The sequence below is a fragment of the Paenibacillus sp. An7 genome (assembly GCF_009870785.1).
Lineage (GTDB): Bacteria > Bacillota > Bacilli > Paenibacillales > Paenibacillaceae > Paenibacillus.
In genome coordinates, this window is record NZ_WTWX01000001.1 from 1 (window position 1) to 57,671 (window position 57,671).

General features: G+C 40.2%; 54 protein-coding genes (1 of these 54 running past the window's edge). 8 read left to right on the top strand and 46 right to left on the bottom strand.

What is annotated here, in order from left to right; translation table 11 throughout:
- Positions 1–492: 492 nt before the first annotated feature.
- Positions 493–786, top strand: coding sequence for a stalk domain-containing protein (locus tag GQY27_RS21870; protein WP_268893000.1), 294 nt, complete (start codon positions 493–495; stop codon positions 784–786).
- 600 nt (positions 787–1,386) lie between these two features.
- Here the strand turns inward: GQY27_RS21870 and GQY27_RS00010 are convergent.
- The 9 genes from GQY27_RS00010 to GQY27_RS00050 all read right to left on the bottom strand — a co-directional run bounded on the left by GQY27_RS00010 (position 1,387) and on the right by GQY27_RS00050 (position 10,492).
- Positions 1,387–2,655, bottom strand: a complete 1,269-nt coding sequence (locus GQY27_RS00010) for a cytosine deaminase (RefSeq protein ID WP_160031478.1) — start codon at positions 2,653–2,655, stop codon at positions 1,387–1,389.
- Positions 2,624–3,901 carry a cytosine permease gene (codB, locus tag GQY27_RS00015; protein ID WP_160031479.1) on the bottom strand — a complete coding sequence of 426 codons (1,278 nt, stop codon included), beginning with the start codon at positions 3,899–3,901 and terminating at the stop codon, positions 2,624–2,626. The genes GQY27_RS00010 and codB overlap by 32 nt, the downstream gene beginning before the upstream one ends.
- Before the next feature lie 535 nt (positions 3,902–4,436).
- Entirely contained in the window at positions 4,437–5,408 is a 972-nt protein-coding gene (locus GQY27_RS00020; RefSeq protein WP_160031480.1) for a 3-oxoacyl-[acyl-carrier-protein] synthase III C-terminal domain-containing protein, read from the bottom strand.
- A 14-nt stretch (positions 5,409–5,422) separates the two neighbouring features.
- Positions 5,423–5,782, bottom strand: a complete 360-nt coding sequence (locus GQY27_RS00025; RefSeq protein WP_160031481.1) for a hypothetical protein — start codon at positions 5,780–5,782, stop codon at positions 5,423–5,425.
- 262 nt (positions 5,783–6,044) lie between these two features.
- Positions 6,045–7,268: an RNA polymerase sigma factor gene (locus tag GQY27_RS00030; protein ID WP_160031482.1), complete on the bottom strand. Its 1,224-nt coding sequence runs from the start codon at positions 7,266–7,268 to the stop codon at positions 6,045–6,047.
- A 229-nt stretch (positions 7,269–7,497) separates the two neighbouring features.
- A complete protein-coding gene (locus GQY27_RS00035) occupies positions 7,498–8,145 on the bottom strand; it encodes an MBL fold metallo-hydrolase (RefSeq protein WP_160031483.1) in 648 nt (215 codons plus the stop codon).
- A complete protein-coding gene (locus GQY27_RS00040; protein ID WP_160031484.1) occupies positions 8,132–8,815 on the bottom strand; it encodes a DsbA family oxidoreductase in 684 nt (227 codons plus the stop codon). Before GQY27_RS00040 ends, GQY27_RS00035 begins: the two co-directional genes overlap by 14 nt.
- A 47-nt stretch (positions 8,816–8,862) precedes the next feature.
- A complete protein-coding gene (locus GQY27_RS00045) occupies positions 8,863–9,186 on the bottom strand; it encodes an ArsR/SmtB family transcription factor (protein ID WP_160031485.1) in 324 nt (107 codons plus the stop codon).
- Positions 9,187–9,646: 460 nt separating this feature from the next.
- Positions 9,647–10,492: an aldo/keto reductase gene (locus GQY27_RS00050; RefSeq protein ID WP_160031486.1), complete on the bottom strand. Its 846-nt coding sequence runs from the start codon at positions 10,490–10,492 to the stop codon at positions 9,647–9,649.
- 145 nt (positions 10,493–10,637) lie between these two features.
- Here GQY27_RS00050 and GQY27_RS00055 point away from each other — a divergent pair, with 145 nt between their 5' ends.
- Positions 10,638–10,901 carry a hypothetical protein gene (locus tag GQY27_RS00055; protein WP_160031487.1) on the top strand — a complete coding sequence of 88 codons (264 nt, stop codon included), beginning with the start codon at positions 10,638–10,640 and terminating at the stop codon, positions 10,899–10,901.
- A gap of 218 nt (positions 10,902–11,119) precedes the next feature.
- Here the strand turns inward: GQY27_RS00055 and GQY27_RS00060 are convergent, their stop codons facing one another.
- From GQY27_RS00060 to GQY27_RS00095, 8 genes are all read right to left on the bottom strand, one after another.
- Complete coding sequence (locus GQY27_RS00060; protein ID WP_160031488.1) at positions 11,120–11,476, bottom strand: DUF3221 domain-containing protein; 357 nt, start codon at positions 11,474–11,476, stop codon at positions 11,120–11,122.
- Between the two features lie 192 nt (positions 11,477–11,668).
- Positions 11,669–12,244: an NUDIX hydrolase gene (locus GQY27_RS00065; RefSeq protein ID WP_328802917.1), complete on the bottom strand. Its 576-nt coding sequence runs from the start codon at positions 12,242–12,244 to the stop codon at positions 11,669–11,671.
- A 17-nt stretch (positions 12,245–12,261) separates the two neighbouring features.
- A complete protein-coding gene (locus GQY27_RS00070; RefSeq protein ID WP_160031489.1) occupies positions 12,262–12,492 on the bottom strand; it encodes a hypothetical protein in 231 nt (76 codons plus the stop codon).
- A 12-nt stretch (positions 12,493–12,504) separates the two neighbouring features.
- Complete coding sequence (locus tag GQY27_RS00075; RefSeq protein WP_160031490.1) at positions 12,505–13,464, bottom strand: ABC transporter substrate-binding protein; 960 nt, start codon at positions 13,462–13,464, stop codon at positions 12,505–12,507.
- A gap of 199 nt (positions 13,465–13,663) precedes the next feature.
- On the bottom strand, positions 13,664–14,632 hold the full coding sequence (gene yjfF / locus GQY27_RS00080) for a galactofuranose ABC transporter, permease protein YjfF (protein ID WP_160031491.1): 969 nt from the start codon (positions 14,630–14,632) through the stop codon (positions 13,664–13,666).
- Positions 14,622–15,662 carry an ABC transporter permease gene (locus GQY27_RS00085; protein ID WP_160031492.1) on the bottom strand — a complete coding sequence of 347 codons (1,041 nt, stop codon included), beginning with the start codon at positions 15,660–15,662 and terminating at the stop codon, positions 14,622–14,624. Before GQY27_RS00085 ends, yjfF begins: the two co-directional genes overlap by 11 nt.
- A 6-nt stretch (positions 15,663–15,668) precedes the next feature.
- Entirely contained in the window at positions 15,669–17,180 is a 1,512-nt protein-coding gene (locus GQY27_RS00090; RefSeq protein ID WP_160031493.1) for a sugar ABC transporter ATP-binding protein, read from the bottom strand.
- A gap of 104 nt (positions 17,181–17,284) precedes the next feature.
- On the bottom strand, positions 17,285–18,298 hold the full coding sequence (locus tag GQY27_RS00095; protein ID WP_160031494.1) for an ABC transporter substrate-binding protein: 1,014 nt from the start codon (positions 18,296–18,298) through the stop codon (positions 17,285–17,287).
- 260 nt (positions 18,299–18,558) lie between these two features.
- Between GQY27_RS00095 and GQY27_RS00100 the strand changes: the two genes are divergently transcribed.
- The 4 genes from GQY27_RS00100 to GQY27_RS00115 are packed head-to-tail and all read left to right on the top strand — an operon-like array spanning position 18,559 to position 22,917.
- The gene (locus tag GQY27_RS00100) at positions 18,559–20,364 is read left to right on the top strand and encodes a sensor histidine kinase (RefSeq protein ID WP_160031495.1); all 1,806 of its coding nucleotides are present in this window, start codon (positions 18,559–18,561) and stop codon (positions 20,362–20,364) included.
- A gap of 11 nt (positions 20,365–20,375) precedes the next feature.
- Complete coding sequence (locus GQY27_RS00105) at positions 20,376–21,962, top strand: response regulator (RefSeq protein WP_268893005.1); 1,587 nt, start codon at positions 20,376–20,378, stop codon at positions 21,960–21,962.
- Positions 21,959–22,234 carry a hypothetical protein gene (locus GQY27_RS00110; RefSeq protein ID WP_160031497.1) on the top strand — a complete coding sequence of 92 codons (276 nt, stop codon included), beginning with the start codon at positions 21,959–21,961 and terminating at the stop codon, positions 22,232–22,234. The genes GQY27_RS00105 and GQY27_RS00110 overlap by 4 nt, the downstream gene beginning before the upstream one ends.
- 17 nt (positions 22,235–22,251) lie before the next feature.
- A complete protein-coding gene (locus GQY27_RS00115) occupies positions 22,252–22,917 on the top strand; it encodes a sugar ABC transporter substrate-binding protein (protein WP_160031498.1) in 666 nt (221 codons plus the stop codon).
- A gap of 89 nt (positions 22,918–23,006) precedes the next feature.
- Here GQY27_RS00115 and GQY27_RS00120 read toward each other — a convergent pair whose 3' ends face one another.
- The 4 genes from GQY27_RS00120 to GQY27_RS00135 form a co-directional block, all read right to left on the bottom strand.
- Positions 23,007–23,216, bottom strand: a complete 210-nt coding sequence (locus GQY27_RS00120) for an S-layer homology domain-containing protein (protein ID WP_236570409.1) — start codon at positions 23,214–23,216, stop codon at positions 23,007–23,009.
- Positions 23,217–23,302: 86 nt separating this feature from the next.
- The gene (locus tag GQY27_RS00125; protein ID WP_236570410.1) at positions 23,303–25,009 is read right to left on the bottom strand and encodes a cellulase family glycosylhydrolase; all 1,707 of its coding nucleotides are present in this window, start codon (positions 25,007–25,009) and stop codon (positions 23,303–23,305) included.
- Positions 25,010–25,410: 401 nt separating this feature from the next.
- A complete protein-coding gene (locus GQY27_RS00130) occupies positions 25,411–26,967 on the bottom strand; it encodes an ABC-F family ATP-binding cassette domain-containing protein (RefSeq protein WP_160031501.1) in 1,557 nt (518 codons plus the stop codon).
- Positions 26,968–27,151: 184 nt separating this feature from the next.
- Positions 27,152–27,574, bottom strand: a complete 423-nt coding sequence (locus tag GQY27_RS00135; protein WP_160031502.1) for a hypothetical protein — start codon at positions 27,572–27,574, stop codon at positions 27,152–27,154.
- 460 nt (positions 27,575–28,034) lie between these two features.
- On the opposite strand from GQY27_RS00135, the gene GQY27_RS00140 reads away from it, so the two are divergent.
- Positions 28,035–28,373 (top strand): hypothetical protein, encoded by a 339-nt coding sequence (locus GQY27_RS00140; protein ID WP_236570411.1) that lies wholly within the window; start codon positions 28,035–28,037, stop codon positions 28,371–28,373.
- Positions 28,374–28,575: 202 nt separating this feature from the next.
- Here the strand turns inward: GQY27_RS00140 and GQY27_RS00145 are convergent, their stop codons facing one another.
- The 12 genes from GQY27_RS00145 to GQY27_RS00200 all read right to left on the bottom strand — a co-directional run bounded on the left by GQY27_RS00145 (position 28,576) and on the right by GQY27_RS00200 (position 43,918).
- The gene (locus tag GQY27_RS00145; protein ID WP_160031503.1) at positions 28,576–29,634 is read right to left on the bottom strand and encodes a leucine-rich repeat domain-containing protein; all 1,059 of its coding nucleotides are present in this window, start codon (positions 29,632–29,634) and stop codon (positions 28,576–28,578) included.
- Between the two features lie 35 nt (positions 29,635–29,669).
- Entirely contained in the window at positions 29,670–32,720 is a 3,051-nt protein-coding gene (locus tag GQY27_RS00150; RefSeq protein WP_160031504.1) for a DEAD/DEAH box helicase, read from the bottom strand.
- Positions 32,721–32,940: 220 nt separating this feature from the next.
- Positions 32,941–34,026: a 5-methyltetrahydropteroyltriglutamate--homocysteine S-methyltransferase gene (locus GQY27_RS00155; protein WP_160031505.1), complete on the bottom strand. Its 1,086-nt coding sequence runs from the start codon at positions 34,024–34,026 to the stop codon at positions 32,941–32,943.
- Between the two features lie 154 nt (positions 34,027–34,180).
- The gene (locus GQY27_RS21420; RefSeq protein WP_201450655.1) at positions 34,181–34,345 is read right to left on the bottom strand and encodes a hypothetical protein; all 165 of its coding nucleotides are present in this window, start codon (positions 34,343–34,345) and stop codon (positions 34,181–34,183) included.
- Positions 34,346–34,751: 406 nt separating this feature from the next.
- Positions 34,752–35,624 (bottom strand): YitT family protein, encoded by an 873-nt coding sequence (locus GQY27_RS00165; RefSeq protein WP_160031506.1) that lies wholly within the window; start codon positions 35,622–35,624, stop codon positions 34,752–34,754.
- Between the two features lie 267 nt (positions 35,625–35,891).
- Positions 35,892–36,755: a P-loop NTPase family protein gene (locus tag GQY27_RS00170; RefSeq protein WP_160031507.1), complete on the bottom strand. Its 864-nt coding sequence runs from the start codon at positions 36,753–36,755 to the stop codon at positions 35,892–35,894.
- A gap of 241 nt (positions 36,756–36,996) precedes the next feature.
- Complete coding sequence (locus GQY27_RS00175) at positions 36,997–37,332, bottom strand: DUF3221 domain-containing protein (protein WP_160031508.1); 336 nt, start codon at positions 37,330–37,332, stop codon at positions 36,997–36,999.
- A gap of 115 nt (positions 37,333–37,447) precedes the next feature.
- Positions 37,448–38,611 (bottom strand): aminotransferase class I/II-fold pyridoxal phosphate-dependent enzyme, encoded by a 1,164-nt coding sequence (locus tag GQY27_RS00180; protein ID WP_160031509.1) that lies wholly within the window; start codon positions 38,609–38,611, stop codon positions 37,448–37,450.
- Positions 38,601–39,542 carry a D-alanine--D-alanine ligase gene (locus GQY27_RS00185; RefSeq protein ID WP_160031999.1) on the bottom strand — a complete coding sequence of 314 codons (942 nt, stop codon included), beginning with the start codon at positions 39,540–39,542 and terminating at the stop codon, positions 38,601–38,603. Before GQY27_RS00185 ends, GQY27_RS00180 begins: the two co-directional genes overlap by 11 nt.
- 16 nt (positions 39,543–39,558) lie before the next feature.
- Positions 39,559–41,010, bottom strand: coding sequence for an aminotransferase-like domain-containing protein (locus GQY27_RS00190; RefSeq protein WP_160031510.1), 1,452 nt, complete (start codon positions 41,008–41,010; stop codon positions 39,559–39,561).
- A gap of 99 nt (positions 41,011–41,109) precedes the next feature.
- The gene (locus tag GQY27_RS00195) at positions 41,110–42,699 is read right to left on the bottom strand and encodes an alkaline phosphatase family protein (RefSeq protein ID WP_328802918.1); all 1,590 of its coding nucleotides are present in this window, start codon (positions 42,697–42,699) and stop codon (positions 41,110–41,112) included.
- A 226-nt stretch (positions 42,700–42,925) separates the two neighbouring features.
- Positions 42,926–43,918: an NAD-dependent epimerase/dehydratase family protein gene (locus tag GQY27_RS00200; protein WP_160031511.1), complete on the bottom strand. Its 993-nt coding sequence runs from the start codon at positions 43,916–43,918 to the stop codon at positions 42,926–42,928.
- 164 nt (positions 43,919–44,082) lie between these two features.
- On the opposite strand from GQY27_RS00200, the gene GQY27_RS00205 reads away from it, so the two are divergent.
- On the top strand, positions 44,083–45,765 hold the full coding sequence (locus tag GQY27_RS00205) for a DUF2339 domain-containing protein (protein ID WP_160031512.1): 1,683 nt from the start codon (positions 44,083–44,085) through the stop codon (positions 45,763–45,765).
- A 192-nt stretch (positions 45,766–45,957) separates the two neighbouring features.
- Here GQY27_RS00205 and GQY27_RS00210 read toward each other — a convergent pair whose 3' ends face one another.
- The 13 genes from GQY27_RS00210 to GQY27_RS00265 all read right to left on the bottom strand — a co-directional run.
- Entirely contained in the window at positions 45,958–46,869 is a 912-nt protein-coding gene (locus tag GQY27_RS00210; RefSeq protein WP_160031513.1) for a type II CAAX endopeptidase family protein, read from the bottom strand.
- 20 nt (positions 46,870–46,889) lie between these two features.
- A complete protein-coding gene (locus GQY27_RS00215) occupies positions 46,890–47,177 on the bottom strand; it encodes a hypothetical protein (protein WP_160031514.1) in 288 nt (95 codons plus the stop codon).
- A gap of 130 nt (positions 47,178–47,307) precedes the next feature.
- Complete coding sequence (locus GQY27_RS00220) at positions 47,308–47,964, bottom strand: GAP family protein (protein WP_160031515.1); 657 nt, start codon at positions 47,962–47,964, stop codon at positions 47,308–47,310.
- Positions 47,961–48,740 carry a MerR family transcriptional regulator gene (locus GQY27_RS00225; protein WP_160031516.1) on the bottom strand — a complete coding sequence of 260 codons (780 nt, stop codon included), beginning with the start codon at positions 48,738–48,740 and terminating at the stop codon, positions 47,961–47,963. The genes GQY27_RS00220 and GQY27_RS00225 overlap by 4 nt, the downstream gene beginning before the upstream one ends.
- Before the next feature lie 24 nt (positions 48,741–48,764).
- Complete coding sequence (locus tag GQY27_RS21425; protein WP_201450656.1) at positions 48,765–48,905, bottom strand: hypothetical protein; 141 nt, start codon at positions 48,903–48,905, stop codon at positions 48,765–48,767.
- Positions 48,906–49,164: 259 nt separating this feature from the next.
- Positions 49,165–51,006: an FUSC family protein gene (locus GQY27_RS00230; RefSeq protein ID WP_160031517.1), complete on the bottom strand. Its 1,842-nt coding sequence runs from the start codon at positions 51,004–51,006 to the stop codon at positions 49,165–49,167.
- A gap of 154 nt (positions 51,007–51,160) precedes the next feature.
- Positions 51,161–51,601, bottom strand: a complete 441-nt coding sequence (locus GQY27_RS00235) for a MarR family winged helix-turn-helix transcriptional regulator (RefSeq protein ID WP_160031518.1) — start codon at positions 51,599–51,601, stop codon at positions 51,161–51,163.
- Between the two features lie 225 nt (positions 51,602–51,826).
- Positions 51,827–53,053 carry a staphylopine family metallophore export MFS transporter CntE gene (gene cntE / locus GQY27_RS00240; protein ID WP_236570412.1) on the bottom strand — a complete coding sequence of 409 codons (1,227 nt, stop codon included), beginning with the start codon at positions 53,051–53,053 and terminating at the stop codon, positions 51,827–51,829.
- Between the two features lie 500 nt (positions 53,054–53,553).
- Positions 53,554–54,180: a polysaccharide deacetylase family protein gene (locus tag GQY27_RS00245; protein ID WP_160031519.1), complete on the bottom strand. Its 627-nt coding sequence runs from the start codon at positions 54,178–54,180 to the stop codon at positions 53,554–53,556.
- Between the two features lie 73 nt (positions 54,181–54,253).
- The gene (locus GQY27_RS00250) at positions 54,254–55,111 is read right to left on the bottom strand and encodes a carbohydrate ABC transporter permease (RefSeq protein WP_160031520.1); all 858 of its coding nucleotides are present in this window, start codon (positions 55,109–55,111) and stop codon (positions 54,254–54,256) included.
- A gap of 11 nt (positions 55,112–55,122) precedes the next feature.
- On the bottom strand, positions 55,123–55,992 hold the full coding sequence (locus tag GQY27_RS00255; RefSeq protein WP_160031521.1) for a carbohydrate ABC transporter permease: 870 nt from the start codon (positions 55,990–55,992) through the stop codon (positions 55,123–55,125).
- Positions 55,993–56,065: 73 nt separating this feature from the next.
- Entirely contained in the window at positions 56,066–57,385 is a 1,320-nt protein-coding gene (locus GQY27_RS00260; protein ID WP_160031522.1) for an extracellular solute-binding protein, read from the bottom strand.
- 116 nt (positions 57,386–57,501) lie between these two features.
- Positions 57,502–57,671, bottom strand: the end of a protein-coding gene (locus tag GQY27_RS00265) for a response regulator (RefSeq protein WP_160031523.1). 1,411 nt of this gene lie beyond the right edge of the window; the window shows 170 of its 1,581 coding nt (coding positions 1,412–1,581); its start codon lies off the right edge, out of view; its stop codon occupies positions 57,502–57,504.

Below are 57,671 nucleotides of genomic sequence, written 5' to 3' on the forward strand. Positions count from 1 at the left end.
AACGGTCGTGTTCGGGATGGGTACGTGTGGAACCCCTCCGCTATCGCCACCAAACATGCAGCTTAAAATCTATCAGAAAATCCATATGTTCTTCCCGTTTGCTTGGGTTCAACACCGAAGTGTGAATCAAGAAACAGACGTTTAGTTTTCGGAGTTTTCCGACCGGATTTATAATTTATCATATTTTTAAAACATATTCAACTGGTAGTATAAACTATCAATCGTAATGAGTTAAAAATGATAATTACAGCTCAAATTCACATTGCAATAGTCTCTTTCTTAAGAGGACATAAGTAATATATCATATTGAAAAGCGTTTTTCTAATTGAAAATTATCCCTTTTATACCTCTCAAAGATGTATTATCGTACACTCCAAATTTTATAATCTTTCATTTATTATCTTCCCCAAAAATGTGTCATACCGCTATGGTGAAACCAATTCATGTAACTACAATCCGTTTGTTAGCGTCTTTCATTATATAACTTTATAAATGGAGGCGATAAAAATAAAGAAGAAACTATTCATCTCACTTTTTGTGGTTGTTTTATCTTTTAGCATCGTGGTTAGTTTAGCTTTTGCTAAGGGGAACATTAAGATCGTGGTTAACGGTCAACAAGTTACTTCAGATGTAGCTCCTCAGATCGTCAATAACCGAGTAATGGTGCCTATAAGTTTGGTATCAAAGGCATTAGATGCGAATGTAGGTTGGAACCAAAATAATCAAACGGTTACGTCGATGAATATAAGGTTTTCCAGGTCTTTTATATTCAAAGTAACTCAGTGAAAATGCGAGTCGCTATGAATCCAAGTGTTTGCAACATGGTATGACTTGGTTTCTTTTTCAAAAAACAAGAAGTCCTTTTATTTACCAAATGATCGACTATGTAATTCTCTCTTCTTAGTTGTAAGAAAGGTTGTGGGAAGTTGAACAGGAAATTTTTATCGGGTTTTTTATTAAGTTTTGTTTATGTAATCGTTTTTTATTTTGGTGCATATGGCTTGATGTTAATTGGTATTATAGATGATGGTTTTTTTATATTAAATCATGTATTTGTTGGTTTTTATCAATGGCTTTACTTGGTGCCACTTATCATATTTCAAAAAAAGAGAAACAGAGTATTTACAGGTTACCTTATAGGTGGATTATGTGTAACTAGTTTAAACATCGCGTTAATTGTATGGATTTTTTTAGACCCCTCCAAATTCTTTTAAGTCAGCCATTAAAAAATAACATACCAGATAATGTAAAATTTATTATTACAAAAAACCCCTCTTGTATGCAGGTAGAGTTCGCGGTATGCGGTCTCTTTTCACCCTGTATACAATGTGGGGCTTTAAAGTTAATGAAGCAAGCATTGCTTGATACATTGCTTGCTTCATCTAATTATTTATTGAAAGTGACTTTCTCCAAACCATTCTCAAGAATGATTGACGTGTCCCTAGGTTTTGTTTCGGCAATTTTGCGGCCGCCTCTGAATGAATAAAGCACTGCAGCTTGTTTACGGATCGCCTCATACTCATTCTCTGCTTCAAGAACGATGAAGTTCGCAGGTTTACCTTCTTCAATACCGTATATATCCTCGATATGCAGGGTTCTTGCACTATTTTTCGTAATAAGATCTATGGAGTTTACGATTTGATCGTAACCAAGTAGCTGAGAAGCATGGATACCCATGTGCAGTACTTGAAGCATGTTGCCTGTACCAAGCGGATACCATGGATCAAAGATATCATCGTGTCCGAAGCACACATTAAGACCGGCTTCTTGCAATTCTTTGACGCGAGTCAGCCCTCTTCTTTTCGGATACGTGTCGAAACGTCCTTGCAAGTGGATGTTGACTAGCGGATTGGATACGAAATTCAGATCCGCCATCTTAAGTAGTCTGAACAATTTATAAGTGTAAGCATCATTATAAGATCCCATCGCCGTCGTGTGACTTGCTGTTGTACGGGAACCTAAGCCACGTTCGTAAGCTTCTTTAGCTACGACTTCTAAGAAACGGGATTGTTCGTCATCAATTTCATCGCAGTGAATATCGATAAGACGGTCATATTTTTCAGCGAGGTCAAAAGCAACCTTCATTGAATCCACGCCATATTCTCTCGTAAATTCGAAATGAGGGATACCGCCGACCACGTCAACGCCCATCTTCAGCGCCTCTTCCATTAGTTCCACGCCGTTCGGGTAGGAGTGAATACCTTCCTGTGGAAATGCAACAAGCTGGATGTCAACATATGGTGCCATTTCTTCTTTCACTTCGAGCATCGCTTTAACAGCAGTGAGGCTTGGATCGGTCACATCTACATGCGTCCGTACATGCTGAATGCCTTGTGCGACCTGCCATTTCAGTGCTGTTTTTGAACGTGTTTTAACGTCTTCATGTGTCAGGAATGCCTTACGTTCAGACCAACGCTGAATACCTTCAAACAATGTCCCGCTCAAATTCCATTCGGGTTCGCCTGCTGTTAACGTTGTATCCAGATGAATATGAGGTTCAATGAATGGCGGCAGCACAAGGGCACCGCTCACGTCAAGGACTTCCTCATTCGCTGTCGTGTCCAAAGATTGCGTGATTTGCTCAAACTTCCCGTCTTTCACGACAATATTCCATAATCCTTCTTTACCCCGCAATTTTGCGTTCTGTATAATCATTTAAATTCCCCATTTCTTTGGATTCTTTTGCAGGAACGACCAGCATTAAAACGATATAAGCTACTGCCGTACCGATTAGTGCATTTAGTGGTGTAATTCCTGGGGCCAGCTGAGCAAAAGCTACACCGATTGCCCATGCAACCATCGCTACCCAGTTTACATTTTTGAATGTCATTTCGGCAAATGGCTTATAGTTTCTACGCTTCACAACGAAGTAGTCTGCAATAATGATAGCCCCGATCGAAGGAATTGCTGCGCCGAGCACATTCAGGAAACCAACAAAGTTGTTATACATCCACATAGCAAATACGGTACCCACGATGCCGTTAACAATAACGAAGAACTTTTTCGAAATTTTAGTGATATTCGCAAAACCCAGCCCGGAAGCGTAAAGGGCATTATCGTTCGTCGTCCAGATATTCAGCCCCAAAACGATGATCGCTGGAACGATCAACCCTTGCAGAAACATAACTTCAGAGATATCTGAAAGGTTATACGCCATTGCTCCAACTGCTCCGAACAGGAACATAAGTGAGTTACCTAAGAAGAAGGAAATAACGGTAGCCGTAACTGCCTGTTTAGATGATTGAGAAAAACGCGCAAAGTCTGGCGTCAACGTACCGCCGCTAATGAATGATCCAATACAAATTGTTAGTGCCGCTGCCACGGTAATCGACTCAGTCGGCATGTAATCTAACAAGCCCTGAAAACCGCCCAGCGTATTTACTCCTTCAAATACAGAGTAACCGCCAAGAATCGCGATAGCGGGAACTGCAATATACCCAAGAATAACGAGTGACTTGATGCCGAAAATGGCTGTTGCTGTCATTGCTAAACCAAATATGAAAATCAACAGATACACGTTCCAATCCATCGCTTTAGCAACGGGAACAGCGAACATAGCCACACCAACACCGAACCATCCTACCTGTGTAAAACCAAGCAAGAACGAAGGCAGGTATGAACCTTTCCCGCCAAACGAATACTTGGCCAATAAGTGTGTGGAAAGACCTGTTTTAGCAGCAATATGTGCCAGCGCTCCGGTATAAATGCCTAGAATCAAGTTACCCCCAAGCACAATTCCCATGAACTGCATAAACGTCAAACTGACTCCAAGCGTCCCTCCTGCCAGCATGCTAGCCGAGAAGAAAGTGAACGCCAACATTACTGAAAACGTCTTTCTAAAATTGTTTCTTTGCGTTTTTGGCACCTCTTGCCATGAAAACTCTTGATCGTGTTTACTCATCAGAATACCTCCAAGTTAAAGTCTCCTGATACCAAAAAGCAGAAAAAAGAGGCTACTCGTCAAGTTTCAAACTGACAAGTAGCCTCTTTTTTTCACATCATAATCCGCGCGAAGATGCAGAGCATCCTCCTGACGGACTATGCCCTGACTCTCGCGTGATTATAAAATCCGCTGCCCTTGTCAGCCTCTCTGGACTGAATTAAAGGTACCAGTATTCAATTACATTCTATTATTTTTGAAATCTACTAGAATGTCAATGGTATTATTATCCATTAAATATTTTGAAATATGCATTTCTAAATAGAAGGAGCAAAAAAGGAATTAACTCGTTATTAGATGAGATGGAGATACTATCTAACTATGAATCGTCAAAGTAAAAAGATTACTAATGGAATCAATAATTTTTTACATGGAAGTTGTGAGAGTTGCACAACAAAGAGGCTCACGCTGATTCGGAGAGCCTCTTGTTCTGCTATTTTCATTTGCTTTTTAACGTAAAAGAACGACTAATAACATAAAATAACTGCTGCACTTTTTATAATCTTGCTAATAATCCACAGGAAGTAAAACCTGCTCCAACCGACCACATGATGTGGTGATCCCCTTGCTTAAGCTTACCATCTTCGATTGCATGATACAGAGCAAGGAATGGGCTTGTTGTTCCCGTATAAGCATATTTATTACCTACGTAAGTAAACTTTGATGAATCTTCTTCTAATGCTTCAACTAAGTAAGCTATCTTTGTCGAAAGGATCTGTGAGATTGAATAATGGGTGATGGCATCTTTGGTAAGACCATGATCTTTTGTAAGATCATTTATTACAGCGGGTGCCTTAGCAAACATACTATCTACTTTATAGGAATCGGACACTCTTGTTTGAATTACTTTTGAATTCTTAAATCCATGCTCAGGTAATACTAAATCTTCCGGTCTTTCAGAATGGGTAATATAAGAAGAATCAATTAAACCGTACCCATCTTCTTCTACTCTTTCTAGAATAACAGCACATGCAGCGTCACCGCTTAAACCTATATGTACCAAGTTTTCAGGCTTATAAAAGTTGCCTACTTGCTCAGATCCAACGATAAGCGCGTATTTCATTTTTGGATTATGTAACATTGCTCTACTTACTTGATCATATGACACAACCATACCTGCACAATTCGCGTTCTGATCATAGATAGCACATTGATCTTTACCACCAATTGCTTTATGAACAAAAGCTGCATCGGTAGGTATATTGTATTCGTGAGTACCAGACGATATGGTTATCAGATCTAACTGCTCACCACTCATATTTGCTGCTTGCAGTACTTTTTTAGCTGCTTCAATCGCCATCGTTACGGTGGTTTCTTGTCCATCTGCTAGATATCTTTTATCTCTTCCTAAATGAGACCACATCCCAAGAAGTCTTTCTCGATCAGGTGAAGAAGAAGCCACTTCTTCATTCGTATATGAGTTCTCTGGATGATACACCGCAATCTGTTTTAATCTAACACTGGGCAATCAAAACACACTCCTTATAATCCTAGAATTGCTTTAGCTTCTTCCGTTGTTTTTACAAACTGACCTGTAAACCCTTCTACTTTTTTAGCTGTATTATGAAGCTGAATGTTAACAATTGTTTTCTTAGCTTCTACCATAATGCATCTTCCAAATTTAGAGTAGATCTCATAACACTCTGCTAAAACCGGTAGAATCTCTTGTTTAAATACTGCTAGATTTGTAGAATCAATAACAATTGTTTGAGTTGCAATGTGTGGACCTAAAGTAGCTTTCAAGTCAGCAACCTTCTGATTGGTTAACTCTAAACTGGCAAACCCTTCTAGATCTATCCAAATAATATTACCTTCATTATAAAACTTTGTAGTTGCTTCCATTTTTAACATCTCCTTTTGATTTTTTCTAATATGAGATATCGCTGACGGGCTTTTCTTAGCCTACCTCCTTAAAAAAAGAACTTTTTTCAATATTTGGTCATACAGAGAGGTTATCGGCATTTTTTAGTTTAAAGTGAAGATATTGTATGTAAAATTGAAAATTATGTATTCTACAAACTGATTAATGGATGAGCATGAGGGACTTTCTTTATTTTTCACAGCAAAAAAGCCTGGCTCATAACCAGGCTCAAGGTTACTAAAATTACGGTTTGATATATTCTACCCACTGCTTATACAGTTCCGGCTTGGTACACTTAAAAATCCCTTCAAAATCATGAGGATTTCGGATTACCTTGTTTAACGCATCTATTCCGTACCGATCCATCACAAATTCCACCATCATATAAGAAAATTGAAATCCTTTCATCGTTTCAAAGTCCCAGGTATCGTTATCTAAATCATCAAAAGAAGGGATCGCCAAATTGCGAATGGCATCTTCCGTTGAACTTTTTATATAGTCTTTGGTCATCTGCTTGGCCTCGTATCCGCCTATTCCCTGTCTGATCCATTTGGGAGCTGCAGGATTAATATCTTCGATTAACCACATGGTAAATAAATGAACAGCCCCTTTTAAAATAGACTCATAGGTATGATCAGGTCCAGGGTTTAGGGGAGAAACTATTTTCAGAATATGACCTTCATACGTTCCCATAAACCAATCCGGTGCATCTGGTTCGCCGACTGCATGATGGAATGCTTGCAGGTCGGGATAGATTTCAATAACGATTTTACGAGAAGGTTGGTGATTGTACTTGCTTGTCACTCGTTCCACATTTATCTTTAATTCATCAAATAAGTCTTGATGTACCTTATTTAGACGTTCGTTTGTACCTTGACTGTCACCCTTATTAACAATGGAAATCATATCTTGAATAGACATGATGGCAATGTCCCCCCATTCATTCAATTCTTTTCTTAATTTTTCTAAAGCTCGGTATAATCGGTTCTTCACTGCACTCTCGCGCAGTCCAACGATTTTAGATATTTCAGATAAGGTGCAATCTACAAAAAAACGCAGTGCAATAATTTCCTGGTCAAGCTCACTCAGTTTTCTTAACGCAGAACTAATATCAATTCGAATATCCACATGTTTCGTAAATTCAAGAGAGATGGACTGCGATTCATAATCTGTAAAATCAAATGGTGATTCTTTTTGCCGTGATAACCTGCGATATTCGTTCTTCACTGTATTTTGAGCAATCTTAAAGATCCAAGTGAACAAATGAGCGTTGCCTTTAAACCGGTGAAAGTTCTCAACCGCTTTTAAAAATACCTGTTGTGTCAAGTCATCTGCAGCCATCGGATTCACTTTCAGTGCGAAATATTTGCGTATTCTCTCACGATACTGCTCATACGTGTGATCGAAACTTGTATTGCGATCCTTTTCATCCGGATAAACAGAAGTGTTGTCATGAGCTCCTGACATGGTGTGAACCTCCTCTTGATTTACATTTAATTAGACACCGGCGGGAGCCAAAAAGCCACGTATAGACAAAAGATTAATTGTAACTGGTAAGAATAGTCTCAGCACCAGGTAAAAAGCGACGGTGGATTCAATACCTTATAGATCTCGTTGAACAATATTTCCACTTCGAATTTCATAAAGAACAAAAGACATATCTCCTGTACTCGACAGAAAATATGTCTTTTAATTTTTATAAACCGTATCTTTTTTTCTCATCACCAACCGTTGTTTTATCCGTATGACCATTATATAAAACAACTTCATCAGGTAAGGATAGAATCATATTCAAACTTTTCATCAGATCCCGTTCATTTCCACCTTCATATTGTGTAGATCCTATATTACCTTTAAAGATGGTATCACCAACAAACGCTGCTTTATCCTGTGCATTATAATACATAACTTGATCCATCGCATGACCGGGTGTATGTGTCATCGTTACTTTAAAATCTGAATTAGCTGACAGTTCAAATACTTCACCTGACTGTACATAATTCACATCATCAACAATGACATGTCGATTGCATAAAGCTGATAAGTTCATTCTCGCATTTTGCACATATTTATGCCCAAGTTCGTGCATGTAAACAGGAATATTCAATTCATTTCTAATTTTATCAACTGCACCTATGTGATCAAAATGACCATGTGTTAGTAGTATTTTTTCGATATGATAATCATTGGATTTTATTACACGTAATATTTTTTCGGCCTCAGCACCGGGATCAAATAAAAATCCATGTTTCGTTTCCTGATCTATATATAAAAATGCATTTGTTGAAAACACATCTTTTACCGTTAATTGGTGTACGATGCTTTGATTATTAATAACATCCATCGATACCACAGCTCATTCCTGATAAATCATTGTTCTGAATATCATCTTGTATTGCTTCTTTTAAGGCGTTTTTAAATGTTTCTACATTCTGAGCACCATTCAAAGTGAATTTTCCATTAATAAAAAAGAAAGGTACGGCTTGGATTCCCATTGAATACGCCTGCGATTCATCTTTACGTACATCACTTTCGAATTCATTGGAATTCAGAACTTTTTCTACTTCATTTTCATCTAGTCCGTTTTTCACAGCGATTTTTTTCAGTGCATTTTTATCACTTAACTCTAAATTATCTGTGAAATAGGCTTTGAATAAATCTTCTACAATTGTTTTGTTCCCTTGTTTTTCTGCATAATGTGTTAAGCGATGAGCATCCATCGTGTTTGTATATTGTGTAGTGGAATATCTAAAATCAATTCCTTCTTCTTTACCCAACTGTTCGATCTGTCTAATTCTTTCAGCCGCCATGGCATTAGATAAACGATATTTTTTTGCGAAACGATCTTCTGTACTAGATACGACTTTGTAACTCGCATTAGGATCTAATTCGAAACTTCTCATTTCAATATTTACTTGATCTTTAATTCCTAGATCATTCATTGCTTTTTCCAATCTTTCTTTTCCGATATAACAGTAAGGGCATGCATAATCTGACCATATTTCAATTTTCACGATTAGTACCTCTTTCTCTTTCATTTATTCGTGTTGTTTCTAAAATTCTATAGCTTGGTTCCTATAAAGTTTGCTAACTCATGTATGAGTCGCTCATTACGTTTATAGTACGTCCACTTTCCGATGCGAGTAGCTTCCACCAAGCCTGCACGTTGTAAAGTTGCTAAATATTGAGATGTTGTAGACTGATTCATTCCCAGCTTATCTCTAATCTGACTTACACAGACTCCTACTTCATTCATTTCCTCTATCCCTTGTCGCTGTGTATCAAAATGTGTTGTGGGATCTTTTAACCAGTATAGTATTTTCAGTCTCGCTTCATTAGATAATGCTTTAAATAACTCAACCTGATCAAATTGAATATTCGTCATATCTTCACCTCAATATCTTTTACACATATCATCATATCACAATATTCCGATATGTAAATGCGTAAGCTCATGGTTATTTATTCCTTTCAGAGCTTTGGTATTATTTTGTAATGTCATAAACGAAAATTTATCGTTACACAGTCTTAGCAAAAGCTTTTAACGAATTTCATGTATGTCAAAACAAACATGGCGATCTTTCCCTCGGTTGAATAATCGAGAAAAGATCGCCGCCAAGAAAACACATCTATTTTATAGTGTCTACACGAAGTAGCGATGATCCATTTTGTCGTCTTCTCTACTTGTTAAAGTATCGTTCCCAATTAGCTTAACAAGTATGAAGCTGATCAACAATATTTTACTAATTGATTGGTTTGAGTCTCTTACCGTGCGGTTTGATAAAGGACTGTTGGACTTTGGTGTATTAATTCAACCAGCCGATGTATCAAAGTTTCATATGGATTTATAGCGGAAAGTAGTTTTCAATTTGATCTAGATCTTCTTTATCTAATTCCCAATCTAGGGCTTTTAAATTGTCATCAATATGCTTTTTGTTAACTGCCTTTGGTATGGTAACTATACTTTCCTGTCTTAATATCCAATTCATCGCAACCTGGTATGCCGTTTTATCATATTTGCTCCCGATGGTATCCAGTATCTTTCTTTCCGGTGAATTGAATTGAGGAAAACCTTTCATACCAAATTTATGTGGCGCAAAACCAAATGGTGAATATCCCATTATGGTTATGCCATTGTCTTTAGAAAACGGTAAAATATCCTTCTCTATTCTTCTATCGTGTAAATGGTAAGCTAATTGATTACATACTAACGGGATGCTGCCTAGGTGGTATTGGGCCTCTTGCATTAATTGGATAGTAAAGTTACTTACCCCAATATATCTGACAATACCCTTATTAACTAGTTCGGCCATAGCTTCCATCGTCTCCGCAACATCATAGTGCTGGCTTGGCCAATGCTGTAAATACAAATCAATATAGTCTGTTTTTAAGCGATCTAAGCTTGCTTCTGCTGCTCCAAGGACACCTTTATAAGAACAATTATTCGCTGACACTTTAGTGACTAGGAATACGTCGCTTCTGATATCATGAATTGCTTGTCCAACAATTTTCTCAGCTCCTCCATTGCCATATTCTTCAGCAGTATCAATTAAATTAACTCCATTTCTAATACCATAACGCAGTGCCTCTACCTCATCTTTTTCTTTTCTCCTATCTTCACCATATTTCCATGTTCCCTGACCAATAACCGGAATATCCACTCCCGTATTACCTAGTTTACGATGCTGCATCTAATAATCCTCCCCTTTCACCCTCTATTTTCATTATATAAGCGACTTAAGTTGATAGAATTTTGAAAACAGGTTTTCTCTTTGTAACTTTTTTAATAGTATTACGTCTACATATTTTAAGTATCTGAAGGAAGGATGTAAGAAGTTGAAGACTAAAAAGAAGTGGTATGTACTATCGGGTAGTCTTGTTCTGGGATTAGCGCTTGGAGATCAAGTACTCCATTCTATACAACTCGATACCGGAGATGTGTTAACAGTAACTAAAAATACAATGTTTTTTCACCAGTCAAGTGATGTCAAACGAACAGAATCCGGTTTTGATGTATTACAAGAAGGGCTTGAAGTCGAAGCATGGAGTAGACAAGTCAATAATCATATGTTTGAAGCAGTTGAAATAACAGTGAAATAGAAGATCAATAAAAACGAAACTTAATAACCTACATCAATGTGTTGAAATGGGGCCTGAAGTAATGTCTTCACCTAAACTTAAAGCAAAGTTGATCTATTTAGGTATAATCGTAATTGTTTTTATCAGATCGATAAGGGGCGGAATTTACCCTGCTTTTTTCCCCGTTCAAACAACTATCATCCGCCCGTTAATTTAACAGCGACACCACAATCGTCTTATCAGTCCTTAAGTCTTTCTATCTGACCAGCTATAATTTGCGGGGGATCGGACTGCATTACAGCATATTCACCTTTGTCATTCGTTTTTGGGGTTACATTGACTTTTTCACCTATCTCAAGCTCGTTATAGAGCTGGGTATCCTCGACAATATAAGTGATTAATTCGATATTATTCTTTTTGAGCTCAGTAAAGGTCTTACTTTCAGAATCTTTCTGTGTAATATTCTTCGCTACTAAGATACTTTGGTCTTCCTTCGAAATAATATAATCCGCCTTAGTGGCTTCGAGCGACGCATTGCAACCGCTAAATATACATATGGCAAGTGCTAAGGCTACTCCTATAACTAACTTTCTCATTATTTCAACTCCTTCGCGTAAAATCCTCTACTTTTTTAGACGAAGATGGAATAGATTTGTTACGGAAACTACCCGTATGATTAACGAAAAATAGAGCTGCTGCCAACCGGCAAACGGTTCTATGCTGTTTCTGCACTACTATTCTGTTTGTAAAAGATTCATAAAAAAAGTGGATATATTGCTCTTTAACAATTAAACATGCCTTTGCAGCTTGATACTACATTCTGAGGTTGTCGTGGTGACATACTCCATATAATTTACAGAGCCGTTAAAGTTTAAATAAGCTTCATAACGCATGCGGATAGCAGGTAAAGTAATGAAATCCAAAACATCTTCCTTTGGAACCCACCTGCAATCGCTCGTTTCATCGGAAATCGCTAACTCTCCACCCACCACTTTGCACACGAAATCAAACATAACCTTCGTAGGAACATCAGTCACACCGTCATACCATTTATGGATCGCTGTATTAGAAACAATGCTAACTACATGGCTAACCGTCGCGTCTATTCCACTTTCCTCTTTGATTTCACGAATCACGCCATCTATCAGATTTTCTCCAACTTCTGTTATCCCACCAGGATACACCCAACCATCGTCATGGGCTTTTACTAAAAGGATATTTCCATTTCCATCTTCTACAATTGCGCCAGCCGATACAATATGTTGGGCAAGGGAAATCGAACGTGCTGAAACAACGAGGTCTAGAAATGGCGTTTCCGACCCGGGGTGCCAGTTAGGAATGAAATAAGAACTTGCATAGATCATGCTGTTGGTATCCTGTGTCAAAAATCCGATGGTATCGAATGAGGAGATAGCAGTATAACTCCGTCAAGTGAAATACGAGCATCTAATAAACTACTGAGATCTCTTTTTAAACGATTATTTAGATCATCTTCAGGAATAAAAGCTTTTACATCGGGTTCAATAGTAGAGTAGCGTTCATAACAATTTGTTAAGTGGTCTGTTAACGAAAATTCACTTCTGTCTGCTAATGTCGCTCTATTAAGAAACATTCATATCCCCCCTTAATATGTGCGATTCCCTACTTCCATTGCCGCCAGTTCCTGAGGAAAAATATCTTCCGGAGGTACCATCCGTTTTGGAAGAGTACGTCCCGACATAATCTCTTGGGCAGCCTGCATCAATAAAGGACCCAGAAATGGATTGCATTCAACGACTGCATTTATATTTCCAACAATCATTTGTTCAAAAGCCCGCCGCGTCCCATCAACAGAAATAATAATAAGATCTGTGCCTGGTTTCAGCCCAGCTTCCTGAATCGCTTTGACTGCGCCAATAGCCATGTCATCATTATGGGAAAATAACACTTGCGGCCATTCTTCATCAGGCAGCCTCAGAAATTCCCGCATGACTTTGTATCCCCCAGCCGTTGTAAAATCTGCAGACTCTGTCAGCGTAATTTTAAAGGCATCCTGCCCCTTAATCATTTCCCTAAACCCCCGTCCACGGTCAATCGAAGGCGTTGACCCCGTTGTACCCTGGAGTTCGACAATTTTTATTCGTCCTGAATGGTTACGCATTTTGTCCAGCATATATTTAGCGGCCTTTACCCCTTCTTCAAAAAAATCTGAACCAATGCAGGTTACATATAGGGAGTGGTCTTTGACATTAACAGCTCGATCAAGAATGATGACAGGAATACCTGCCTGCTTGGCTTCCCTGAGAATATCATCCCAACCCGTCTGTACGACAGGCGCGATTGCGATGATATCTACTTTGCTCTCTATAAACGAACGGATTGCTTCCACCTGGTTTTCTTGAGATTGCTGAGCATTTTTCATAATTAAAGTGATACCAGCCTCACGGGCTGCCGCTTTGATCGAATTCGTATTTGCAGCTCTCCAGGTACTCTCTGAACCTAACTGGGAGAAACCAATTACAATGGGTTTGGCTGCAGGCAGCTCTGCAGATGGATTATTAATATTTGTCGGAATTTCCGCTGGCGCAATCGAAGGCTGGGCCATCCTATCTCCTGTTTGAAAACAACCAGTTAACAACAAAAAAATGAGGCATATCAGCCATTTCACCACTGTTACTAGCACCCCCTATCTATCAATGATAGCGATTACATACAAATACAAAAAAACACCGGATAACCAGAACTGGGTCAGAACTGGATTCCCGATGTTAATTGTATCAGCATTTCTAACGTATGGACAGCAATTACTGCTTTAAAACCGCACGTCTTTCACTGAGTATTCGCTGAAACAGAATAAAGACGAAAAGAAGCAAGCCGATAACGATTTTCGTCCACCATGAACTGAGCGTGCCATCAAAGCTAATGAGGGTTTGGATTACTCCCTGAATCAGAACACCAAAGAAAGTTCCAAGGACATAACCGACCCCTCCAGTAAGTAAAATCCCACCAATGACGACCGCAGCAATTGTGTCCAGCTCAAATCCCACGGCATGCAGCCCATATCCTGACAACATATAGAACGTAAACACAACTCCGGCTAATGCAGAACAGAATCCGCTAAACGTGTAGACTAGTACTTTCGTTCGCACTACCGGAAGCCCCATGAGGAGTGCTGATTGCTCGTTCCCTCCAAGAGCGTACACATTGCGGCCAAACCGAGTATAGTGTGCGATAAAGATTGCAGCGGCTGTAACAATCAAAGCAATAATAGCGCTAATTGAAATAAAGCTTCCCCCTGGGAGTGTGATTTTCGTCTGAGCAACCGTGGTATAGAAGGCATTATCAATTGTTATCGTATCAATACTGATTACATAGCATAATCCACGAGCCAAGAACATCCCTGCTAAAGTCACAATAAACGGTTGAATTTTAAAATAATGAATGATAGCTCCCATTCCGGAACCGAATAGGGCACCCATAACCAGTACTAGCGGAATAACGATTGCAGGAGACCACCCCTGCTGCTGAATTAAGCTCGCTGACACCATTGTCGTGAGCGCAATCATTGAACCGACAGACAAATCAATCCCACCTGAGAGGATGACAAAGGACATACCAACAGCCGTGATCAGCAGAAAAGCATTATCTACAAATAGATTCAACAGCACTTGCAGAGAGAAAAAGCCAGTATATAGAAAAGATCCTGCAACGAACATGATCAGAAACAACGTTATCGTTACAATAATGGGAATGTATTTGCTTTTAAGATACATGGCGTGAAATCTCCTTCTCTCCTGGATAATGCCGCGTTTTCCAGCGCAAGGCAATGGCGGATCGGAAAGCAGGTGACTGAACTAAACAGACCATAAGAACTACGAAAGCTTTCACAACTAACGTAATCTCCGGCGGAACGCCAATCATATAGATCGTTGTAGTCAGCGTTTGAATAATCAAGGCGCCTACAACCGTTCCGAGCAAATAGAATCGTCCTCCGTTAAGTGAAGTTCCGCCGATTACGACTGCAAGAATTGCATCAAGTTCATACCATAATCCAGCGTTATTGCCATCTGCGCTAGATACGTTTGAACTTAACAGCAATCCAGCTATGCCGGCACACAATCCGCAAAACATATAAACAGATATGATGACCGAGTGGGCTCGAATACCAGACATCAGACTCGCTACCGGGTTACAGCCCACTGATTCGATGAACAGCCCAAGTGCAGTCTTACGTGTGAGCAGTGCTGCAATTACGAGAACAGTAGCAACTACAAAGATGGAGAATGGTAAAGTAGCAAGGGAACCAGAACCGATGTAGGAGTATTTTTCACTAGTTACGGTGATAATCTGCCCTCCCGTAATGAGTTGAGCTATTCCCCGCCCAGCCACCATAAGAATCAAAGTGGCAATGATCGGCTGAATTCCAACTGCGGATACCAGCACCCCATTCCATATACCTAGAATTAGAGATAGTCCCACTGACATAAGCACCGACAACAGGATCAAGGAGAGCATATTCTGATCCGAAGCTTTACTGATAGAAAGACAGGAAATAGCACCTGATATCGCCACGATCGATCCGACAGACAAATCAATCCCTCTCGTAGCCACTACAAGCGTCATCCCAATCGCTACCAAGATCAGAGGGGCTCCAAAGTTGAGAATATCGATCAGACTGCCGTATAAATGTCCGTTTTGCAGTGTAATTGAAAAGAAATCAGGAGAATAAATAAAATTAAATAGCATTAGTGCAGCCAGTACGCACAGCGGCCAGAATAAATGATGTTTATAAATGGTTTTCATATGACCTCAACTCCCTGCTATCGCCTGCATGATTGTATGCTGGTTCATATCCTTATCTGAAATTTCCGTTACGATATGTCGGTCACGCAGCACAGCGATTCGGTCGCTGACGCGTATTACCTCTTCGAGCTCTGAAGAAATAAACACAAAAGACATTCCTTCACGTGAAAGTGACAATACCAGCTTCTGAATTTCTGCTTTTGCACCAATATCAATTCCTCGGGTCGGTTCGTCCAGTATTAACAAATTTGGCTCCGTCAAAAGCCATCTGGCGAGTAATACCTTTTGCTGATTTCCTCCACTTAAATTCTTGATCAGATGATCAGGATTTGGTGGATTAATATTTAGAATACGGATATATTCATTTACAATCTCGTCCTGCCGCTTGCGGGATATTGTCTTGAGCCAGCCCTGTTTAGCCTGCAAAGCCAAAACAATGTTTTCCCTGATCGTTAGGTCTCCAATAATGCCTTCCGTCTTTCGATTCTCTGAACAAAAGGCAATCTGCCGATGAATAGCATCACGCGGTGAATGTATGGTTTCTCCTCCATCTGCAAACTTCAGCTTACCGGTATCAGCCTTATCTGCTCCGAACAGTAACCGCGCTGCTTCGGTGCGGCCAGAACCCAAAAGGCCTGCAAGGCCAACCACTTCTCCCTCATTGATTGTCAGATTAAATGGCTCAATTGCTCCCTTTCGACCAAGACCCTCCGCTCTCAGGAGCTCCTCGTTTGGTTTATCTTTATTCGTTTCTGTCAGAACAGGCAGTTCTTCCAACAAATTCAGCTCTTTACCGATCATCTTCAAAACAAGATCAAGTCTTGTTAACTCTTCTGCTAGATATTCACCTACAAATTCACCATTCCTGAGAATAGTCACCCGGTCCGAAATCTCATACATTTGATCCAAGAAATGAGTAACAAAAAGAATAGCAAGGCCGTCACTTTTCAACTTTCTCAAGACAAGGAATAATTGCTCGACCTCATTTTTGTCTAGACTTGAGGTTGGTTCGTCCAGGATCAGAACTTTAGCAGATATATTCAATGCTCTGGCAATCGCAATCAGCTGCTGAACAGCCACTGAATACATGTATAAAGGCTGATCTACGTCTATATCCAGATTCAGGCGATCTTTCAGTAGCTTCTCTGCCTTTCGGTTCATTTCTTTCCATAAAATTCGGCCTAATTTACGCGGTTCTCGCCCAATAAAAATGTTCTCAGCCACTGTTAGATTGGGACATAGATTAACTTCCTGGTACACCGTACTGATTCCGGCCGCCTGTGACTCTAATGGACTGTGAATATTTATTGGGTTACCTTCCATCTCTACAGTCCCCTCATCGATGGAGTACACTCCGGTCAGCACTTTAATCAACGTGGATTTTCCTGCACCATTCTCACCCATCAGCGCATGAACCTCTCCTGGAAAAAGGCGGAGACTTACATCGGTAAGCGCTTTGATTCCTGGAAAGCGTTTATGTATGTTGTTCATTTGCAATAAGGGGGTAGCATCACTCATTACTTCATCCACTCCTTGGCTTAGAAAACTACTACCACTCCGCTGGCTAAGAAGGGGGCGGAGTGGCGTTGTAAACCATTTTTTCTTGAAATACTAAGTTAGGTTTAATATTGACGGTTCGGCAGAGCTTCCTTAGCTTGTTCAGAGGTAAACGTCGTTTCTTCCGTTACAATACGGGCTTCAACCGATTTAACATCGACCACATCTTGAACCACCTTCATTAACTGAGGTCCGAGCAACGGGTTACACTCAACGATGAAGTTGATTTTTCCTTCACTGGCAGCCTGCATTCCGTCCTTAACCGCATCAACTGAGATAATTATAATATCTTCCCCAGGCTTTAGCCCTGCAGCTTCAATAGCTTGAATGGCACCAAGCGCCATATCATCGTTATGTGCATATAAAACATCAATATCTTTATGGGCTTTCAGAAAAGCTTGCATAACTTCTTTCCCCTTAGCCCGTGTAAAATCGCCCGTTTGCGAAGCAATAATCTTAAGATTCGGATTGCTCGAGATCACTTCTTTGAATCCTTGCATCCGGTCATTTGCAGGAGCAGAACCTGTTGTTCCTTGCAGTTCAACGATATTAATATCTTCAGCTGCGTCCTTATATTGTTCAGTCAGCCATTGACCAGCTTTTCGTCCCTCTTCTACAAAATCTGATCCGAGGAATGTAACATACAGCGAAGTATCCTTTGAATCGACTGCCCGGTCAGTTAAGATGACGGGAATTCCTGCATCTTTGGCTTCTTTAAGTACCGTATCCCACCCGGATTCCACGACTGGTGAGAAAGAAATGACATCCACTTTTTGCTGGATAAATGAACGGAGAGCTTTGATTTGGTTCTCCTGTTTCTGCTGTGCATCCGAGAACTTTAAGGTGTATCCTGCCTCTTTTGCAGAATCCTGAATTGATTTTGTGTTTGCGCTGCGCCAGCCGCTTTCTGCTCCAACTTGAGAGAAACCGAGCGTGATGCTTTTCGTTGATTTGGTTCCGGAATTGCCACCAGCGTTCTCCTCTGCAGCACCTCCGCTGTTATTGCTGCTGCAAGCTCCAAGCATCAACATGGACAAGGTTAACGATAACACCAAACTTATTTTTCCAAATCTCTTCATAACTGTTGTTCTCCCCCTCATCAATCACCATTCCCTGGCGTTGCCTAATTATAAACCGCTTACAAAACAACATGATATGGACTGTCTTATGCGTTTGTTTCCTAATTTTTCGATTTTCATCACAATCTTGTTTTTCGTAGTGTGATTTTTTAATTAAAAAGTATAATATTTGGTTGCGCTTACTTTTTCTTCTTTCGAATAGATCATAGTTGGTATACACTATAAGTGGTTAGAACCATATCCCCTGAGAGGAACTGCTGATGAGGATGAAGCGATGGATTTCGTCAAGCCTAAGGACAAAACTGCTGGCTTTGTTTATTGTCCTCACCACCATACCGCTAATGACGGTGGGAATGATTTCATATCAGAAATCCTACCATTCAGTTGCAAGCCACAGTAAAGCATCCACTATGCTCCAAGCTGAAATGCTAGGGACCAATATCGATAATTTGTTTATAGATACCGAGAGGCTTCTGGAACTAAGCAATAACCCCAAGGTTATCCATTTTCTCCAATCACCGTCAGAGACTTATCAGGAAGCAAAAGATATTCTTCGGACTTTTTCTCTTTACCGAGACACATACAAATACGAAAGCGTACTCAATATTAGCTTGATTAATCTTTATGGAAAAGGAATCAGCGAACGCAGAGGGATTTTTCAGTCCAATACGAATCCACTGCGGAATCAACATTTTCAGACGCTTGCTGAGAACCCTGATTCCGTGCTGCGAATTCCATCCGCGCAAATGAACAGCCTTGATCAAATCGATGGTTTTACTTATGAAGATCGGGGAGTCATTTCGATTATGGCAGCAGTTAAGCAAAAAATTACCCATGAAGTCATTGGGTTTATTACAGTGGATTTAGACGATTCGTTTATTAAGACGTTCTGCGATCAGGTAAAGATCGGCAAGACGGGATTTTTTTATATTCTGGATCAGCATAACAATCCGATTTTTGTCCCTCCCATAGGGAACGATGACAGGAACATCATTCAAAATACGCCCCTTCCTTTTCCAGATCAGTCTAGTAGAGACGGATATGTACTGCGAACGGGCGGTCAACCGCGTTTTATCGTACATACTGCTTCTCTTGCTACAGGCTGGACGATTATCGGTATCGCTCCGCTGCAAGAGATCGTTGCCGAAGCTAATAGCATCAGGCAGCTGATCATACTTAGCGTAGTGCTCAGTATCGTATTTGCAATTACGCTTCATTACTTGCTGACCAAGCGGCTAACCCGGCCTATCCAGCTTCTTCAGCATAAAATGAGGCTTACTGCAAGCGGATATCTTGAAGCTAAAGTTAAACCGGTTGGAACAGATGAAATTGCGGATCTCGGGCAAAGCTTCAACATAATGGTGGAGAAGATAAAAGAACTTTTGGAACAAAGTATACGGAAACAACAGCAGCTGCAAAAAGCAGAACTGCGAACACTGCAAGCTCAAATTAATCCTCACTTTTTATACAACACACTGGATTCAATTATCTGGATGGCCGAAGCGGGCAAAAACGAGGGAGTAATCCAGCTGGTGAAAGCTTTATCTGACCTGTTCAGGATCAGCTTAAATAAGGGACGAGACTGGGTAATGATTCGCACTGAATTAGCCCACGCCAACAGCTATCTGATTATTCAACAGATGCGATACCGGGATATACTCGACTATCGGATCGACATCGATCCTGAACTTTTAGATTATCCGATTTTAAACATGACTCTTCAGCCGCTGATAGAAAATGCCTTGTATCATGGAATTAAAAATAAAAGAGGAAAGGGCCTTATTGTCATTGGAGGTCATTTGGAATTATCAGCCGTTATTCTTACTATTACTGACAATGGGATAGGAATTCCACCAGATCGACTAGCAATGCTAAGACATCAGCTCGAACAACCCCTCCAGTCTGAGGAAGAAGAACCCGCCGAAGGAGGTTTCGGACTGCAGAATGTACATCAACGATTGCGGCTTTATTTCGGCTGTGAATACGGAGTTGAACTTGAAAGTACCGCAGGTGCCGGTACGACCATATTTGTACGAATACCTAAAAATAAAAACAGGGGGAACTGACGATAAAGAAAATTGTACTCGTCGACGATGAAATTTTGATTCGTGAGAGCATCAGGGATTCTATCGATTGGAGTAAGGAAGGTTTCTTATATTGCGGTGATGCTCCTGACGGAGAGTTAGCACTGCCGCTCATTGAAGAACAAGTACCAGATATTCTAATCACCGATATTAAAATGCCTTTTATGAATGGTCTCGAGCTGGCTTCCGTAGTTAGACAAAGATTTCCTGACATCAAAATCATCATCTTAAGCGGCCATGATGATTTCCATTATGCCCAAACCGCCCTTCGGCTTGGGGCCGAGGATTACTGCCTGAAACCAGTTAGCGCCGCGGAACTACTCCAGTTGCTGAATGCGGTCAGTACCAGGATTGATGAAGAGAATCGATTGAAACAGAAGAATATGTATAGTCCTGATAAGCTATATGCCGACCTTTGCGGAGGACTAATTGGTACAGGAGCCGCGATCGAAGCAGCTGCTGAGCTGAATCTGCAGCTTATCGCTCCTTATTACGCTGTCGTTATCTTATCTATTGTTCCATCCATCTTGGACGAATCGAGTCTTGTACATTCTAAGATTCAAGCGGCAGAGTTAGTTGTAATGAATACACTAATTGAGTACCCCGAGCTTTATTACTTTAGACGCAGCCGTACAGAAACGGTTATTATTCTAAAGGACAGCCTCCCGGATCAAATATCAACTAGAATTGATCTTCTGATCCAAGTACTGGAACAACGAAGTATTCATCTTAACTTGCAACTGTCCATCAGCTGCGGAAGTGTCCACGAACGCCTTCAAGGCATTCATCTTTCCTTCCAAGAGGCCGAAGATGACCGAATGATCAAGAAGCTGTCAAAGCAGAACAAAGCAGCTCTGATTGAGTCCTCAATCGACCAGACACCAGGCAGTGTGCCGCTTGACCGCTACAGTCTAATTGAGTTTCTTAAGGTAGGTAATCCTCAAGAAGCGCCCTCTTTTATTCGTCAGCTTGGGACCGGCCTTCATCAGATCAGTTTTAATTCAATGTATGCCTACTACCTGATCAACGATATCACCTTGGAATTAGTCCAGACCGCAAAGTTAACGTTCCGCACAGAAGGAAATCAAGCAGAAATGATACATGAGTTGCAAAAGGAAATTCGGAACATTTCAAATGTGGAAGAATGTCTTCGTTATTTACTTGGAGTATATGAACAGCTATGGGTCTGGCGGTCTAAAGGGTCTGATAAGTATGGAGAGTTAATTGAAAAAGTCAAACTCTATATTCGTCAGAATTATCACAATGACCAGCTCTCCCTTCATGAAACTTCAAGACAGATAGGAGTAAGCTCAAGCCACCTCAGCAAAGTATTCAGCCAAGAAACCGGACAGACCATGACAGAGTACTTAACCGCCACGCGGATTGGCAAAGCGAAAGTATTACTTAAAACAACTCGCTGCAAAACCTTCGAGATTGCTTTTCAAGTAGGTTACAGTGATCAACATTACTTCTCTAACCTGTTCAAGAAAGTAACCGGAATGACACCAATCGAATATCGCAAACATGGACTTGATGGTGAGTCAGTTGAGATCACTGCGAAAGAGGGAGATCGCTTGTGAATTTCCGATTCAAAGCCGTTCAGACGCTGACGTTACTAATCGGAATCTCATTTATTCTCTGTGGATGTATGGAGTCTCGTACTACAATGGAGACATGGAATCAGAATCAAGAGGTTCTTTCGCTCCCTTCAAAAAACGATCCTGAACTAACCTTTGGCATCATCTATCCTATGGTAAACGGCACATACGAGATGATTACGGAAAATGCAGAATCCTCAGCCAGCGATTATAACATTAAACTGATCGTTCAAGCGCCAGATGAAGCAACTTAGAGCAACAGATTCGAATCATGGAGATGATGATCAAGCAAAAGGTTGACGGCATAGCTATTATTCCGGTGGACTCCGAAGCTCTAATTGACGTCATCGACAAAGCGGTGACCAGCGGAATCACTGTGATATGCTTCGAGTCGGACTCTCCGTCCAGTAAGCGGAATGCATTTATCGGTGCGGATAACTATAAGACGGGTAAAGTAATTGCCCAAACCGTAGACAATTTGCTTGGCGGCAAGGGGATGGTCCTGGTCCAGTCTGGCATGCCGCAAATGCTTGGATTAACTCAGCGGCTAAAAGGGTTTCAGGATTATTTACATGAGTATACCGAAATAGACGTGCTCGAAGTTCGCCATAACCATGCCAGCGAAGAAAAAGCCATTCAGCAGTTGGAAGAAATGATATCGGCTCACCCGCACTTCAGTGCGCTGATCAACCTGGATTTCGTTTCTAGTTCAAGTTCGGTTCTAGTCTGGAAAGCCAAAGGGCTTAAAAGATATAATGTCGCGCTCGGTCTTACTCCCTATATCAATCAATCCCTCGAAAACGGTCAAATTACCCGCATCATCTCCCAAAATGAGCAGAATTGGGGCCAAGCGATCATTAACACCTTGCGCAGTCTATCACAAGATAAAACAATGCCAGAATTTATTAACACAGAAATCATAGAAATGCATAATTGATCATCATAACAAAGGGAAAGGGCAATCCAATTAAGGACTGCCCTTTCTCTTTGTTTATCGATTTTACTTTACAACCTGTTTACGTAAGACTAGAACAGCCCTGATTTTTTCATCAGTTCATGAGTTAATTTAGCTGCTTCAGCGCGGGTAATATACGCCTTGGGCGCTAGAACCCGTGAACTTCTTCCGGAGACAATACCTGCCTGCAAGCTATGTGCTACACCTGATTTTGCCCAGCTTGAGACGCGGTTTGCATCTTCATAACTGCTTAGGATCTCTTCCACTGATCGTTCTGCCAAACTTCTCTTCAGCTCAGTAATTCCCATCGCTTGAGAGGCTTAAAAGGTGAATTTTTTTGTTTTTTCAGAACGGAACGACAACTACCTCAAGATTTAATGGTGGTTACGCTAGTCCCCTCTTTCTCAATGATGTACTCTATCATTTCGCCACTCCAAAAATGGAACTTCAAAATCACTTTCCCATCCTTGATTTCATTAAAGAAAGCTTTCGTTAATTTGATCTCATTTGTCTCATAGGATGGAATGAATGAGTGCCCGAATTCTTTGAACGAAGTCCAATCCGCTGGCCCTGCATTTCGTCCATTCTCATACAGCGATTCCATCGTAGCCAGCTCATCTCCATTGAATTGGACTGGAATGATCAGCTCATCCGAAGATCCAGACGCCTCACTTAGCTCAGGTACATCGCAGGTAATTATGTTAAGTTTCCAATCGGCTCCTGAATTAAAAATGATACGGAGCTCTGCTTGCTTTCCATAAGCAGTATCAGACCACTGACCAAGGAAGTTGGCTTTTAGAGTGAGTATATTCTCATGAATAGTGTAATCTTGGCCCTTTATTAGTGTCTTTCCGTTCATATTTACATTTTGAAATTCGTTCCCGTTAAGCTCAAGAGGAATGGATACGTCCTGTACATTCTCCCCCTTCTTCAAATAGACAAGATCAGATGTCGCATGGGAAGAACGACCTTTGAAACCAGCTTGGATAACAGCATACAAATCTTCATCAAACCATTGGAACTCCCTGCGATTAAAGTGTTGACCGTTATCCCACAGCATCGTAGTAAACCCTTTTTGAGTGGCATAATCATTTACAAAATCAAAGTATTTCAGTTTCTCTCCCTGCTGGATAGTCCCCAAAAACTTGTCAAATCCGAGTAACCCGAACTCCCCCACAATGACTGGAATCCCTTCCTTCGTAAACCGCTCATATGTCCGATCAAACGTATCGATGATATCTTTCTTAGCATCTTCATCAAACCGAGTTGCTCCTGCCATATTGACACTAAAAGGATAAAATCCGTAATAATGAATGGTCGCAATTAGATTAGGATCGTTATAACTGGTTATTGTCTTGTATAGTTCCTCTAATCTGAATTCGGAAGCAGAGGTCGTTATACTAGGAATAACTAGCGGGCGTTTTTCATTTTTCCCTCCAGAAGTCCTCACGATGTGATGAAAAGAATCATTTAATTCACCAAGCATCGTAAAATACTCAGGTTCGTCTTTATTCCAATCCTCTGAGAATCGAGGTTCATTTATACTCTCAAACATGAGCTTGTTGGGATGATCTTTGAAATGATCTGCTATTTGTGTCCACAAGGTACTAAATCGCTCTAATACTTCATCATGATTCGTATCCATGTACCTCACCCATTCGCTGGAGTCGTGATGGATATTAATCATGACATACAGTCCTTCATCCAGTGACCAATCTACAACTTCCTCAATTCTTCTCATAAAATCCGGATCCACCATATAGTCAGGAGCATCGCCCATACGATGCTTCCACGTGATTGGAATACGGATACTGTTGTACCCTTGTTCCGCAATCTCAGCGATCAACTCTTTAGTGGTGCGTGGGTTCCCCCACGATGTTTCATCACCTGCCGCATCAAACGTATTTCCGAGGTTCCATCCTGGCTGCATTTTTTCTACATAAGTTTGCATTTTACTCTTCTTCTCCTTCTGCTTTTCAGCTGAAATGAGGTGACCTACTACAAAAAGAACACCTGCTATTAAAACCAAAGAAATCAGCATTACCCATAAAGGAAAACTCTTTTTATTATTCATACCTAGTCCTTTTATTATATTTTTGGCATATATCATATGAGGAATGAATCACGAAGATGTTAAGCTGCTATTCGATGCTTCTCTTTACAAAGGTGAGAATATACACTTCCTTCACTGTGATAATCTGTTAGAACACGTTGAAGTGGGTACACTTGAGAGGTAAACTAACAAAAAGGGAAATGGTCACCTGCCCTCCTTTCTCTGTAATCGCTTTCTTTATGAGAGTATAAGCTTAACCATTCCCTAACTCAATAGCTAATGGGACATGAAACTTATATTTATTAAGAAAGCATAGAGAACAAAAAAGCCGCACAAAGGCGACTTTTAAAATTTACCAAATATGAGGTTTTGATGAGAATTATGGACAATTATAGACAAAATCTATATAGGTCCATTTGACCTTAAAATACTTTGGTCGTCCATGATTCGCAGTTCCAAACATCCGTTGCGATATCTTGATAAAATTCAGGTTCGTGAGAGATCATTAAAATACTGCCTCTATACGCTTTTAGTGCACGTTTCAATTCATCCTTAGCATCGACATCCAGATGGTTTGTTGGCTCGTCGAGTACAAGAAGATTCGTTTCACTGTTAATAAGCTTACATAAACGTACCTTCGCTTTTTCTCCACCGCTAAGTACAGCAATTTTACTTTCAATATGCTTCGTTGTAAGTCCACATTTAGCTAAAGCGGCACGCACTTCAAATTGAGTATACGAAGGGAATCTTTCCCATATTTCCTCAATGCAAGTGTTGTAATTCCCTTCCTTCATTTCCTGCTCAAAATAACCAATTTCAAGGTTATAACCAAGCTCAACAGAGCCGGATAATGCAGGAATTTCCCCTAAAATACTGCGCAGTAAGGTAGTTTTACCGATTCCGTTCGCACCAACTAAGGCTACTTTTTGTCCTCGTTCCATTTGAAGATCAAGTGGTCTAGATAGCGGACTATCATATCCAATAACGAGGTCTTTTGTTTCGAATATCATTTTACCGGAAGTTTTAGCTTCTTTGAAGTTGAACTGTGGCTTCGGTTTTTCCTTAGCCAGCTCAATTACTTCCATCTTATCGAGCTTTTTCTGTCTCGACATCGCCATATTCCGCGTTGCCACACTTGCTTTGTTACGGGCTACGAAATCCTTCAAACCAGCAATTTCTTGCTGCTGACGGTTATAAGCCGCTTCAAGCTGCTGCTTCCGCATTTCATATACCTGCTGGAATTGATCATAATCACCAACATATCTGGTTAGCTTCTGGTTTTCCATATGGTAGATCAGATTAATTACACTGTTCAAGAATGGAATATCGTGCGAGATTAGAATAAACGCATTTTCATATTCCTGCAGATAACGCTTCAACCATTCAATATGCTGCTCATCCAAATAGTTTGTAGGCTCATCGAGGAGCAAAATATCTGGCTTCTCAAGTAAAAGTTTTGCAAGCAAAATTTTGGTTCGCTGCCCACCACTCAAATCATTAACGTCCCGATCGAGTCCTATATCAGTTATACCAAGTCCACGCGCAGTTTCCTGAATCTTCGCATCGATCAAATAGAAATCCTGATTCGTCAATGTGTCCTGAATGGTTCCAACTTCTTCAAGCAGCTTTTCCAGTTCTTCAGGGCTAACCTCGCCCATTTTGTCATACATTTCATTCATTTCTTTCTCAAGGTCGAACAAATATTGAAATGCGCTGCGAAGAACATCCTGAATCGTCATACCCTTCGTCAGTACAGCATGCTGATCAAGATAACCAACACGCACACGTTTGGACCATTCTACCTTACCTTCATCAGGCTGAAGCTTGTTCGTAACGATATTCATAAAGGTCGATTTACCTTCACCGTTAGCTCCAATCAATCCAATATGTTCGCCTTTGAGAAGTCTAAAGGATACATCTTTAAAAATGGCACGATCGCCAAAACCATGGCTTAAGCCTTCAACATTTAATATACTCATTAATAGACACCTTTTTCTTGTATTTATCGATCTATTATAAGCATGATAAGGCTAATATTTCAATACAAAGGAAACATAAGCATTTTTCGAATACCACATGATAAAAGCAGGAAGCTGCTCTTCATAAGTAAAGAGTACTCCCTGCTCGTCTTAATTAGTGAACATATGTAATTTAATTATTCGGTTAATTTCCGATTGATTTCGCAGCAATAATTTTATAATCGACCAAATAATAATTAGCCCCGGCAGTATCGTTCTTAAAATATAGTTCGACGTTGTCCTCTTTCGGTCCTACGCTACATAATCTTATAGTTAGCTCGAAGTATTTCCCGCCACTCATTGCATCTACATTTATGCTTCTCTTTTCACTCTGATCTCTCATTACTTCGAGCTGGTGAATATTTGATATCTCTGTACAACCAACCATAACATATTCTGTTTTATAAATACGTTTGAGTGCTCCAGTTATGTTTGAATGAAGCTGTTGCAACAAAGCTTCCTCAAGCTGTTTTTCCCTTACCTCTGAGTTTGAAGCTAACGAAAGAGTTGGAATACTACAAAGAACACTCATTAAGATGACAAGAAGCACACATTGTTTGATTTTCAAATGAAACATCCTTTTTTAATATACGGTGCTTCATTTATATGGAATTTATACAAGTCATACGTTTATTTCTCACACAATTTGGAAAGTTAACATACCAAAAAGCAACTGATCGCACTGACCCGTTGCTCTGTTTATATTCTAATCCCCTCAGACGAAATCATCCCTCTACGGTGATTCGAGTGGTGACGGAACCCAAAACACTCTACCCCTCATATGTAAAAAAATCTAAAAAATATACATATGGCTCAATAATTGATATATACTATTTATACGAAAGAAGCAATGTTGGAACTTTTTTCTAATAAGAATTTCATTCTACTTCAAAGACAGGTGAATCATACTGAACATAGAATTATTTAATCAGGCTGTAACTGAGCTGCTCGAACGCTCAGGCAGTCGTGCGCTTGTCCAGATTGAATCTACTTTCCCGGACAATCGCCTCGTTGGCGGCAAATATCACATGAGTAGTCATACTGTATATCTATATCAAAAAGAAATTATGGAGCAATGCAGAATGTTATTCGGCTCTCTCGCTCCCTTACAATCCTATATTTCTGTCATTCTAGCTCATGAATTGGGTCATGCTGAGGATGCAGAACTGGAACATTTATCAGGCCTTCTTGATGGGCCTCTCACTGTATCTGAACAAGCTGAAATCCGAATGCGCATTGAAGAGAATGCTTGGCGTTATGCGGAATCACTACTCTGGGACATAGATCCCGTTTTCTTGCATACCATCATTGACGAATCCCTATACAGTTACCATCAAGCGATCGAACCCGAACCACATATCGCTTAATGTTATCCATGATATAGCTTTAATAAATACAAGGTCATTCTTCCCTACGCATAGGAAAGATCTGACCTTGTTTTTCTTTGATTGATCTTCAGGCTTCTATATACATCCAATTTAATAAACTTCATGATTAGACATTGAATAATAACATCTATAACTTTACTTACCCTCTCTACGGGCTTTCAAACATAATGTAATCCAATTCTTATTCATTCAAAGCAAGACTTTCGAAGATTGAATTCCTTGAAACATTAATATACTCTAGCTGCTTCATCCGTTGAAGAAAAGCAGGTTTCTGATCTATCATACAACTTACTATTTCTAGAGACCTGAGTCGCCTAAGTTTCTCTAACTCGATTGGTAGTTCATGAATCGAAGTGTAGTTGATCGTAAGCTGCTCCAACTGCTCAAGTTCTCCAATCTCAGGAGGGATACGATGTAAACTGATCTCTTCCTTTGATTTCATCCGCCAATTGGAATCCGGTCTATCTGAACTAGCACAGCTGATTTGCAGTTCTTTTAAGTTTTTTAATTTACCAATGGATTCCGGAATGCTTTCAAGATCTGCTGTCATGATCCTCAAACTTTCTAGCTTACTTAACTCGAACAACGCTTGAGGTAACCGATAAAGATCTTGTTCAAATATTTCTAGCCATCGTAACTCTGTAAGTTCGCGGATTCGATCTGGCAGATTTTTCAGTCTATATCCACTTATATATAGCCGATCTGTTTTTTGCTTAATAGCATCATCCAGCAGACGATTGAAGTCAAGGTGTGCCTCTATTTCTATGAAAAGTCCTGTAATTTGATCCATCAGCTCAACTGCCTCATTCTCTGTCACATTAATCCCATACATACGCTCATGAACAACGGAATAAAGATAGTCTTCGCCATCTTTTGTTAAGAAGCACAAATCTTCTGGTAAATTGGGGAATACCCAATCCGATAGGCTTCCTGCAAATTTTTTTAAGAGGAGACCACTTTCTTCACTTGATTTATAAAAATAGTACGTTCCCGAGCAATAAAAAGCATGGCTGCGATATGCTTCTCTAATCTCCGTAATTTTCTCCATTTGATTGTTAGGGATTACGATGGTCTTCATTAAATATGGTTTTAATTCTTCCAGTACGCTTTGATACCTTTGATCCTCTCTAGGTAAGTCTCCCATTTTGTAACCAAGCACAAAACATTCTGAATTTTCTATTGCTAAATCTATCACTTGCTTATAAGCTTCCCCTTTAGGGTCTGTATACATTCTTAACATACTTGTTCTCCCCCTGTGGAAATACTCTTTATACATTATTGAGCGTTTACGGCCGAACCACTACCGCTTTTGACTTCATCTACGTTTTCTACAATTGAAGAATAATAAGGTTTCTTAGAAAATCGCTGATAATCACCAATTACATAGAACTCTTTTTTTGCGCGTGTCACAGCTACATTTAATAGATTAGGCTTTGAACATGACCAGTTTGCTGCTCCATCACTGTTCTCGTCGGTTCCCGTTACTAAATAAACAATATCTGCTTCTTTTCCTTGAAAGGTATGGACCGTACCTACAGAATTCCTCAACCAATCATTTAATACTTCTTTAGTAATCCCCAATTTTTTTAATTTCGCTCTTAGAATTCTTTTAATACCATCCTTAACTGCCGTAAAGGGAGAAATGATATATACATTCGGAGGACCCGCGTTTTTCTTCCATAGTGTAATCATATGGTCTGCCACCAATTCACCTTGTTCTTCTACGAATTGACGATTTTTAGCTGATCCTTTACAGTCATACCAGATACTTTTACCCCGACCCTTATTACCCAATACCATTTTGTTATCATAAGCTATTTCGTTCGCAACAGTGAACATAGGATTTAAGCATCTTCTATGCACCCATAAGGGTATGCCTATCCACTGACCATAACTGCTCGTCATTCCATATCGATTAGCTGTATCTGCTATGGTTTGAACGGAGGAGCCCATTCCAATATATCTATCACTTACATTAAAATATTTCTTGATATCTCCTAAAATAGTTTGATCTAAGGTGACGACCGGCTCAATTTGAATTGGGTCACCAACTACTACCACATTTTTAGATCTCCATATTGCTCCCGCCGATTGTTGTGGACTCGCTTGTCCTGCCTCATCTATAAATAAATAGTTGATAAAATCTTTTGCTATTCCCTTATACATCGAACTAAAACTTGCAAAAGTTGTACTTACCAAAGGAGTAATTAAATGAACCGTTTGCCACATATTCTTCAAGTATTCTCTATGTTCCGAATCGTTAAGATCTAGATTTGCACGATTGATCAATAAGAGTAAAGTTGATTTAATGGCATTATAATTGAAGGCCAACATCATTTTATGGATTTTCATAGCCTTTAAAAACAGTAATCCTCTTTCGAAATTCAGTTCATCTGTCAGCCAAATCGTATTTAATTGCCGAAATTCGTATGCTTGTTGTGTGTTCGACCAATAATCTTCATCCGGTATTATTAATCCCTGCTTTTTATAATCATCCAGCTGTTTTGCAAAAGCAGATTCTCTTTCTTTGAGTTCTTCTATCATCTTTTTAGATTTTTCAACCTCGGCCTTTTTTATATAAAACTTATTCCCTTCTTCTTTCAACCGAGTAATTATATCGTAAAGTTCATTTTCTAATTCTATTTTTTTCGTATTCTTTTTACCTAAGACTCTTTGTAAAAGAGAAAGCTTTGGCAGTGATCGAATTTGTTGTTCGGTAAGCTGCTTTTGCTGTTCTAAATGGGACTTCTCGTTCTCTAGATCCATTAGTTGTTGATTAAGTTCAGGGTATTGTTCCTGTAACTCTCTTAATAGGACAACAGAAGATTTTATGCTCTTATATTCGTCGTGAAATTTCTGGAGACTCTCCTTCTTTTTCTTCACTGAGTTAAGCGTATCTTCGAATTCTTTTACAGCATTCTCCCAGGACTTCATGTCTACCTGTTTACTATCTTGTTCCAATTGTTGTAGAAAAGAAGTTCCATCCTCTTTCTTCCTAAACAAACTCCAGGCATACGTTGATATATTATCTGATTTACCAAGAGCTCCCGAAAATAATCCCCATGCCTCATCGTTACTACCTAGCAAATCCATTGCCGCAACTTTATACATAGATAAATCCTCGGCCTCTACAGCGTACGACTCTTCATAATGATTGAACTTACTTTTATCCGAAGAAGAACGTATAACTTCATTTCGTTTAGGTAGATCCTTAGAGATATTTTCAACTGCTCCGTTATTACTCGAAGCAACTACCATAGAATACTCCTTAATATTTGAATCCAATAAATAGATGGGATAAAACCTACCATTTAAGTTAATTGACTTTACTTTTGTAAAAGCTTGGGACGGGGTATCCAATTGTGCTATTTTTTCAGCTCTTTGAACTGCAATGTCAGCAAAGATATCTTTTAATAAAGTGGTCTTTCCTGTGCCAGGCGGTCCATTCACCGAACTAATTTTTTGATTATTATTAATAATTTGATTTACAGCAACTTGCTGCATTAAAGATAGTCTATGTTCTACGGGAGATGGCCACCGGCCATGCGGTAAATGGATCGGCTGTAAAATATCTTCGATATATTCCTGATTTTCATTTATATCTAAGCGCTGTTCAATCGCTACTCCTTCTACAAACTGACGGAGCGTTTCGTTTTCGCCTTTTTTTATAATGAGTTCCAAGTCACTTATATAGAAACTGTTAAAATTCTTTTGATTAGAAATCTGACCAACTTTCATCACTTCAATCTCTACATATTGTAATGAATTATCATCTAATCTATGGAAAAATTGTTGGTATTCCTGTTGAATTAAGAGTAAAGCTTCCTCTGTTACTCCATTCATAAAAATGGTTTGTGCTTGTTCTTCGAATAATTTCAATTTACTTTGAAAGGGAGTTAACATATCCTCATATTTCACCTCAGAAGCTTTTGCCAAAAACTTTATTACATACATCAAAAATGGAACAAATATTGACTCTTTTATATAATTACCTTGGTCATCAACCAAAAAAGAGAAACTAAATAACGTTTTATTATCCTTATTTACAATCTCATCCTGATTCATAAAAGCTTCCCGTATAAAGCTGACCAGTTTATGATGCTCAAAACAACCTAGATAATAGCGGAATTGAATCTGATATTCGTGATTCTTTACTACATCCTTCTTCCACGGAGTTTCACTAAGATTAATCAACCGTGTGCGGTTCCGTTTTTTACTATCTATGAAATAACTTTCATTCACCGTTTCTCCCTTACCAGGCACTTCACTTGGGACCAACGCTTCGACGAAGTGCCAAGTCTTTAAAACTCGTTTGGTAATTTCCATCATTACACTCCTCTGGTCTTTAGTTACATAATATTATAATAAAACTTGGAAAAATAAGTTGTAAAATGATGAATTGAAGTGATAAGTTTCGGGATAAAACGAGGGAGTATATAAAAAAGGGAGCGAATTCGCTCCCTTTACTTAAGTAAAGACATTTAACCTGTATACAATTTAATAGCTCCATCTCAATCTAGGAACAGCTTAACATGTATGAATTCAATTACTTCCAGACTTCATCTGCGATTTCTTTAACAAAACGAAGTTTGCTCCATTGTTGTTCTTCACTTAGAAGATTGCCTTCCTCCGTAGATGAAAATCCACATTGCGGACTTAAACATAGCTGTTCAAGCGGTACATAGGTTGCTGCTTCTGCTATACGAGCTTTGATTTTCTCTTTATCTTCCAATTCCCCTGATTTAGATGTGATCAGTCCTAATACAATTTTCAGATTTTTGCGATTCACATATTTTAAAGGTTCAAAACTTCCTGAACGCTCATCATCGAATTCGAGGAACAACCCGTCTACATCTAAGCCGCCGAAAATCGTTTCAGAAGCATAATCATATCCGCCGCTCGCGAAAAAGTTAGATTTATAATTCCCGCGACAAATGTGCATCGTGATCACTAAATCTTCTGGTTTGTGAGCAATCGATTCATTAATCATGTACTGCATTACCTTCATTTCCTCGGCTGGGTCTAAGCCTTTGGCACGCAGTTTGTTATGACCTTCTTCTGAGAATAAATCTGCCCAAGCAGTGTCATCTAATTGTAAGTACCTGCAACCCGCATCATAAAATGCTTGAATTGCTTTTTGGTAAGCTGTAATTGTATCTTTGAGGAATATTTCTCGATTCGGATATATCTCTTCATTATAATCAACCCGGCAGACTAGCATATTAGGACTTGGAATGGTTTGCTTCGCAACCGAGTCCCCCGCATGATCATGAAGAAACCGGAAATGCTCTATGAATGGATGGGATGAGAAATCAACTTTACCAGTAATCCGGATGCCTTCCTTACGAGTCTCCATTTTATGAAAATGCAGCCCCGTCTCTTTTTCATAATATTCTACTCCATCAAGACCGCCCAAAAAATCGAAGTGCCACCAGCTTCTGCGGAATTCACCGTCCGTAACGCCAAGTACACTATTTTGTTTTTGCTTATCAATAATACGGATAATCTCTTCATTTTCTACGGCTGTTAATTGCTCAATTGAGATGATGCCGGATTTATATTGTTCACGTGCTTGTGTTAGGTTTACAGGGCGAAGTAAGCTGCCTACATGATCATGATGAAATGGTATCATAGGTATCTCTCCTTAAATTTTTATGTATTAAAGTATAATAGCATAACAAAATAAGAAGCATGTAATACCAAAAACCTATCCTAGCTATAGCTTTTATCTATAGCTACTCTTTCAATACTAGAATCTTACATGTCAAGATCTTCTCGGGCAAAAGTTAAATTCCTCTTCGTCTCCAGCCAAATACTTTGACATGCACTATCGCTTTGGTTACCCAGTGCGAGAGTACATACAAGACAAGGAACAGGATCAACAGCGGTTTTAATAACAGTACGGCCACAACCCAGGTGAGCAAGATCTGCCAAGTCTTCATTTTCCGCACGAATTTCCCTGGCCATAAAAACACTTTAAAGAGTACTTCGTTATGTTGAATTGCCTCTAGGAATTCTTCCTGGTACACCTTGCTGTCTGGTTTTAAACGAATCGCATTCCGTTACGATTATGACTTCACACCATGCTTACTAATGTAATCCAGCATAATTTGATAATCACGGTTAACATCACTGAATGTCGCATAATTATTTGCTGTAGCAAGCCAGTCCAGCGTCGTCGTCTTTCGTCCTTTAGCGGATCTCTTTAGGCGTCTGCAAGTTCATCATGATCCGACATATCCGCGCTCTCCCCCTGGGATTTTTTATTTAGTCTAACAAATTTCCATAACTCAGGTGAATTAATACACAAAAAAGCGATGGCGAGAAATATCTCTCTGCCAACGCTCAATTTTAATATTAATGAATATTTTGTTTTTTGAAACTTCCGCCCTTAACTTCTGCTACATCGTATACGACAATAAAGGCGTTCGGATCAATTTCATAGATGATCTCTTTAATTTTACTTTCTTCCATACGGTTAATTACACAAGTGATTTCTTTAAATTGTTCATTAGAGTAACCACCATAAGCTTCAGTATAAGTTGCTCCACGACCTAATCGGTCACGGATGGTTTCTACCATGATTTCCGGATGTTTAGTAATAATCTTGAACGTTTTAGAGCCGCTAAGACCTTCCTCAACAATGTGAATGACCTTAGAAGCAATAAAGTAGGCGAGAGCAGATAATATGGCGCCTTGTAAACCAAAGACAGTAGAAACAACAATAAAGACAAACATGTTTAAGAATAAGATTAGGTCACTCGTACCGAAAGGTAATTTTCTGGATAATAGTACAGCTAGCATATCAATTCCGTCGAGTGCCCCGCCATTACGCAATGCTAAACCCATACCAAACCCGAGAATAATCCCGCCAACTACGGTAATTAGCAAGGTATCGCCTTCAATAATCGTTGGTACATGGTGCATAAGACTAGTGCTTACTGCAAGCGTCGCAATACCAATCACCGAATACACAGCAAAACTTTTACCTATTTGTTTATATCCGAGCCACACAAAAGGAATGTTAATTATTCCAATTAACACCCCTAGTGGTAATCCAAACAGCTGGGAACCCACGATACTCAGTCCGGTTACCCCACCGTCGGAGACATTGTTAGGTATTAGTACTGCTTCTAAACCATACGCAGCTATGATCGCCCCAATCATAATCAGTAATACTTTAGTGACTATTTTGGGTGTGTTTAGCTTTTGTTGTTTCCTTTGAATCATTACATTTCCTCCTTGGACAAGATCTGCTAGGAAACAGTCTATAATAATTTTCACTACTTTGGCAAATTGGTTGTCATATGTATGAAAAGCAGTTCTTCTAACACAGATGTTGCTCTTCATATGAGGAATTGGTGTATTTTTACATAACTAAACACATTAACAATGCAATTTTCTGCTTAGCTTCTATTCATTCTTTCTATCCTCACGATAAACATACATTTTTGGCGGGATAAAGATGAAAAAGAGGCAACCGATCGCTTTGACCGGCTACCTCTTCCATTTTATCAAGCTACTCCATTCTGAAAGGATACCCTCTAAACACTGTTTATAATCGTTCCTATTATAAGCCGAATTATCGACTTTTTTCTTTGCTATATTCAGACGGTTACATATTTCTTCTTCCCATGCTCTTCTTGCCTTAAGAACCTGAATCGTTCCTTCTAATCCTTTGTAACCCTGCTTTTGTCCATATCCTTGGTTTGTGTAGTATTCAATAAACCCCTCTGACCATTCTTCAGGTCTCTCCTTTATCGCTTTTCGCAAAGAATGATCAAGATCGCTTTGTTCTACGTAAATTAACAGTGGATTTAAATTCTCTACTATAGCCTCCAGTTCTATAACATAACTGATAACTTCTTCTTTCTTAGCACCATATTTAATCATTCCTATCGTTACAGGGTTCTGTATAAAACAACATTCAAAAATATAGATGTCTGTTCCATGCAAACTAAGCTCAGCAAACTGCCTCCATCTTTCGGTAATCAGTTTCCTATTTTGATTCAGCGTCAATTCATAGATATCGTTTTTAAAAATTTCCTGCACTAATTCATTTGGAATACGGGACCCATATTCATTTACCATTTTTCGATATTCTATAAAATAATTATCATCTTGGATCGTAGTATAATTATTTAATACATTTCTGAACTCTTCATGAGTTCTTAATAGTTCATCGTATGTATGTTGCTTAAAATAAGCGACTCCGTCATAGTCTGCCGGATGATCCAAATTCCCTTCTAAGAACAATTGAGACCTCATGTTATGCTCTGTAAGGATTTCATGAATGAGTTGAGCCGTTGTTGATTTTCCGAAACCCGGTAATCCTTCAACTAAAATTAATTTTGGTGTCATGATACAATTCCTCCTCACTTATGTACTGTTGCCAGTACTGGAATACCTAGGAATTCTCTAATGGATGGCCACTCCATGTCTTCAGCTCCTTATCATGAGATACTTATCTTATTCAGCTAGCAAACAGCGTCTGCCATGGACCGAAAGAAAGTCCATGGCAGACGCTGTAATTGAATGAGCAAGAAGTAATTATTTATTTAATAACAAGTAACAAGAAGACTCCATTATCTATTCGTTAATGTTAATTGATTATTTCTATTTTTATAGCTTCCCCTTGAATCGGGTTGCTCTCCTCATATTGTCCTGTAGTCCAGACCTTTACTTTGTCACCAGCTTCTGCGGCGTAATCTATTTCCCTAGTCACAAGGATATACTCTTGGCCCTTTGTGGACACCGTTACTGATGTTTCATCCTTGTTTACTACGATTGCTTGAAAATCTTCTTTTGTATCTGATTTTTCTTGAACTCCCTCGACTCTAATATCGTTTTTGTTACCATCCTTTGTTTCAGGAACACAACCAATCAATAGGAATGACATTAGAAATGTAATAGATAAGAAACTTAATAAACCTTTCATACTCAGCCTCCATATAATTACGTTATATGAAGATTGATGCAGAGCATGATCACTTAGTTCCATTCAATTCAAATAGTATCCAATTGTCGTTTTTTTCAGTTCTCTATTCCTGTGGTTATATTTTCACCTTCATAAAACGATCCATCCGCTCAAGCACCTGCGTTAATTTGTCCGTGGATACCGAGTAAGAACAGCGGATATGACCTTCTCCCCCTGAGCCAAACACATGACCCGGAACTGTAGCAACACCCGATTCCTTCAGTAACTGATAGGCAAACGTCTCCGAGTCAAGCCCTGTGTGAGCGATACTTGGAAAGGCATAAAACGCTCCTTCCGGTACATGACAAGGGATTCCGATCAACCGAAATCCGGTCACCAGAAGTTCCCGTCGCTTCCGGTACGCTTCTCTCATCTCATTCATTGACTCAAGGCCATGACGCAAAGATTCGAGTGCAGCAATCTGTCCCAGCACAGGGGCACACATCGCCGTATATTGATGGATCTTCAGCATGGCTGCCAGCAGATCACGGTGACCGCAAGCATATCCGATTCTCCAGCCCGTCATTGCGAATGCTTTAGAAAAACCGCTGAGTACAATCGTTCTATCCTGCATTCCTGGCAGCGAAGCAATGCTGACATGTTTTGAATCATACGTCAGTTCGGCATAGACTTCATCTGAGATAACGAGCAGATTATTCTCCTTCACGATGTCGGCAATCGGTTGCCAATCCTCTACAGTCATGATCGCTCCCGTTGGGTTGTTCGGATAATTTAGCATCAGCAGCTTGGATCGTGGAGTAATCGCCTGTCGCAATGACTCCGCAGTTAACTTGAATCCCTCTTCCGCTCTCGTTTCTACCTCCACCACGGTACCTCCGTTCAAAGAAACAATCGGTGAATAAGCGATATAACTGGGTGAAGGAAGAAGGATTTCATCGCCCGGGGCGGTAAATGCTCGTAGTGCAAGGTCTAGTGCTTCGCTGCTGCCTACCGTGACAAGCACTTCGCTGGCAGGATCGTAGCGAAGGTGGAAATTTTTCTGAAGATAGCTGGCAATTTCCTCTCTTAGTTCGGGCAGACCTGCGTTGGATGTATAACTCGTTGCTCCCTGGTTTAATGCCTCTATGCATGCTTTCCTAATGTGCTCTGGAGTAACAAAATCCGGTTCACCTACTCCAAGTGAAATGACGTCCTGATTGCCGCTGCTAAGTTCGAAGAAAGCACGTATTCCAGAAGGCGGAATGTTCCTTACCTTTGGGGTAATCCAACTACTTAACATGAACCGTCACCCCTTTGTTCTTGCTGCGTTCTGTCAGAGAACAGCTGATAATCCGATCGAGTAATGAGCTGAAAGATATTCCAGCTGCGGCAGCACTTTTGGGAAAAAGACTCGTCTTTGTCATTCCAGGAAGTGTATTCATCTCAAGTACATAAGGAATACCATCCGACAACATAATATCGACCCGGGCATATACACTGCACTTTAATGCTTTGTAACAGGTCATTGCCGTCTTACGAACCAACTGATCTAGTTCATAAGGCAGGTTCACCACCACCTCTTTTGCTCCGCCATCGTTATACTTAGCACGGTAATCGAACCATTCCGAAGACGAAGATGTGATTCCTACCACAGGCAGAAGTTCCCCATCTAGAATGGAGCAAGTAATCTCCTGACCCGTGATATATCGTTCAATCAAGATCGACTGATTGGGATCACTTGCAAAAGCCCTCATTACCGCGCTATGCAGATCCTGTTCGTCGTTCACTTTTTCCATCCCTATGCTGGAACCGCCTGTATTTGGCTTCACCATCACTGGGTATCCTAGCTGCTGAACAGCTTCTGGCGAATAGTCTTCCATACTGTTCCAACACAGCCAGCTTGGTGTATTTACTCCTTCATATCGGAGGATTTTTTTGGACAGATCCTTATCCATGCACAGACTGCTCGCCAGTACTCCGCTTCCTGTATAAGGGATACCTAGTGTTTCCAGCATCCCTTGTATTGTCCCGTCCTCACCGTAAGCCCCATGCAGAGCTAGTAGAGCAATATCAAGTCCCTTTACCTTCTCCACAAGTTCTGCAGGCTGACTGAATACTACAGGGATCACCTCATATTTATTACGGTCCAGATGATTCATCATCTCTCTGCCTGTGTTCAGTGACACCTCCATTTCGGAAGAAATACCTCCCATAATTACGCCAACCTTCAACATGATCATCATTCCTTCATCCCAATAATTTGTGTGCTGTCTTGCCAATAATCTCGATTCCCTTGCGGATATCCTCATCCGTCACCCTAGAGAACCCAAGCCGCATGGTATGCTGTCCCCCGCCATCGGTATAGAACATCTCTCCTGCCGTAAAAATAACACCTTGCGCACGACATGCCTCAAGCAGTTCTCTCGTGTTAAATCCATCCGCAAATTCCACAAACAAATGCAGTCCACCGTCTCCGGTTAATGCTTGGTAAGGAACATGCTGTTTGCAACTTTCCAGCGTTAGCTCATATTTCCGTTTATATTCCGCTTTCGCTTTTTTCAAATATTTATCTAGATTACCGTTGTATAAATATTGATAGAGTATCGATTGATCCAAGGTTGATGTATGAATCGTCTGCGCCCGCTTGATGCTCTCCAGGTAATAGATCAGTTCCTCATCTGCTAGCACCCATCCTACCCGAAGACCCGGGAACAAGACTTTAGAAAAGCTGCCAAGATAAATCACACTATTGCCTGCACCGGCCGTTGCAATCAGCGGCGATACATGGGATCCCGAATAGCGAAGCTCTTCGTTAAAACCATCCTCGATGACCGGAATATCGTATCCCGCCATTAGCTTCATGAGGCCCTGTCTTTTCTCAGGGGACATAACAATCCCTGTCGGATTATGGTACGAAGGTACAAAGTAAGCACAATCATATTCCCCTTCACTGAGCGCCTTCTCCAAATCTCCCAAGTGAATGCCATCCCGTTCCATAGGAATTCCTCTGATTCCGAAGCCTTTCAGTTTCAAATTCTTGATCGCCGTATGATGCGTCGGATTCTCGGTAAGGACCTGGCCACTCTTCTGGTTTAATGCGGAGAGCAAGATATTAAAACCTTCCGTAAAACCATTGGTAATCAGGATGTCCTTGCCCTTCATATCCACGCCCTTGTGCTCCATGTATTGATGCAAATAATCAATAAGCGGTTTGTAACCTTTGGCGTATCCGTAGTTCAAGAGGACATTACCTTCCACAGCCATACGGTCCATAAAAGCCCGCTTTACATTGTCAAGATCAAATAGCCCTTCATCAGGAGCAATACTCGTAAAAGAAATCGTCCCCTTTTCCGCACGAATCCCGCGTTTCATAATATCCAGTTCTTCTGCCAACATGGCATTGTCGTTCATATGCTTCTTCCAATCCATCATTCGAGACGAGACCTTCATTGTACCCGGTGCTGAGGGGGCTACATAATTCCCCTGCCCTTTAACCGCGTAGATAAACCCATCGTCGCCGAGTCCCTCGTAAGCGGCGATGACCGAGTTGCGGCTAACCTTCAGCAGTACCCCCATTTCACGTGTGGACGGGAGTTTTTGTCCGCTTTGCAGTGCGCCTTTTATAATTAAGTGCTTCATATAGTCTTTAATTTGTATATATACCGGTCGTCCGGCAATGAGCTTGAAATCCTTAAACATTTACCATCGCCCCCATAGCTATCATGGCACAGTAAGCAAGGTAAAAAAAGAACCACGATCCCGGATTTTTTATCCAGTCGTGGTTCTTAGGTATTTTCCTCAGTCTTTTGTTAAAAGTTTTAGGAGATATGGTTTTATATCAATTATCCGTAGAAATTGCGGTTTCTCATTCGTACCGCATATGATAAGAGGAACAAGTGATTCTTTTTCATGAAGCGAACCGTGGCCTCCTCCGCCTTCATGTGTTGGTGAACTTCTGTCGGCAAGTTCATAGCCCGGTTTAGCCGTAACGACTAAAAACTCCCCTGAATGTGAATGTAATGCGCCTGATAAACGCTGCAGTACGTCAGGGTATTTTCCATAAGACAATTTTTGATTCTTTGTATTTAATTTTAAATCAAGCACATCTAAATCTTGTTCGACCGTCCATTTTTGCTGATAGCGATCGACCATGCTTCCATTTGATGTATACTTCACTTCTTTATTTGTTTCTCCTTGCAAGGCATGAATCCATTCATTCTCTTTCCAAGACACGATATCGATACGGGGATCGGAGGTTAATGCATGAGCAACATCTCTTAGTGAATTTTCTTTGTTAAAGTTGTAAACATAAGCCATCGTTTCATTTACAGCAAGTACGATGTCCGTTTCGTCCGTAACGGATTTACCTTGTTTTAGTACGCTGTATTCTTTAAGTAGAGAAGGTAAATCAACAACCGAGTTGTTTTGAGCAGAATAAAGGGACGTCATTCCGCTATCACCTGCAATAATAAAAATGTTTTTTCTTAATGCTTCCTGCGGTGAACCAAATTGTGGTAATAAAGAACCTAGCTGCTTATCAAGTTCTTCCACACCGCTTCGTTCTTGTGGTCCTTTCTTATGTAATTTCTGATCGAGGTCTGGCAGATAAACGAATAAGAAATCAGGTAATTTGTTCTCCTTAATCAAATACTTTACGGCTTTCATGGAATACTCGTTGCTCAGACCTAGTCGCTTCGTTAAGCCGTCTGGTAACTCTTTTACAGTCTCTAGTGGATTTGCAAGAGAACCTAAGGCAAAAAAATCGGGACCCTTTACTTGCACTTCTTTGGGTAACGAGGTAATGCCTGTAAGCCAATCTGGCATCGTCAACCTATGATTCGCCGCCCCTCGGTAGATCAAGCCATTAATAGAACCCGATTTTAAACCATGCTTAGCCAAATCTTCGTATATCGTAGGTATTTGTGGATTTAAATGATTCCCATTTAAGTTGATTAGCGCATCCTGTAATACCTCATTTCCTCCCTGTTTCCATATCTCCATCGGCCCTGTACCATAATTAATTACCTTCTTCTTATCCGCCGAATACCATATAAGACCTGGCACATGATGACGGTTTGGGTACGTTCCTGTAATTAGAGAACTATCGATCGTTACCGACATAGTGGGAAATGAACTAACCATGTCCTTATAGTACATCCCATGTTCCGTTAGATACTGGAAAGCAGGCAGTTTATTTTGCTTGATTCCGTCATCAATGGCTTGAGACATTAAAGAATCGACCATAAAGAAAATCACTTTCTTAGAGTCTTCTCTCTTTATGGATTTTACTTGTACTACATCTTGTTCATCAGGTTTTACTTCTTCCTTTCGGCACCCAGAGGTCAACATAAACATAATGAGCAAAGACCAAATCGTGATTTTCCTCAAGCGGAGTCCTTCCTCTCTATCTAAAACTTTTATAACAAATATCCAGAATAGGTTAGATTTGCCTTGTGCAAAGTGTCTCTCATTTTAGCCATGATCATGTATGTGGTCACTTGGTAAATAATGAATGTAGCAAAGCCTGCTTATTCGCATAGAAAAAACAACCGAACATGGTTCGGCTGCCTCATCAAATTCATATAGATAATACCTTTAACACTGGATTAATTGATTATTGAAATTCAGCTTTCGCCCCTTCTTGAACACATTTTTGGAGCGTCTCCCTGATAGATGCTCGAATATCATATTCATGATATGTAAGAAGAGACATGGTTTCAGCTGGGTCAAGATAGGCGTCTCGGTTTTGGATCTCTGCCATCATACTATTGAGTACCCCCTGTTCTTTACCTGCCTTTCCATTGTTAGCATCAATCTGCTCCATCACTGGTTTCATTTGATCTAATGACACAACCTGGACCGTGCTATCTTCCTGTCCAAGTGCATCCAATACCATTTGATAAAACTCGCTATGCTTCATATTCATGCCGCAAATCGCATACTTTCCGCCATGTTCACCATACTCCATCGCTCCAATCGCAGCTTCTGCTACTTGCTGCGCAGTAACCATTGCTGTACCTCCGCCAAGTACGGGAACAATCTTCTGATCTTTCAATCGATTGACAAACATGGACCATAGCGGCATGCGTCCTGGCATCACACCGAAAATGTAAGGCAAACGAATGCTCATCACATCCATTCCTCCTTCACCTTCAAGACAAGCTAATTCTTCTTGAAGCAATCGAGAACGAGGATAAGCATTTTGTTTCAAAGGAATATCGGTCCACTCTTCTGCAAAATGCGCAAAATACGAGCTAAGGATGACAAAATTTTTCACGCCTGCTTGTTTCGCTAATCTAGCAAGACGCTGAGTAGGAAGTACATTGGCTTCATAAAAAAACTTTATTGCTGGTGCTTCAGGTAATGTCCGTTCATCTGCTCCAGCAGCGTATACAAATCCATAAACGCCTTCTAGTATCTCACGAATCTCATCATCTGACATGTTATTGATATCCCCTACTTTGTGCTCGACTTCTCCAGGCAATAGATCCTCTGTTGGCATGGGATGCCGCGATATAGTCGACACATTATATCCTCGTCTTCCCAATTCTTTAATCGTAAAATAACCTAGAAATCCAGTTCCGCCTAATACAAATACCTTTTTCATGAAGTTCATCTCCTATGCATTTTGGTAAGACAAGTAATTCACCATGATCCTCCCTTCTGTTCTTTACCCATTTTAACAGACATAAGAAAAATTTCTTCCAATATCATGTAAAGGAATGCTACATTAATAGGAAACCAAAAATTGGATGAGGGAGGATCTTGTTCGTGAGTCATGATGAACGTTTAAATCTTTTAGAACAACGAATCATGGAACTTGAGAAAGAAGTACAAGAATTAAAACAGTATAAAATATCAAAGAAAGTTACTACGGATACAGAACCACGGTCCAAAACATGGATTGAGGGGCCTGTCCCCTCCGGTACAACTTACGATGAAACAAGAGAGAAAACGCCACAAGAGAACATCAGGAAAAAAGATACCGATTGGGAGCATCTCATCGCTAGGGTTTGGCTTCCTCGTATATTCTTGTTTGTCTTTTTAATCGGATTAATTTGGGGTTTCAAAGCAGCAGTGGATGGTGGTTATATTACTGAGGAAATGCGATGCATGATTGGTTTTCTCGCGGGTGCGGCTTTCATTTATCTCGGTATGAGACAACACAAGCATCAGCGCTTCTTGTTATCACAAGTGCTTTTGGCGGGTTCCATAGGAATCTTCATGCTTACCACATTCGCAGCGCATTACTTATATGACTTTATGAATGCCCCTATCGCTTTTGTTCTCAACGTACTTTGGACAGTGCTGGGACTTTTGTTCTCTTACCGCTACAAATCGCAGACATTAGGTGTTCTCGCCATTATATCGGGAATCTTGACACCTTTTCTGGTCGATAACAACCCATCTACACCATTCTTTGTATGTTACGAAGTAATGCTCTACATCAGCGCCATGATCTTTGCGATCAGGCATCGTTTTGTAACCTTACTTTATACCTCATTTATTTTGATACACCCTGCTTTTCTCATTTTTAGTATGGTTGGTACGATCTCAAATGATAGGTGGATTGTCTACGGTGTAATGGTCCAGCACCTCATTCTTTTAGCCTCCATCTTGCTTAGAAAAGGAATGATAAATCATGAGCTTCGTATATTGATATCAAGCTTTGTCTTAACCGCTGTTTGGTCCAGATTAATCTTGGAGTCAGACATCATTCTTATTTTGTTATCATTCACACTGCTATACAGCGGGGTTTCAGCATACACCTGGAGAAAAGGTTTCAAAGATACACTGCCTTATATGCTTACCATATCATCTTACTCTTTACTTTTCTTATTGATGGAAGTGGCCGAGAAGAAATGGGTTATCGGTCTTTTCATTATCGAGGGTTTTATCGCTCTTGCTCTGGGTTTCATTATTCAATCATTGTTCCAAAAAATAAACGGTCTACTCATTTATCTGGTAGGGTTTCTCGCAGGATGTATTGTCTTATTAGACGGCATGGATTCCATTGCATCCGTTAATACTTTTATATGGATCGTGATTCTGCTTACCTTAGCAGGCATGATCGTTTTATTGAGACATTACCCTACTGAAAATCAAACGCAAACGAAAGAATGGATTAGAGTTCTTTACTACGGACTCGGGCTACTATTCCTCATCTTTATAACCGATGTCACTTCTGTACTGACACAAAATGTAAGTGAAAATGCTCAACATTTGATCATTTCATCTACTTGGGTAGGGTATGCCATTGCTGTAATAGCCTACGGTCTCAAGAAAAAAATCAAACAAGTTCGACTTGCAGGGATTGCTCTCCTATTTTTAACTTTAATCAAAGTCATCTTCTTCGATCTTCCAACGGTTTCGATGATCATAAAGGCAGTCCTATTTATCGGACTCGGAGGTATTGGTATCTTGCTTTCTCGATTCTTTTATAAGAAAGAATAAGATGGAACATCATAAAAAAGGCTCTCCATTTTTTTAATGTACTCTATAAGATAGACACTTTGAAAAAAGTCATCTTATTAGAGTACATTTTATTTTTGGAGAGTCCCTTTTTAATTAGGAGTTTTCCCTTTATGTTGACGGGAAAACAGGATTTATTTTTACTCGCTCATCTAATCCATAAATGATAGGTAGTTAAAGATAGTTAACTTTAATAATAAACACAGCTATGGACAATACAATAGGAAGACTCCAACCAAAGTAACGGAGCGGGGAAGATACATTCCTCTTCTGTTCCATCATTTCTTCAGACGGGTCAAATCGTATAAACAGCCTCCAGCAGATCATAAAAGCGAAAATAGAAGCAACGCCTGTTATCAATATGATTGCTGCACCAGGACCTCCAGGAGTAGAAATATTCTCAAGCATATCTCCGCTCTGAAGGTATGAGCTGATTACATAAGCCGAGTTTGTTATTAAATGAACAATCATCCCTGGAATAATAGAGCCTGATTTAATTACCAATAAAGAGGAAACAAGAGCCGCCCCGAATAATTCGATCAGCCGGTAAGGATTGTCATGGAACAAGGCAAATAGAAAAGAGCTCATCACAGCGGAAAACCATATTCCATGTCTTGCATACCCGGTAATGAGAACTCCCCGAAATAACAGCTCCTCACATATAGGCGGGATTATCCCGATACTCAGCAGAAGAATACAAAAGGAAAAGATTGAATCCGCAACCGGATAGTGTGATGTTTTATAAGATGCTCCAAGCAAGACGGATACCACTTCCGTAATCTGGTGAAAAAATAGCAATATGATTTGACTGAGTGCATAAATCACTAAAGAGAGTAAGATATTTTTAAATGAAACTTTATGTAGCCTGAATACGGTACGAAGAGATATATGCCGGTACCGGCACCAGATTACAGCGGGTAACACATTTAGTATAATTTGTCCGACTGCCACATAGCCCAGAAATAAGAATAGATTATCGTGATGCAGGTTTCCATTCGAACTCATCCATCCAGACAGTATGATGCCAGTGACATAGGATACGAAAAATATCCATCCTGCATTCTTCATTGTCAGTCTATTAGTCATGTGCCACATCCTTTATCATCTTAGCAGTAGTCAATCCGAATCGGGTTGATTAATTGATTATCACTTAAAAAATCTTCGACTTCTTCTATCGTTTTCAATCCATTTTGACAAACAAAAGTACCTGCGATTTGCAAATCAGAATCTATGAAAGCAACTCCCGCGTTTACTTCAAATACATCATTTTCAATAAGATAGATAAACGGTGCTTGTGGAGTAAAGTGAATGAGTACACTATAGAGACTTGGGTCTGTGCTTTGTTCTACATATTTTGACGTTTCAAGGTCTTGAGATTCATTCCATCCAACCATAAAAATCCCTCTATTCTCATTGATTTTTTCTTTTTAATAATTGAATCAATATCTAAACATCACGGATCCAATGAATGTTTCTTTCTTTAACAATAATTCTCTAATAATAAACTCCGTTCTCATTTTCTAGTTATAAATAATCCACACTATATAGCATTAATAACAACCCGACAATACACATGATCCACGAAGCGAATGAGCTTGAATTCTTCGTCACCTGATTTTGGATGAACTTTAAAGGCTTCTGCATTACTGAACCTAATAACATATATAACATGTACAAAATGAATGGCGGGAGTACCATGACTACATTATAAGCGAACAGTAATGGGAGCCACTCATACCATATCAAACCTGAATTAGTCATAAGCGCAATGGCAGTGAAATAAGGAAGAGCTGTCCCCACTTCTACAAGTGATGTGGTAACACCTAGAGCAATCATTGTCGAATTCGTTTTGGTTATTGGACTTGTATAGGAAGACTTCTTTCTTTTCGGAACATAAAAGCTCCAAATAAACAAAATCCCCCCTACAATAAATAGCATCCAGCTGACCAGACGATTCTGTAAGAACGTAGAGAACACATCGAAAAAGAATCCAAATCCTAACTTGATTGCCACACCTGCGCTAAAATAAAATCCAATGACTGTAAATAAATATACCATTAATTTTAAGCCTACTTTTTTCTTTTCAGTTAGAAGTAAATATACAGTGATCCCTAATGTGGCTGGACTAAGGGTATCGAGTAGGGATAATCCACCGATCATGAGTAACAACTCAGTGTTCATGTGCGCCCTCCCTCCCGGTTACTTGTTTGTATATCGTTAGTAATGAAAATTTCGTAAGCCTGATCCATATATTCAAGAACTTCGGTTTTCATAGGATATAATCCAAGTTGTTCAGACGCTGATGGATTTTTTCGCATTTCCCATAACTTATCGATAAAAGCGTCTTCACCTCCATACTCTGCTTCTTGTTTCTCCAGCATTCTCCGAATAATATTTTGCACACAAGGCGATGAGAACGGTTCCTTACACGTATAGTATTTTGTTATTAGGCCAACAAGGGCTATCCATTCCATAGACTCAGGATTTCCCGCACTCATTTTCGGCAGTTTAGCCCATAGACCCAGTTCAGCATCCGTAAATGTCGATTTTCTATATTTATCAAGTCCTCTTTTATCTTGCAAAGATAACTTAATTAGTTGTTGAATTGCTTTTTCCTGATTTCCTTCTTCGACGGCAATGCCACTTATTAACGCACGTAAGGTTTGCTCCATTTCATTTAACCTTGATTGTTCTCCCAAAATAAATATTAACTGATTGGCTAACCCATCACCCCAATTCCACTCAGGATCAGTTAACATCTCTTTAATATCTGAAAGCCGATACCCCATGTTTTTATAAAATTGAATTTGCTGAAGCTTTTGTAGATCTCCCTCTGTATATAGCCGATGTCCGCCTTCCGTTTTAGAGGAAGATGCCAAAAGTCCAATTTGTTCATAGTAACGCAGCGTTCTCACTGTAATATTCGTTTGCTCTGCTAAGTTTTTTATATGTATCATTTTCTCATGCCTCCAAACTTCTGATTACTTCCTACTCATCATGAAATTAATTAGATAGCCTGCTCCAAGTCCGATACCTACCGCTGGAAGCGGGTGATCAATAAAAAGACCAATTCCTGCACCGATAATTACGCATCCATATATAATCATGTCTTCTTTCTTCATGTTCCCATCCCCTTTTATTAAGCGGTTTCTATTCAATGATTATCAATAGTGCCATTATAATGAATGACGTTACGTCACTTTCAAGCTTTTATTTCAAATATGGTCAAAAGCTAACCTATAAGAAATGTGTTAACATTTCTGTGGTCGTTTGACTGTCCAGGATAATTGGTTGAAATCTTTCGTCACATAAATAAAAAAAGCGCCTCAGGATTGATTTCCTGCGACGCTTAATATTCAGTATTCTTTTATACAAGTAAAATTAAAATCTCGTAAAATTCAGTGAAGAGTCAAGGACTCGAAGTGAACGCTTTAGCTGCATAATGTCTTCATATATCGAAGGGAATTCAGGCAACGCAGGCATGTTCATAACTGGTTTTTTATTATTTTCAATAGATTCCGCAAGCACTGAAAAACCATGTTGATACTTCTCAATTCGATCACTTGAAACATGATTAATAGGGTTATCATTACGAGACGCAGCTAATAACATGTAGCCCAGATGTAAACTATCACCTACAGCAGGCCATAAAATAGTGGTTCGTGCATTTCTTCTCATCGATTCAGCAAAAGCATTATCATACACAAGTCTCAGCTGAATGAGCGAATTTTGAAGTTTTTCTTCGATTGATTTTCTAACCCCAATACTTTCACTGTTTAAAATGGCAGCTAAAAGCTCACCTTCTCTTTCTACCGCCTCTTTAAAAACAGAAGGTAATCTTTTTGAAGCTGTTTTCCTCCATAACCAGGTAATGCCGACCATAGCTACCGCACTTCCTATGATAATATCAACGATCCGCGCAGAAATGAAAAATTCGCTTGTCAATTCAGGTTGTAAAGTCGAACCGATTAACAAAGTGCTCGGTGTAATAAAGATAACAGCTAATGAATAGTTCCGACCATAGATTAACTCAACAACAAACTGCAGAGTGGCTAGTATTAGCGGAACCGCTACGAATTGAGGGTGCAACCATAATAACATGGCACCTACAATAATGCCGATGATCGTACCCAAAGAGCGCTGCATACCTCGATGAAGACTCGCCACATACGTTGCTCCGCCCATAACCGATGCGCTGGATAGAGGTACCCAGTAAGACCGGTCGAAATGAAAGCCATACGCAATCGCAGCTGAGATAACAAGAATAATTCCGTATCGAAGTGCGATAAAAGGAGCATTGGATCCAGAGGTAAACACATTTCTCCATAGTACGCGAATTCCTGTTTTCGTTTTGTAGTCCTTAGGATCTGTTTTAAGATCAAAGGCATTTTTTGAGTTTACCTCAACAGCCATCTTAATGTTAAGACACAGGTTCTTTATCGAATGATTTAATTCATTTTCAAAGGTGGGCACCGCAAAACCTGATTCGTTCTCTTTTCCAAGCAACTGATCACCTATGATTTGTAAAGCACTGCTGAGTTGTTCCTCTACTTCATGTTTTGGCAGTAAGGAGATATCAAGTATGGAAAGGAAAATCTCTCTTGCCTGTGTATTAAGAGCTCTTAATTTCTCTGTATATGGTTTGTCTTTCCGTCCGAACCACTTGGAATTCATTAATGTACGATCTGCCTGTTGCATGAGAGAGGCCGTCTGGTGCTGCAGATCCGTAAACTGTGCGGTCCCCACAGCAGATAGTAGATTTGCCAGACTATAATATACTGCAGAACTTGCTTTACTCTCCGTACGATGAGGATTCTTAATAACTCCAGCCATACCTACCATCCAAGCAAACATTCCGCCAAGAAGTAGAATAAGACAATCCTGCAAAATCACATGCAGATCTGCTGTCATAGAGGTACCAACTGCATACGCAAGAACAAAGAACATTCCGCTTGGTCCCGTAATCTGATAAACCGTAAACATAAGGGTAAATAATCCCCCTACGATCCCAAACATAAGCACCGTTAACATTGTATTGTAAGAGCATAATGCTCCCAGCGCAAAGGATACTGCGAGTCCAAGAGCAACCCAAAATAATCGAACAGCACGCTGTTCATAGGTCTCATTAGATACATATAAAAAAGTGAATCCTCCTATAGAAGCCAAGATTCCTAAGGCAGGATTCCCCATTAATACGCCCAGCAGGGATGGTGTACCCGACACTAATTGCAGAACCTACTCCTCTAAACCAGTTCAAAGGAATAGGCTTTATTTGAAAAGCTTCTTTGTACATGGGTCTCTTTGGGAACGTGTGTTTTGCACGCCGCCGAGAGCTATAAGCATTATGATTATTCATCTTGTCTACCTCGATTCAAAACTATATATCCATATCGTTCGTTGCATTTTTCTCAATCTGTTGAAGTACTTTAGTAAAAATCGTTAATTCTTCATTTGATATTCCTTCTAGAACTTGTTCGAATAGGTGTTCCAAATGAACATAGACTTCATTTCTTAGGTTTGTTCCTTTTTCAGTAATAAATATGAAGTAGGAGCGCCGATCTGTGTGATTCGTTTTGCGAATAATGAATTGACCTCGTTCCAATATATCTAGGATCTTCGCCAACGTTGCGGGATCCTTGTCTGCGATGGAGGCGAGTTCTTTTTGTTTAATACCATCATTTTCATAGAGTCTTTTTAGTACGGTCCATTGCTCAGGTGTAATGGAGTACCTTTTCAGATGACCTGTTAAAAAACGAAGTAAAGCTCTACTGGTTTTCGTTATGGAATACCCGTACATTTCTTCTGTGCTAAGATTCATCGGCAACCTCCTTTTCTAATTCGTATGTATACAAATAATATGTATGCTAATTAATTATAATTAAAATATTATCAAAATTCAATGCTTCTGCCAACTTACACCCCTTTACTTAAGTCGTAACAAAACAATCCTTGCTCAAAAAAAAACACACTTAGCCCCCTTGAGCCTTCAAGGGAGCTAGTCATTGCAAATAAGAGTTTTCAACTTTCATTACATAAGTTCTATTCAGTTTGGCGCTGCTGATTGGGCCCTATTCCCTGCTTCCATCTGCTCTTTGAAAACCAATACCAAGATTAAGGCAATGATGGAAAGAAGCGTACAGATCGTAAACATCATGGAATACGAGCTGCTCTGTACAACCAAACCCATTACAAGTCCGCCCAGAGAGAAACCCAAATCATACGAGGACATAAAAATGCCCATAAGCACATATCTGGATTCAGAGGGGAGCACAAAAGACAAATAGGTAGTTAATGTCGGGTAGATAAATGCCACGGCAAAACCGCTGAGTACCGCGGACAGGTAAACTAGCGCTCCTATCGTCTCCATTAGTGCGAGTAGCTGGGTTCCCAGTGCAGCACATAACAGCAGACCGGCTATTAGCCAGGTGTTCCAGCTGCCGTCTGACGGGATTTTTTTACGTAAAATGAATCTGCATAAAATCACAATGAGCCCCTGAATCGTTAGAAACACTCCCGCACTCGCTTCCCCGGTCGATACCATGTACAAAGGAAGAAAGGTCGCAGTTGCCCCAAATACACACGAGGCAAACAACATGACAACACTACTAACTAACAGTGGGGTGCTACGCCAGATACCACCGAATGAACGTACCATGTCTCTCAGCGTATATGATTTGTTTTGCAACGTAGTCTGCGGTAAATCCACCTTGTGTCCAATGATAAGCGGGAAAATTGCGAGTCCAATCATCAGCACAGTAAACCAGATATTGTTTGCATCTTCCCAAATTTGAATAGCAAGTATGGGGATGACCAGTGAAGGGACCATCGTAAACAAGGTATACATCGACAGACCTTGTGCCCGGTCTTTATCCTCCAGCTTTTCTACAATCCCTGCCTGCATTGTCATGGAGAAAAACGCAGTAGCCACACCCTGCAGTGCCCGTAGCCAAAGATACATTTCCACTCCAGAGAAGATAAACAATAGCAGCGTTGAAGCATGTAAGATCAGCAGCCATTTCATCACACGAAGCGGCCCATATTTCCCTAGAAGCCCCGCCGCAAACGGTCTTAGGAGCATACATGTAAACATGTACGCCCCCATCATGAGACCAATTTCAGCCTGGTTTAATCCCGCAGCCTCACTCCGCAAGGGGAGAATAATAGTCAGCGCCGAATTCGCAGCGAAAAACAAAAAAGCTAACATATAAAACCGGATAAAAGAAAAAGATATCGGATTTAATTTTCCATTGGTAGTTACAGAAGAATTCAAAACATCGTCCCCACTTTCTTTATCTAGCAGTCAATCCACAGACATAACTTTGACTGGTTTTCACCGTTTATGGCAAACCAATCATCACTTCTGCTAGGATAGCATAATTTAACTACTTAAATGAATTGGAGGAAAATCCAGCGAACGTCCCATAATTACTAAAATATAAATTTTAGGATACTACCAAAGATTCGACTGCGATTGTAAAAGCAAAAAAAACCGCTGATCATTATATCGAGATCAGCGGATTAATAATTTAATTTACATTATTCTTTCCATTGTATTTCGTAGTATGAGGATCACGGTTTCAGCTAAATAAACGCTGAAGCTCTTCTACTTCAAGACGGGTCACGGGCTTTTGTCATGACCGAGACACTTGGCATAGGAATGTGGACATCCGTAATCTTGATTTTACTTTTTCCGAAAATCAACATTACCCAAATAACTGACCTAACTAGAAAAAGGAACAGAAATATATCACTTCTGTTCCTCCTTCATTTTTAAGAGTGATTCGTAAGATGGAGCAACTCACTTACGGTCAAGAAACGATATCCTTCATGATGAAGTTCATCCACTAGGATCTTGACAGCCTCAATCGTTTGAGCACGCTCACCATATCCGTCATGGAATATTAAAATGCTGCCATGATCGATGGTCGGTCTTGTATGATCCAAAATATAATCAACACCTGGCTGCTCCCAGTCCTTTGCTCCACCGTTCACTGTACCAATAGCGGTATATCCGAACTCCCCCGCGAGTGCAAGGATATCCTCATTAACCGAAAAATACGGAGGTCTGAAATTTAGTACAGGCTTTCCTGTTAGATGGCGAATTTTCTCATCTGCCTGTTGCAATTCTGTCCGCACTTCCTCTAGCTTTAGCTTGGTTAAATCAGGATGTGAGAAGGTATGATTGGCAATCTCATGCCCAGCAGCATGTACTTCTCTAGCGATCTCCTCATATGCATCCATTTCCTGGCCGATCATAAAAAATGTCGCTTTGCCATTAACATCGCGAAATATGTCCAGCACTTGTTTGGTATAAAGCGGATGAGGTCCATCATCGAATGTAAAGGCAACCACTTTTTCCTGAGTAGACACCTTATGTACTATAGATAACTTGGTCATAACTAGTCCTCCAACTATTTAGTCAAATTATGAAATCGATTTCTATCTATAGATATTCTCGCTTTAGAAGGTCTTATCCTTTAACTGCGCCCGCAATCATACTTTGCTGCACTTGTCTATTGAGTATCAAGTAGATCATAACGGTCGGAAGTGTAGTAATCATAAGTCCGGCTCCAATAATTCCCCACTGTGTAATATAAGTCCCTACCATGGACATCATTCCAACCGTAAGCGTCTGATAGGATTCTTTATTAATAAACGTCACTGCAAACATAAGTTCATTCCAGCAAGATAGGAACGTAAATATCGCTACAGTAGCAATGGCAGGACGTACGAGCGGTAATATAATGGAGAAGAAAGTTCTATAAATGCCGCAGCCATCCATGACCGCCGATTCTTCCATCTCCCTTGGGATCCCTTTATAGAAGCTGCCCAGTATGAACACTGCCATAGGAATTCCAAAAGCTACATACGGTATAATCAAAGACCAATAAGTGTTTAATAAATGCAAGTTCTTAAGTACCATAAAGAGCGGCAGAAGCGTTGCCTGAATGGGTACCATCATTCCTAGAAGGATGGTTGTCATTGTTATGCTGCTGAGTTTCCAGTTCATTCTTGTGATTGCATAACCCGTCATAGAGGAAAGAATTAGAACAAGAAGGATGGAAACAGAGGTAACAAGCACACTATTGAAAAAGTATGTTAGCACATTACCGTCTGATAGAGCCTTCGAGTAGTTGCTCCATAGAAATTTGTCAGGCAGCCCTAGAACATCTCCACTGAATATTTCACTATTATCTTTCAGGGAGAAAAAGGCCAGCCAGATCAGGGGATAGATCTGTACAATAGCAACAACAATTAAAAAAGCTTGTATTATGATGTTTCTAATAAATGTCGTTTTTTTCCGCAATCGTACTTCTGCTGTTTTCATTTTTCTCCCTCCTATTCTATCTTGAAAAATTTATTGATAAGAACAGTAACCACTAAACATTCCAAAATGATAAAGACGGAAATAGCACTTCCGTAACCATATTGATACGTTCCGAAAATGGTCGTGTACATCAAGGTGCTCGGCACTTCAGTAGAGAAAAGCGGACCGCCTCCTGTCAGTACATAAATCAGATCAAACACCTTAAAGGCACCGATGACCGAAAAGACGAGACAAACTTTAAGAATCGGTTTCATTAGCGGTATGGTAATAGCAAAAGCAGTCCGCATGCGTGAAGCCCCGTCCATTTTGGCAGCTTCAAATATATCTTGAGAGATCGACTTCGCTCCTGCATACATTAACAACATGTGATAACCCATATACTGCCACAAGGTAGGGATAAACGATGCCGCAAGCGCAGTATCCTTCTGTCCTAGCCAATCTTGGGCCAGACTCGAAAGACCAATGTTCTCGAGCATTGTATTTAAAAGGCCATAATCCGCATTATAAATTTTCGACCATAGCTGCGCGACAACGACCGTCGAAATGAGTACCGGCAAGAAATATACTGTTCGGTAAAACCCCTCTCCTTTCACGGACGATGCCAGGATCAGTGCAAGTAAAAGAGAGATAGGCAGCTGAATGAAAATAGAGGCTGCTGCGAACAACAATGAGTTATATATGGATTTTAATGCTCGCGGATCCTGAAACATCTGCGTGTAATTGCCCAGTCCAATAAACGTACCTTTGGAGATGCCATTCCAATCCAGTAAACTGTAATATGCAGAGACAACGATCGGAATTAATACGATTGTACAGAATAATAGAAGGGTAGGCAGGACAAATATCATAATGGCCTTCTTGTTAGAAAATACCGAATTCATGCTGATCGTTCTCCTCTCAAAGATAAGGTCAGGGAAAGTCCCTGACCACATCTCATTTGGGTTTATTCACGGATCAAAGTTTCAGTTCTGTTGGTTTAAGCTGTGCCATCTGTTTGCAGAATTCTTGAGGCGTGATGTCTTCTGCGAGAAGTTGAGCGATTAAGTTTTTGTGTGTTTCTGCAGAATCTGCTGGGAGAATATTGTCCCACCATGCAATAAACGAAGTTGCTGTCTTCATGATATCTGCGGCAGAGGTATCGAGAGTGGAAAGGCTCGAAGTATCCAGTCCATCAATATTCCAGCTAGGAAGTCCTGCGCCGGCAAGATATCCCTGTGTTCCAAGCTGCTCGCTCAAATACATCAAGAACTCAACTGCTTCTTTAGGATGCTTCGTGGTGTTGCTGACATAGAAACCGTCAACGGCTCCGCCGAATATTTCCGTACTTTTACCTTTGCCGTCTTCAAAAGTTGGGAAAGGGATCACTTGGACGTTCCCTTTTACAGCCGAGGACGGGTCTTCGATCCCCGCATTAACCCAGTTGGCTTGGAACATCATAGCTCCATTCCCTGCGTTGAACGCGCCTAGCATTTCATCATAACTCATGCTGAACATACTGCTGTTAAAGGCGCCTGCCTTAGCCAGTTCTTGCATTTTGGTTGCAGCCGCCACAAACTCAGGAGAGTCCCATTTGGATGGATCTTTAAATGCCTCGATCACAGCTTCATTTCCAGCTTGCCGCATCGCAATAATGTCATACCAGTACATGCCCGGCCAGCGGTCTTTTTCTCCAATAAGAGCAGGCGTAATGTCTGCCGCTTTCAATTTTTCTACGGCCTCAAGCAGTTCCGTATAAGTCGTTGGAACTTTGGCACCCGCTTTGTCAAATAAGTCGGTATTCACGTATAGATTAGCAATATGCGTGTAAACCGGCAGGGTATAAATTTTGCCATCCACTTCAATGGCTTCCGCCATACCCGGTCCCATCTTCGACTTAATGTCATCTGTTAAGTAACTGGATATCTCCAGAACATTGCCTGATTCGATATAAGGCTGCATAAAACTGCCGCCTCCCATACCGTAAAAAAGATCAGGCGCTTCGCCTGCGGCGAGCGAAGTCTTTACTTTCGTTTTATACTGCTCACCTGTCGTTCCCGACCGATCAACCTGGATATCTGGATGTTCGCTATTCCATTTCTCGATGATCTCAGGCAGCAGCTTCGCTGACGGATCCGTATTTCCTACGGACTGATCCCACAGCGTCAGCTTTATGGAACCGCTTGCATCTTTGTCTGCTGATTTACCTTCGGATGAACCAGCAGAGCAGGCAGCGAGACTGCCTGCAATCCCCATTGCCAGAACGAGGCTCATTGATTTTTTTAATAACGCTTTCATTTTCTGACCTCCCTAAGTGTTTTTACGCTTCTAAAGGACATTATAGGGAAGCTCCCATGTTTACTCCATTCAAAATCCGCACATTCCCTTTTAAAATTCGAACATCTTTCCCTTTATCATTTACCGATTCGATACTCGTTCATAGACCTTCCCATCGTTTTCTTAAATAAGACACTGAAATAATGCGGATCGATGATACCTACCCTTTCTCCTATTTCGTATCCTTTTAAATCGGTCGTTTTCAGTAGATGCTCTGCTCTTTTCATGCGAATATCTGTAAGATACT

Coding starts and splice junctions, on each gene's coding strand:
- GQY27_RS21870 (WP_268893000.1), top strand. CDS start 493: ATGGAGGCGATAAAAATAAAGAAGAAACTATTCATCTCACTTTTTGTG.
- GQY27_RS00010 (WP_160031478.1), bottom strand. CDS start 2,655: ATGATTATACAGAACGCAAAATTGCGGGGTAAAGAAGGATTATGGAAT.
- codB (WP_160031479.1), bottom strand. CDS start 3,901: ATGAGTAAACACGATCAAGAGTTTTCATGGCAAGAGGTGCCAAAAACG.
- GQY27_RS00025 (WP_160031481.1), bottom strand. CDS start 5,782: ATGGAAGCAACTACAAAGTTTTATAATGAAGGTAATATTATTTGGATA.
- GQY27_RS00030 (WP_160031482.1), bottom strand. CDS start 7,268: ATGTCAGGAGCTCATGACAACACTTCTGTTTATCCGGATGAAAAGGAT.
- GQY27_RS00035 (WP_160031483.1), bottom strand. CDS start 8,145: ATGGATGTTATTAATAATCAAAGCATCGTACACCAATTAACGGTAAAA.
- GQY27_RS00045 (WP_160031485.1), bottom strand. CDS start 9,186: ATGACGAATATTCAATTTGATCAGGTTGAGTTATTTAAAGCATTATCT.
- GQY27_RS00050 (WP_160031486.1), bottom strand. CDS start 10,492: ATGCAGCATCGTAAACTAGGTAATACGGGAGTGGATATTCCGGTTATT.
- GQY27_RS00060 (WP_160031488.1), bottom strand. CDS start 11,476: ATGAGAAAGTTAGTTATAGGAGTAGCCTTAGCACTTGCCATATGTATA.
- GQY27_RS00065 (WP_328802917.1), bottom strand. CDS start 12,244: ATGATCTATGCAAGTTCTTATTTCATTCCTAACTGGCACCCCGGGTCG.
- GQY27_RS00070 (WP_160031489.1), bottom strand. CDS start 12,492: ATGTTTCTTAATAGAGCGACATTAGCAGACAGAAGTGAATTTTCGTTA.
- GQY27_RS00075 (WP_160031490.1), bottom strand. CDS start 13,464: ATGGCCCAGCCTTCGATTGCGCCAGCGGAAATTCCGACAAATATTAAT.
- yjfF (WP_160031491.1), bottom strand. CDS start 14,632: ATGTATCTTAAAAGCAAATACATTCCCATTATTGTAACGATAACGTTG.
- GQY27_RS00085 (WP_160031492.1), bottom strand. CDS start 15,662: ATGAAAACCATTTATAAACATCATTTATTCTGGCCGCTGTGCGTACTG.
- GQY27_RS00090 (WP_160031493.1), bottom strand. CDS start 17,180: ATGAGTGATGCTACCCCCTTATTGCAAATGAACAACATACATAAACGC.
- GQY27_RS00095 (WP_160031494.1), bottom strand. CDS start 18,298: ATGAAGAGATTTGGAAAAATAAGTTTGGTGTTATCGTTAACCTTGTCC.
- GQY27_RS00100 (WP_160031495.1), top strand. CDS start 18,559: ATGAGGATGAAGCGATGGATTTCGTCAAGCCTAAGGACAAAACTGCTG.
- GQY27_RS00115 (WP_160031498.1), top strand. CDS start 22,252: ATGGAGATGATGATCAAGCAAAAGGTTGACGGCATAGCTATTATTCCG.
- GQY27_RS00125 (WP_236570410.1), bottom strand. CDS start 25,009: ATGAATAATAAAAAGAGTTTTCCTTTATGGGTAATGCTGATTTCTTTG.
- GQY27_RS00130 (WP_160031501.1), bottom strand. CDS start 26,967: ATGAGTATATTAAATGTTGAAGGCTTAAGCCATGGTTTTGGCGATCGT.
- GQY27_RS00140 (WP_236570411.1), top strand. CDS start 28,035: ATGAGTAGTCATACTGTATATCTATATCAAAAAGAAATTATGGAGCAA.
- GQY27_RS00145 (WP_160031503.1), bottom strand. CDS start 29,634: ATGTTAAGAATGTATACAGACCCTAAAGGGGAAGCTTATAAGCAAGTG.
- GQY27_RS00150 (WP_160031504.1), bottom strand. CDS start 32,720: ATGGAAATTACCAAACGAGTTTTAAAGACTTGGCACTTCGTCGAAGCG.
- GQY27_RS00155 (WP_160031505.1), bottom strand. CDS start 34,026: ATGATACCATTTCATCATGATCATGTAGGCAGCTTACTTCGCCCTGTA.
- GQY27_RS00165 (WP_160031506.1), bottom strand. CDS start 35,624: ATGATTCAAAGGAAACAACAAAAGCTAAACACACCCAAAATAGTCACT.
- GQY27_RS00170 (WP_160031507.1), bottom strand. CDS start 36,755: ATGACACCAAAATTAATTTTAGTTGAAGGATTACCGGGTTTCGGAAAA.
- GQY27_RS00175 (WP_160031508.1), bottom strand. CDS start 37,332: ATGAAAGGTTTATTAAGTTTCTTATCTATTACATTTCTAATGTCATTC.
- GQY27_RS00180 (WP_160031509.1), bottom strand. CDS start 38,611: ATGTTAAGTAGTTGGATTACCCCAAAGGTAAGGAACATTCCGCCTTCT.
- GQY27_RS00190 (WP_160031510.1), bottom strand. CDS start 41,010: ATGTTTAAGGATTTCAAGCTCATTGCCGGACGACCGGTATATATACAA.
- GQY27_RS00200 (WP_160031511.1), bottom strand. CDS start 43,918: ATGAAAAAGGTATTTGTATTAGGCGGAACTGGATTTCTAGGTTATTTT.
- GQY27_RS00210 (WP_160031513.1), bottom strand. CDS start 46,869: ATGACTAATAGACTGACAATGAAGAATGCAGGATGGATATTTTTCGTA.
- GQY27_RS00215 (WP_160031514.1), bottom strand. CDS start 47,177: ATGGTTGGATGGAATGAATCTCAAGACCTTGAAACGTCAAAATATGTA.
- GQY27_RS00220 (WP_160031515.1), bottom strand. CDS start 47,964: ATGAACACTGAGTTGTTACTCATGATCGGTGGATTATCCCTACTCGAT.
- GQY27_RS00225 (WP_160031516.1), bottom strand. CDS start 48,740: ATGATACATATAAAAAACTTAGCAGAGCAAACGAATATTACAGTGAGA.
- GQY27_RS21425 (WP_201450656.1), bottom strand. CDS start 48,905: ATGAAGAAAGAAGACATGATTATATATGGATGCGTAATTATCGGTGCA.
- GQY27_RS00235 (WP_160031518.1), bottom strand. CDS start 51,601: ATGAATCTTAGCACAGAAGAAATGTACGGGTATTCCATAACGAAAACC.
- GQY27_RS00245 (WP_160031519.1), bottom strand. CDS start 54,180: ATGACCAAGTTATCTATAGTACATAAGGTGTCTACTCAGGAAAAAGTG.
- GQY27_RS00250 (WP_160031520.1), bottom strand. CDS start 55,111: ATGAAAACAGCAGAAGTACGATTGCGGAAAAAAACGACATTTATTAGA.
- GQY27_RS00255 (WP_160031521.1), bottom strand. CDS start 55,992: ATGAATTCGGTATTTTCTAACAAGAAGGCCATTATGATATTTGTCCTG.
- GQY27_RS00260 (WP_160031522.1), bottom strand. CDS start 57,385: ATGAAAGCGTTATTAAAAAAATCAATGAGCCTCGTTCTGGCAATGGGG.